Annotated in this window: 49 protein-coding genes and 1 rRNA gene (1 of these 50 running past the window's edge); 44 read left to right on the top strand and 6 right to left on the bottom strand. The window is 49.6% G+C overall.

Annotated features, from left to right (window positions below; genetic code table 11):
- From BMY11_RS25745 to BMY11_RS29025, 12 genes are all read left to right on the top strand, one after another.
- Positions 1-801: the 3' portion of a type I restriction-modification system subunit M gene (locus tag BMY11_RS25745; RefSeq protein ID WP_090582827.1), read on the top strand. It extends 1,761 nt beyond the left edge of the window; the window shows 801 of its 2,562 coding nt (coding positions 1,762-2,562); its start codon lies beyond the left edge, outside the window; the stop codon is at positions 799-801.
- Positions 801-2,078 (top strand): restriction endonuclease subunit S, encoded by a 1,278-nt coding sequence (locus BMY11_RS25740; protein ID WP_090582825.1) that lies wholly within the window; start codon positions 801-803, stop codon positions 2,076-2,078. Before BMY11_RS25745 ends, BMY11_RS25740 begins: the two co-directional genes overlap by 1 nt.
- Positions 2,079-2,093: 15 nt before the next feature.
- The gene (locus BMY11_RS25735) at positions 2,094-5,177 is read left to right on the top strand and encodes a type I restriction endonuclease subunit R, EcoR124 family (RefSeq protein WP_090582823.1); all 3,084 of its coding nucleotides are present in this window, start codon (positions 2,094-2,096) and stop codon (positions 5,175-5,177) included.
- 319 nt (positions 5,178-5,496) lie between these two features.
- Positions 5,497-6,966, top strand: a complete 1,470-nt coding sequence (locus BMY11_RS25730; protein ID WP_177182833.1) for an AAA family ATPase — start codon at positions 5,497-5,499, stop codon at positions 6,964-6,966.
- Positions 6,963-8,285 (top strand): HNH endonuclease, encoded by a 1,323-nt coding sequence (locus BMY11_RS25725; protein ID WP_090582819.1) that lies wholly within the window; start codon positions 6,963-6,965, stop codon positions 8,283-8,285. Before BMY11_RS25730 ends, BMY11_RS25725 begins: the two co-directional genes overlap by 4 nt.
- A 63-nt stretch (positions 8,286-8,348) precedes the next feature.
- On the top strand, positions 8,349-11,078 hold the full coding sequence (locus tag BMY11_RS29030; protein ID WP_177182832.1) for an MrcB family domain-containing protein: 2,730 nt from the start codon (positions 8,349-8,351) through the stop codon (positions 11,076-11,078).
- Positions 11,050-13,515: a restriction endonuclease-like protein gene (locus BMY11_RS25715; protein WP_090582817.1), complete on the top strand. Its 2,466-nt coding sequence runs from the start codon at positions 11,050-11,052 to the stop codon at positions 13,513-13,515. Before BMY11_RS29030 ends, BMY11_RS25715 begins: the two co-directional genes overlap by 29 nt.
- A complete protein-coding gene (locus tag BMY11_RS25710; protein WP_090582816.1) occupies positions 13,481-13,870 on the top strand; it encodes a (deoxy)nucleoside triphosphate pyrophosphohydrolase in 390 nt (129 codons plus the stop codon). Before BMY11_RS25715 ends, BMY11_RS25710 begins: the two co-directional genes overlap by 35 nt.
- Before the next feature lie 47 nt (positions 13,871-13,917).
- Complete coding sequence (locus BMY11_RS25705) at positions 13,918-14,613, top strand: nuclease-related domain-containing protein (RefSeq protein WP_090582814.1); 696 nt, start codon at positions 13,918-13,920, stop codon at positions 14,611-14,613.
- Positions 14,614-14,652: 39 nt separating this feature from the next.
- Positions 14,653-14,979: a nucleoside triphosphate pyrophosphohydrolase gene (locus BMY11_RS25700; protein ID WP_090582812.1), complete on the top strand. Its 327-nt coding sequence runs from the start codon at positions 14,653-14,655 to the stop codon at positions 14,977-14,979.
- The gene (locus BMY11_RS25695; protein WP_177182831.1) at positions 14,972-15,217 is read left to right on the top strand and encodes a phospholipase D-like domain-containing protein; all 246 of its coding nucleotides are present in this window, start codon (positions 14,972-14,974) and stop codon (positions 15,215-15,217) included. Before BMY11_RS25700 ends, BMY11_RS25695 begins: the two co-directional genes overlap by 8 nt.
- Positions 15,218-15,386: 169 nt before the next feature.
- Positions 15,387-15,557, top strand: coding sequence for a DUF3502 domain-containing protein (locus BMY11_RS29025; protein ID WP_177182830.1), 171 nt, complete (start codon positions 15,387-15,389; stop codon positions 15,555-15,557).
- A 174-nt stretch (positions 15,558-15,731) separates the two neighbouring features.
- On the opposite strand, the gene BMY11_RS25685 is transcribed toward BMY11_RS29025, so the two are convergent.
- Together BMY11_RS25685 and BMY11_RS25680 are read right to left on the bottom strand one after the other, a co-directional pair.
- Positions 15,732-16,238, bottom strand: a complete 507-nt coding sequence (locus BMY11_RS25685; protein ID WP_090582808.1) for a hypothetical protein — start codon at positions 16,236-16,238, stop codon at positions 15,732-15,734.
- Complete coding sequence (locus tag BMY11_RS25680; protein WP_090582806.1) at positions 16,235-16,708, bottom strand: hypothetical protein; 474 nt, start codon at positions 16,706-16,708, stop codon at positions 16,235-16,237. Before BMY11_RS25680 ends, BMY11_RS25685 begins: the two co-directional genes overlap by 4 nt.
- 167 nt (positions 16,709-16,875) lie before the next feature.
- Here BMY11_RS25680 and kynU point away from each other — a divergent pair, with 167 nt between their 5' ends.
- The 4 genes from kynU (at position 16,876) to BMY11_RS25660 (ending at position 20,700) form a co-directional block, all read left to right on the top strand.
- Positions 16,876-18,174: a kynureninase gene (gene kynU, locus BMY11_RS25675; protein ID WP_090582804.1), complete on the top strand. Its 1,299-nt coding sequence runs from the start codon at positions 16,876-16,878 to the stop codon at positions 18,172-18,174.
- Between the two features lie 26 nt (positions 18,175-18,200).
- Positions 18,201-18,827 carry an arylformamidase gene (kynB, locus tag BMY11_RS25670; RefSeq protein WP_090582803.1) on the top strand — a complete coding sequence of 209 codons (627 nt, stop codon included), beginning with the start codon at positions 18,201-18,203 and terminating at the stop codon, positions 18,825-18,827.
- Between the two features lie 20 nt (positions 18,828-18,847).
- A complete protein-coding gene (kynA, locus tag BMY11_RS25665; RefSeq protein ID WP_090582801.1) occupies positions 18,848-19,693 on the top strand; it encodes a tryptophan 2,3-dioxygenase in 846 nt (281 codons plus the stop codon).
- Positions 19,694-19,773: 80 nt separating this feature from the next.
- Positions 19,774-20,700, top strand: a complete 927-nt coding sequence (locus BMY11_RS25660; RefSeq protein ID WP_090582799.1) for a phosphotransferase — start codon at positions 19,774-19,776, stop codon at positions 20,698-20,700.
- Between the two features lie 104 nt (positions 20,701-20,804).
- Here the strand turns inward: BMY11_RS25660 and BMY11_RS25655 are convergent, their stop codons facing one another.
- Together BMY11_RS25655 and BMY11_RS25650 are read right to left on the bottom strand one after the other, a co-directional pair.
- The gene (locus BMY11_RS25655) at positions 20,805-22,586 is read right to left on the bottom strand and encodes an ABC transporter ATP-binding protein (RefSeq protein WP_090582797.1); all 1,782 of its coding nucleotides are present in this window, start codon (positions 22,584-22,586) and stop codon (positions 20,805-20,807) included.
- The gene (locus BMY11_RS25650; RefSeq protein ID WP_090582795.1) at positions 22,573-24,351 is read right to left on the bottom strand and encodes an ABC transporter ATP-binding protein; all 1,779 of its coding nucleotides are present in this window, start codon (positions 24,349-24,351) and stop codon (positions 22,573-22,575) included. Before BMY11_RS25650 ends, BMY11_RS25655 begins: the two co-directional genes overlap by 14 nt.
- Positions 24,352-24,567: 216 nt before the next feature.
- Between BMY11_RS25650 and BMY11_RS25645 the strand changes: the two genes are divergently transcribed.
- The 7 genes from BMY11_RS25645 to BMY11_RS25615 all read left to right on the top strand — a co-directional run bounded on the left by BMY11_RS25645 (position 24,568) and on the right by BMY11_RS25615 (position 33,970).
- Entirely contained in the window at positions 24,568-26,040 is a 1,473-nt protein-coding gene (locus BMY11_RS25645) for an alpha/beta hydrolase (RefSeq protein WP_177182829.1), read from the top strand.
- A gap of 154 nt (positions 26,041-26,194) precedes the next feature.
- Positions 26,195-28,828, top strand: a complete 2,634-nt coding sequence (locus BMY11_RS25640; RefSeq protein ID WP_090582790.1) for an SLC13 family permease — start codon at positions 26,195-26,197, stop codon at positions 28,826-28,828.
- Between the two features lie 134 nt (positions 28,829-28,962).
- On the top strand, positions 28,963-29,970 hold the full coding sequence (locus BMY11_RS25635; RefSeq protein WP_177182828.1) for a glycerophosphoryl diester phosphodiesterase membrane domain-containing protein: 1,008 nt from the start codon (positions 28,963-28,965) through the stop codon (positions 29,968-29,970).
- A gap of 3 nt (positions 29,971-29,973) precedes the next feature.
- On the top strand, positions 29,974-30,615 hold the full coding sequence (locus tag BMY11_RS25630) for a hypothetical protein (protein ID WP_090582786.1): 642 nt from the start codon (positions 29,974-29,976) through the stop codon (positions 30,613-30,615).
- The gene (locus BMY11_RS25625) at positions 30,548-31,717 is read left to right on the top strand and encodes a DUF4350 domain-containing protein (protein WP_090582784.1); all 1,170 of its coding nucleotides are present in this window, start codon (positions 30,548-30,550) and stop codon (positions 31,715-31,717) included. The genes BMY11_RS25630 and BMY11_RS25625 overlap by 68 nt, the downstream gene beginning before the upstream one ends.
- An 8-nt stretch (positions 31,718-31,725) precedes the next feature.
- Positions 31,726-32,646, top strand: a complete 921-nt coding sequence (locus BMY11_RS25620) for an AAA family ATPase (RefSeq protein ID WP_090582782.1) — start codon at positions 31,726-31,728, stop codon at positions 32,644-32,646.
- Complete coding sequence (locus BMY11_RS25615; protein WP_143069353.1) at positions 32,597-33,970, top strand: DUF58 domain-containing protein; 1,374 nt, start codon at positions 32,597-32,599, stop codon at positions 33,968-33,970. Before BMY11_RS25620 ends, BMY11_RS25615 begins: the two co-directional genes overlap by 50 nt.
- Here the strand turns inward: BMY11_RS25615 and BMY11_RS25610 are convergent.
- Positions 33,965-34,936: a stage II sporulation protein M gene (locus tag BMY11_RS25610; protein ID WP_090582778.1), complete on the bottom strand. Its 972-nt coding sequence runs from the start codon at positions 34,934-34,936 to the stop codon at positions 33,965-33,967. The two genes, BMY11_RS25615 and BMY11_RS25610, sit on opposite strands and share 6 nt — an antisense overlap.
- 92 nt (positions 34,937-35,028) lie before the next feature.
- On the opposite strand from BMY11_RS25610, the gene BMY11_RS25605 reads away from it, so the two are divergent.
- The 16 genes from BMY11_RS25605 (at position 35,029) to BMY11_RS25530 (ending at position 51,961) form a co-directional block, all read left to right on the top strand.
- Positions 35,029-35,814: an RDD family protein gene (locus BMY11_RS25605; protein ID WP_090582776.1), complete on the top strand. Its 786-nt coding sequence runs from the start codon at positions 35,029-35,031 to the stop codon at positions 35,812-35,814.
- A gap of 421 nt (positions 35,815-36,235) precedes the next feature.
- Entirely contained in the window at positions 36,236-37,279 is a 1,044-nt protein-coding gene (locus BMY11_RS29805; protein ID WP_090582774.1) for a LysM peptidoglycan-binding domain-containing protein, read from the top strand.
- 225 nt (positions 37,280-37,504) lie between these two features.
- The gene (locus BMY11_RS25595; protein ID WP_090582772.1) at positions 37,505-38,512 is read left to right on the top strand and encodes a sulfonate ABC transporter substrate-binding protein; all 1,008 of its coding nucleotides are present in this window, start codon (positions 37,505-37,507) and stop codon (positions 38,510-38,512) included.
- Between the two features lie 53 nt (positions 38,513-38,565).
- On the top strand, positions 38,566-39,711 hold the full coding sequence (gene ssuD / locus BMY11_RS25590) for an FMNH2-dependent alkanesulfonate monooxygenase (RefSeq protein ID WP_090582770.1): 1,146 nt from the start codon (positions 38,566-38,568) through the stop codon (positions 39,709-39,711).
- A 12-nt stretch (positions 39,712-39,723) separates the two neighbouring features.
- A complete protein-coding gene (gene ssuC, locus BMY11_RS25585; RefSeq protein ID WP_090582768.1) occupies positions 39,724-40,521 on the top strand; it encodes an aliphatic sulfonate ABC transporter permease SsuC in 798 nt (265 codons plus the stop codon).
- Positions 40,491-41,309 (top strand): ATP-binding cassette domain-containing protein, encoded by an 819-nt coding sequence (locus tag BMY11_RS25580; RefSeq protein WP_090582766.1) that lies wholly within the window; start codon positions 40,491-40,493, stop codon positions 41,307-41,309. Before ssuC ends, BMY11_RS25580 begins: the two co-directional genes overlap by 31 nt.
- A gap of 189 nt (positions 41,310-41,498) precedes the next feature.
- Entirely contained in the window at positions 41,499-42,476 is a 978-nt protein-coding gene (locus tag BMY11_RS25575) for a TolB family protein (protein WP_090582765.1), read from the top strand.
- A gap of 149 nt (positions 42,477-42,625) precedes the next feature.
- On the top strand, positions 42,626-44,002 hold the full coding sequence (locus tag BMY11_RS25570; RefSeq protein WP_090582764.1) for an acyclic terpene utilization AtuA family protein: 1,377 nt from the start codon (positions 42,626-42,628) through the stop codon (positions 44,000-44,002).
- 3 nt (positions 44,003-44,005) lie between these two features.
- On the top strand, positions 44,006-44,356 hold the full coding sequence (locus BMY11_RS25565) for an AtuA-related protein (protein ID WP_256217777.1): 351 nt from the start codon (positions 44,006-44,008) through the stop codon (positions 44,354-44,356).
- 22 nt (positions 44,357-44,378) lie between these two features.
- Entirely contained in the window at positions 44,379-45,518 is a 1,140-nt protein-coding gene (locus BMY11_RS25560; RefSeq protein ID WP_090582762.1) for an acyl-CoA dehydrogenase, read from the top strand.
- A gap of 49 nt (positions 45,519-45,567) precedes the next feature.
- On the top strand, positions 45,568-47,121 hold the full coding sequence (locus tag BMY11_RS25555; protein ID WP_090582760.1) for an acyl-CoA carboxylase subunit beta: 1,554 nt from the start codon (positions 45,568-45,570) through the stop codon (positions 47,119-47,121).
- Between the two features lie 19 nt (positions 47,122-47,140).
- Positions 47,141-48,040, top strand: a complete 900-nt coding sequence (locus BMY11_RS25550) for an enoyl-CoA hydratase-related protein (protein ID WP_090582758.1) — start codon at positions 47,141-47,143, stop codon at positions 48,038-48,040.
- A 497-nt stretch (positions 48,041-48,537) separates the two neighbouring features.
- Positions 48,538-48,870 (top strand): ArsR/SmtB family transcription factor, encoded by a 333-nt coding sequence (locus BMY11_RS25545; protein ID WP_090582756.1) that lies wholly within the window; start codon positions 48,538-48,540, stop codon positions 48,868-48,870.
- Entirely contained in the window at positions 48,845-49,315 is a 471-nt protein-coding gene (locus BMY11_RS25540; RefSeq protein WP_218150216.1) for an SRPBCC family protein, read from the top strand. The genes BMY11_RS25545 and BMY11_RS25540 overlap by 26 nt, the downstream gene beginning before the upstream one ends.
- A gap of 32 nt (positions 49,316-49,347) precedes the next feature.
- Positions 49,348-49,794: an SRPBCC family protein gene (locus BMY11_RS25535; protein WP_090582751.1), complete on the top strand. Its 447-nt coding sequence runs from the start codon at positions 49,348-49,350 to the stop codon at positions 49,792-49,794.
- 115 nt (positions 49,795-49,909) lie between these two features.
- Entirely contained in the window at positions 49,910-51,961 is a 2,052-nt protein-coding gene (locus tag BMY11_RS25530) for a hypothetical protein (protein ID WP_090582750.1), read from the top strand.
- Between the two features lie 47 nt (positions 51,962-52,008).
- On the opposite strand, the gene uraA is transcribed toward BMY11_RS25530, so the two are convergent.
- The gene (uraA, locus tag BMY11_RS25525; protein WP_090582748.1) at positions 52,009-53,283 is read right to left on the bottom strand and encodes a uracil permease; all 1,275 of its coding nucleotides are present in this window, start codon (positions 53,281-53,283) and stop codon (positions 52,009-52,011) included.
- Positions 53,284-53,431: 148 nt separating this feature from the next.
- On the opposite strand from uraA, the gene BMY11_RS25520 reads away from it, so the two are divergent.
- The 5 genes from BMY11_RS25520 to BMY11_RS25500 form a co-directional block, all read left to right on the top strand.
- On the top strand, positions 53,432-54,205 hold the full coding sequence (locus BMY11_RS25520; RefSeq protein WP_090582746.1) for an NUDIX hydrolase: 774 nt from the start codon (positions 53,432-53,434) through the stop codon (positions 54,203-54,205).
- 66 nt (positions 54,206-54,271) lie between these two features.
- Complete coding sequence (locus BMY11_RS25515; protein WP_090582743.1) at positions 54,272-54,826, top strand: cysteine hydrolase family protein; 555 nt, start codon at positions 54,272-54,274, stop codon at positions 54,824-54,826.
- Positions 54,827-54,860: 34 nt separating this feature from the next.
- Entirely contained in the window at positions 54,861-55,679 is an 819-nt protein-coding gene (nadE, locus tag BMY11_RS25510; RefSeq protein WP_090582983.1) for an ammonia-dependent NAD(+) synthetase, read from the top strand.
- A 6-nt stretch (positions 55,680-55,685) separates the two neighbouring features.
- A complete protein-coding gene (locus tag BMY11_RS25505) occupies positions 55,686-57,131 on the top strand; it encodes a nicotinate phosphoribosyltransferase (protein WP_090582741.1) in 1,446 nt (481 codons plus the stop codon).
- 366 nt (positions 57,132-57,497) lie between these two features.
- A 16S ribosomal RNA gene (locus BMY11_RS25500) occupies positions 57,498-57,671 on the top strand; the annotation flags it as partial.

Raw genomic sequence — 57,671 nt, 5'->3', positions numbered from 1 at the left:
GATGAAATGCTTGTTGAAATCAAGGTGATGTTGTCAGAGTTTAAGTATATTGATGCTTATGATGGATATCAGATTGTGGCTGAGATTTGGAAGAATGCACTGGCACATGATACAGAAATAATTGCGTCAAGTGATTTCTATACGGCAGGACGCACTCGCGAGCCGAAAATGGTAACTAAAGGAACGGGTGAAAAGAAACGTGAAGAGCAAGATGGCTGGTTTGGCAGTATTGTACCGAATGAGTTGATCGCGCAACGTTTATTCAGTGATGAGCTAGAAGAAATCGAATCAAAAAATGTTCGTATTCAAGAGATTGAAGCTGAGCTGTCAGACTTGATTGAGGCTGCAAAAGTTGAAGATAGCGATGAAGCTAATGCTTTAGGCGAGATCTTGAATGAAGCGGGTGAAGCCTTTGAGAACAAATCAGTCAAATTAGAGCTGAAGAAGGCGATCAAGGGAACAGCTGAATATAACCTACTGAGTAAAGTTGAGAAGTTATTCGCAGATAAATCAGAGATCAGCAAAGCCGTGAAAGATGAAGAAAAAGCGCTTAAGGAAGCCGTGTACGAGCGTATCTTAATTTTGACAAACGAAGAAATCGACAATCTGATGTATGAAAAATGGTTCGGCAACGCCGCGGATGCTATGGTTCGTTTGGTAGAGCTACCGCTAAAAACAGAGCTGAGAATGTTGCAAATGTTGAACAATCGCTATGCCGATACGTTGTCGGCAATTGATGATGAAAGTCGAGACTTGGAATCGGCGTTTGAAGCCTTAATGAGTGAATTGGTGGTGCGGTAATGACTGAGCAAAAAAAAATAGTGCCAAAAAGGCGATTTAAGGAATTTCAAAACGATCAATCTTGGGAACAGCGACAATTCTTCGACAATATCAAAAATACTATTGATTTTCGTGGAAGAACACCCAGGAAATTGGGGCTAGACTGGAGTGAAACGGGTTATCTAGCATTATCCGCCTTGAATGTTAAAAATGGATATATCGATCCAAGCGCAGATGCTCATTATGGAAATCAAGAGCTATACGATAAATGGATGACTGGAAGTGCACTAAGATATGGCCAAGTGCTTTTTACAACTGAAGCCCCAATGGGAAATGTTGCGCAAGTACCTGATAATAATGGATATATTCTAAGTCAACGAACGATTGCATTTGATGTTAATACAGAAAAGATTACCGATGACTTTCTCGCTGTGCTTTTACGCTCTCCGAAAACATTTGAAGAACTATCCGCTTTGTCTAGTGGAGGAACAGCTAAAGGAGTAAGTCAAAAGTCTATGTCACAGTTAAAGGTTATCGTACCGTCAAATCTTGAAGAACAAACTAAAATAGGAGCCTTTTTCAAGAACCTCGACCACCTCATCACCCTTCATCAGCGTAAGTTAGAAAAAGCGGAAGCGTTAAAATCTGCTTATCTTTCTGAAATGTTTCCCGCTGAAGGTGAGTGCGAGCCAAGAAGGAGATTTGCCGGATTCACTGACGCTTGGGAACAGTGTACGGTTGGAGAACTGACAAATGTAGCATCAGCGGCTCGCGTTCATAAAGAAGAATGGGCTTCATCGGGAATACCATTTTTCAGGTCAAGTGATGTTGTATCTGCTTACAAAGGAAAAGAAAATGAGAAGGCATTTATCTCAATTGAACTATATGAACAGTTAGCAAGGGTTTCCGGAAAACTTGAAAAAGACGATATTTTGATTACCGGAGGAGGTTCTATTGGAATTCCTTATATTGTGCCTAATAACGACCCTTTGTACTCAAAAGATGCCGATTTAATATGGATAAAGAGTACAGAGAAATTCAATAGTCGATACCTTTATACTTATTTTACCTCGCCGGAATTTAGGAGATATTTAAGGGGTATTTCTCATATCGGAACAATAGCCCATTACACAATTGAGCAAGTAAAAGAAACTCCAATACGCTTGCCTTCCATTGACGAGCAGAATGAAATCGGCTCATATTTTACCCAGCTAGACCACCTCATCACCCTTCATCAGCGTAAGCTGGAAAAATTACAAAGTATTAAAAAAGCATACCTAAATGAGATGTTTGTATAGAAGGGAGCGTAAGTTATGAGTAGTGCACCAAAAACTGCAGCAGAAAAAACCTATCAAGAAAATTTTGTTAAAAAGCTTAAAAAATATAAATGGCAAGCTCCTGACTTCTTAGATGGAAATATTCAAAAAGTGACCGTAGCTGATCTGGTTGCTCATTGGCGTGGCGAATTGAACCGTATTAATGCCGACCAGCTGGAGGGTGTGGAATTAACGGATAACGAATTCAAACAAGTCATGGCAAAAGTTAACCGTATCAGTAACAGCTATGAGGCAGCCAAAATTTTAGCCATTGAAGAATCAAAAGGAAAGATTGATGGCATTTACCGAGATGACAATCCAAATATCACGAGAAAACAAATCACGTTGACCATATTTAAAAAAGCTGAAGTCCGTGGCGGAGATTCAAGCTATAAAATTGCTAGAGAAGTACAGACATCAAATAACAACCGTTTTGATCTTGTCTTGCTTATCAATGGCTTACCATTAATTAATATTGAGCAAAAACGTACGGACAAAACGCTAGACGAGGCATTTGGACAGTTTATACGCTACTATCGTGACGGCGAATACAGCAATAACTTTATGGCCTTTTCGCAGATGATGGTCATTACTTCTGAAATTGCTACTCGATATTTTGCTACTCCAAAAACCGTAGGAGATTTTAACCCTAGCTTTGTCTTTCATTGGTCCGATAAAGACAACAAACCGATTAACAATTGGCAAACAGTAGTGGAGCACTTTCTGATGATTCCAATGGCTCATCAAATGGTCGGAGATTACTTGGTGATTGACGAAGCTAAAGATGAAGAAAATAGGCGACATATGCTATTGCGCCCATATCAAGTGTATGCCCTACAATCTGTTGAAGGTGCTGCTTTCGGTTGGGACAATGATGAGAAAATTCCTCATGGCGGATTTGTTTGGCATACCACTGGTTCAGGGAAGACCATTACGAGTTTTAAGACAGCTTTGTTTTTATCGACTAGAGCAGGGTTTGATAAGGTCGTATTCCTTGTTGATAGACGAGAGCTAGACAATCGCACAAGTGAGAACTTCAAAGCGTATGCTGCTTACGAGGCTGTCTCCGTTGATGATACGAAGCACACCTACCAGCTTAAAAAGATACTTAAATCAGTGAAAAATGGAATTGTGGTAACGACCACATTCAAACTGAATTCTTTAGTTAAAGAGCTGGAAGAAGCTCATGATCATAGTTTAGCAGATAAGAAAATCGTTTTTATCATTGATGAAGCTCACCGTACGACAATGGGACAGATGATGGGAACCATTAAGAGTTATTTCAAGAAAAATGGACTTTTCTTCGGCTTTACCGGAACCCCTTTATTTGATGAAAACAAGACCAAAGGGAAGGTCAATGAAAAAAGCGAAGTCATCAATACAACTGAGAAGTTATTTGGACCCAAGTTACATCAATATACGATTGATGAGGCGATTGCGGATAAAAACGTATTAGGTTTTCACGTTGACTATATCAACACTGGAGAATTCAAGAGTTATGATGATTTAAGAGAACAATTAGCTGAGAAGATCAAGGAAGAACATCCTGAGTTGACGGAAAGAGAAATCGAACGTCAAGTTCAAGAGATGTCAGAAGTTGACGTTGAAAAGCAAGCTCAAAAACGAGGATTGTTAGCATACCAAGATGAAACGCATATCCCGCGTGTGGTTGAAGAGATTCTAAATAACTGGGAATCTCAATCACAAGGTAGAGAGTTTAATGCTATTTTAACAGTGGCTTATAAAAACCGAGTGATCGCTTATTACAATGAATTCAAGAAACAACTGACAGCTCGTGGAGAAAAGTTAAACGTGGCTATGACGTTTAGTTTCGGTAATGAAAATGATCCTACACCAATAGATCCTAAACTTGTAAAGGGTATGTTTAAGGACTACGCTGTATTTACAGGTATTGAGTTTGTTGCCGGTGATAAAAAACACGGTGAGGATGCTTATTTTGAAGATCTCGTGGAGCGTGCCACTCGCGGCGGTAGTGGACGAAATTCCAAGAATATTGATCTAATCATTGTGGCAGATCAATTACTGACAGGCTATGATTCTAAGCGTCTTAATACACTTTATGTTGACCGTTCACTTGAACTTCAAGGTCTGATTCAAGCCTACTCACGAACAAACCGTGTGTTTGGCTCAAATAAAGAGTTTGGAACGATTATCAACTTCCAATATCCACGGCTTACCGAGCAAATCGTAGATACAGCTTTGAAACTGTATGGGAGCGGTGGCAAGAGCAGTAAAGCAATCGTGGATACTTATGAAACTGCTGTAAAGAAACTAGCAATAAAAGTTATAGAAATGATTCCGACTCTACCTGATCCTACTGAATGGCAGACAATTGAAAATGATGAAGGGAAAAAAGAAGCATTTGTACTTGCTTTTAAAGATGCTGCCGAACAGCTAAATTTAGTGGGACAATACTATGAATTTATATGGGTTGAAGTAGACTTTGGTATTGATGAGCACACTTGGTTGCAATATGTCGGTGCCTATAAAAACTTAACTTGGAAGCCAGGAACTCCACCTCCGCCAACACCAATTAATCCACTTGTTGGAAAAACTAAGCTGGCGGGAACGCAAGTAATCGATGCGAATCATATCCTTAAATTGATTGGTTCAAAAGTTACCTCCCCCAACGGCGTGCAAACGGTAGATAGTGAAACACTCCGTATTATTTATGAACAAATACAAGAGTTGAGTAACATGGGGGAATACGAGCAAGCAAAGTTATTGAAAGAATTTGTAGATACTGAGCTTGTGCCTGGTAACTTATCGAGCGGTCTGGATTTTGATGAAGCATTTGAAGTTTGGAAAGCAAGTAAGCTGCAGAATGTAGTCAATGGATTTTCTTTAGAGTGGGGACTAGATAGTCTATTACTTGGCAAGTCAGTGAACTCATATTCTACATCACAGCCTGATGTTGTTCCTTATATCAATGAACTCATTAGTAGTGTTGATTTTAGTAAGGCAACCAACCAAACGGCAGGTAGCTTATTAAGGCATAATATGACGCTAACTACCAAACTTCCGGCGTGGATTGCTGAAATTAAGCAAAAATATAGCTAAGCTGAGGGTAGCTTTAAATTGAGAGTGAAAACAATGAATGACCTGTAATAACAGATTATGTTAAATTATTAGTCGAGGAGATACTTTCCTTGGCTTTTTTACTTATACTCGTTAACAACGATGGAATACGGTTACAGGGGATAAAGTATCACCTGTACGCATAACTGATCAACAAACGTACGAATGATCAACTTACTGCATTAGACCCTTTCATGTTTTCAATTGGTATTGAATCATTTGAACTAGAGTTATTGGTAGGTATTAATTGAGAAATTAGATGCAGTATTTCAGATCCTGGAATTGATACGGAGGGTGTATAGTGGGTAATTTCAAATTACTAAAGTATTGGTTTCAAAATGATAAAGAGACATTAAGTATTGATTTCTTGCAGCCACAACAACCATATGGTGGTGATCTTATCACTACCCTTTTAATAGGTCCAAATGGTATGGGGAAAAGCTTTATCCTTTCTCAGATTGCTGAATCCTTCCGTTGGTTGGATCATTTAAAGAAACAAAAGAGAGGTAGATTTGTTTTAAAAAACAACTGGTTTCAAATCACCTATAAAATGAATAATGATATTTATCAGGTGGAGGTTCAAAAAAAGAGTGTCAAATTACAAAAAAATAAAGAAAAAATTGAGATTGATAATTTAAAGCTACCGAGCAACGTTTTAGCGTTATCTTACATGTCAAATGATAAGTTCATGTTTCCTAATAAGAAAAATGATGAGACATATGAATTATATAAATATCTAGGTTTACGAGACGCCTCTAATGTTACATTTTCTAACTCCACAATAAAAAAAATAGTTGATAATTTGAGTGTTATCTCTATAGACAAGGTAAGGATAGATAAGTTAACAGAAACGTTGGAATTTCTTAAACTCGAACCAAGAGTACAGATATGTTTTGAAGCACAGAGACGTGCAAATACATTTTTTAATAGCATATTGGATAACAATGAAATCGAGGAACTTATTAAGAATATTAAAGAAACGTCCGACTTTAGGGCGGATAAAGTTAAGAATTGGACAAGGGAAAAAATCGACTCATTAATCCATTTTATAAACGTTACAGTCAAGAATAGATTAATAAGCATCACTAAACAAAACACAACACTTTGTTATGATATTGATCTAAATGACATTTCAAACAACATAAATTTTGTTAAAGATTATGAGTATTTATCCGCATTAATTTCGTTAAAATATTTGAGACTTCCAAAATTGAAGATTGCCAGGAAGGATTTATTTGATTTTGAAGAAGCTAGTTCAGGTGAAAAACAGTTTTTATTCACCACATCCCAACTACTTGCTAACCTACAAGAGAATTCTCTCGTTTTACTAGACGAACCGGAGATCAGTCTTCATCCAAACTGGCAACTCGAGTATATGAACTGTCTTAAAAAAGTTTTTGCAGGGTGCCACTCACATTTTATCGTAGCCACCCATTCACATTTTTTAATATCCGATCTACAACCGGAGTCTTCAAGTATTGTATCCCTCAATAAGGGGGAATATGACACAGTAGAATCAAAGCTGCACGATGAAAATACTTTCGGTTGGTCGGTAGAGGATGTCCTCTATAATATCTTCGGAGTATATACAACAAGAAACTTATATGTTGCAAAGAGACTGGATTCATACTTGCAGAAAATTAGTCTTGATCCGGAAGCTATAACTGATGAGGATGTTACGGAAGTAAGGTTAATTCATAACTCATTGAGGGCAGAAGACCCTTTGAAATTTGTTACTGAAAAAATCATTGAAAGGTTAATAGTCGTATGAAATTACCATATACGCTGACTACTACAGAAAAGACTCTGGTTGTGAATAATTTACCTTTGAATCCTGACTCCTGGGAACAAAGCAAATTTGATAACTTAAAAGCGGCAATACGTGCTCATTTAATTAATATTAATATCATTCATCAAAGTCCCGTTGATGGAGTAGCGGTAACATCGTGTTTTTATTGTAAGTCTGAGTTCAATCTCACCTCGCAAGTATTACATATTGAACATATTCTCAACAAGAAACATTATCCTGCTTTTACATTTGAACCACATAATTTAACAATCGCTTGTCCTGTATGTAATTCATCCAAAGGGACCCAAGCAGCGCATTCTCTTCCGGTTGGGTCAAGCGGCACATATCCTATAAGTAATTTTAGAATTATCCATGCATACTTCGATAATTACGAGGATCACATTGAACTTCAGGATGAAGTTTTTCACTTCGGGCTTACACCAGTAGGGGAAGAAACCATTCGAATATGTAGGTTGTATCGAAGTATGCTGGCTGAGGAACTCGCAAAACAGGCACAAAGAAGGAAAAGTGACGATACTGAGGGACTTTCTGAAAAACTCATTGCTGCAAAAAGTTCAAGTGAAATTCACCATTTAACTCAATCAATAGATTCACTTACGTTAAAACTACGCGACTTAGTTCAAATTCGTAAACTTATGCGTGTAGTAAATGGATGTGTTGAAGTTAAAGCCACTCTAACAGAGTTACGTGACAGGTTTGACCTATTTTCATTGTTAACTGCTATGAGTGAGGAAGACTTTGATATATTAATGTCTTTCCTGAACAGCTTTGATACTTTTAACAGGATAAATAGATTAATTCAAAAGAAGCAAATTAAGAAAGAAATTGATGAAATCATCGGGTCAGACTTATCCCTTAGTAACAGCCAACGTATGAAAACAATCATCAATATTTTAGTAACACAAACGAGTAGCTCTCACAAAGTTGTCAACATTATCAAGAAAAATTACAGTGATGGATTCACAGATTTTTGTGAAGATTTATGTTCGATACAAGAAACTGCTAACAATTTTGATAGGATAAGAAAATGCATTGAATTATTGTCTGCTATTAACAGAACCCAAAAGGTTAAACGGTCCCTCTTAGGTATTACTGAACAACAAATTAATACGATACAATTAGCGATAAGTGGAATCTGTTTATCGCCCTTACAAACTAGTGAAAACAGGTTGTTTTTAAGGAGTCTAAACCTGCTGTTTATGTTGAGAAATACCTTATTCCACTACAACTTTAGTGAACTTGCATCGAAAAGGGATCTGGTAAATAAGCTTGGTTCCTAATTTTGGGCTATCCCATCGAATTCGGGACACTACTGTCAAATTTGCGATTTGGAGCGAAACGATATGACACTTCCAATTGAACTGGCTTCTATATTTCGTGTAAAACAAAAATCCTACAAAATGATCTTGATCCTATCCATATTGGATGAATACCAACAAACAAAGCTTCAATTCCTACCGCTCAATGCTGTTGCTGAGCGGTTTTTGTCTTATTTCCGAAACGCTACCGATGCAGGAACTAAGGTGGACTCGCCACCTCAGAAAGTAGCTCCGAATTGGGAGACGCTTACTCTAGCCCAAACTAAGACTCTCCTACAAACCCCAATCGATGCGCTCAAGTCTATTCTGGAAGCGAATTCGGAGACGATCACCTTTACAACTCATATATGGTCAATACTCAATGATCAACTTCTGACTGAACTCAGGGAGTATGCACAATCTGAACTAGAAGCCTATAACGAAGCGCTCACTAACTCCTCGTTTTCATTGAAAGCTGCGTTTGATCAGCTGTTAAACAATTATTTAGATTACAAAACTCAAAACTTCGGCGGGCACCCCGTTGGACCTATGGTTAGACAGGAGATCCCTTCATTTATTATATCACAGGAATTCGTCGGTCCAGATTACAAGGTGCAGGGATCTATTGGCCAAGGAAACTGGGTTGGTGTACCGTGGATCGCAATACTAGATAAACGTATCAACGCATCGATCCAGAGTGGCGAATATATTGTCTATCTCTTCTCTGAAGATATGAGCGCAGTATACCTGACACTAGCACATGGGGTAACCGAACCAATTAAACAATACAGAAGAAAGGGAGCCTATCAATATTTCAAGCAAAAGTCCGACGAGATGCGAAGCTACTTACCGCTTGAAAATATGCAAATTGATGAGAATATTGCTGGGGTTGGAGATGACTATCAGGCTGCGATTGTTGCATCGATTCGTTACGAACGGAACAACATTCCGGAGGATACGCAGTTACTCGAAGATCTTCGAAATGTTGTCGACAACTATAGAATGTATGCAGATAAAGTGCTTGAGAATAAGCAAGAACAGCAGATTGAGCGGCCTGCATTTACGTTCACAATAGCTCATCTATATTTAGGAAATGGAATCATTCGATATTTGGGAATGAATCAAGATCGTTATGTTTCCATAGAAGAGCTTATCAACAACCAAGCATCGGTGTTAAAGTCCGGCGATGATGTGAAAAATCCAAAAGAGCGAATCCAGCATATTGGGCGAGCGCTACAAGAGTTGGGTTTTACAGCAATTGAAGACAATGAACATTCTCTTACACATAGTGGAATTGAATATTACCGATCCTTAAGCCAGGAAAACTGGATATTAAGTCAGGGTCAGGTTCAGCATCTCCAAGATGTTCTTGCCAGCAGTGAACTTGAACCACATGCAAGTCGATTGATTAAATGTATGAACATGGGTATTTCGATTGTGAAGGAGCTTGGAACGTTTAAGCTCGAGTCCTTTAAACCATTATTTATTGCCGAGCTAGGAATGGACGCCGAGTGGGGGGCAGTAACTCAGGAGAATCGGGCACGGTTTATGTTGAGCTGGCTAGAGGAGCTCCAGTACATTCGCAAAACCAAAGACGAGTTCACATATAACGAGGTGGTGGAATTGGTGGACACGTTATCGGTAGCAGAGCGAATAATTCATATTAAATCTTATATCGAGAGTAAAGGGTTCCACTTTCCTCAAGGATTAATTGAAAACTTCTACTTGTCCTTGAAGAGTAAGCCTTTTGTGATCTTAGCTGGGGTCTCTGGTACAGGAAAAACGAAGCTTGTTAAGCTCTTCGCGGAAGCTGTCGGTGCTCAATTTAAATTGATACCTGTTCGTCCCGATTGGAGTGACCCGTCGGATTTACTTGGTTATAAAGACTTAACAGGCTCCTTCCGACCTGGTCAGTTGGCTGAAATTCTTGTTGAGGCATCCAAGGAAACAAATCAGAATAAGCCATACTTTATTTGTTTGGATGAAATGAACCTAGCGCGAGTGGAGCACTACTTCAGTGACCTACTCAGCGTAATTGAAACACAGGAGTGGCAAAATGGTCGAATCGTTACGGTACCACTTATTCAGAAAGAGAGTTTGATCGCCGAGGACCGGCCAATCTATGGCGGGCTAGCGCTTCCTGACAATGTCTATCTTATAGGCACAGTGAACATGGATGAAACTACGCATCCTTTTAGTAAAAAGGTGCTTGATCGCGCTAACACAATCGAATTCAATTATATCAATCTCGAGCAATTCCCAATGGGATCTATGGCCGATTCATCCTCACTACGAGTCTCTAATTCATTCTTGCGGAGTGAGTACCTGCAGCTCGTTGACGCTTTTGGACCTAATCAGGAGCTAATACGGCGGGTAACAGCACAATTGGTGAAGATTAACGAGATTCTTGAGCAAGTCCACTCCCATGTGGGCTTCCGGATCCGGGACGCTGTATGTTTCTATATGATTCATAATGAGCAGTACGAGCTAATGAGCGAGAATGAGGCGTTTGATTTGCAATTGCTACAGAAGCTACTACCACGCGTTCAGGGCAGCAGTTCATCAGTCAAGCGAGTGCTATTACAACTCCTACAGGAAGCACTAGGAAGAAACTTAACCATTAACAATTTGATGGATGATGCATCTGAGCTCTATATGCCGTTGCGATCGAATGAACAAGAGAAAGAAGCAAAATATCCGCTAAGTGCACGCAAGCTGGCATTCATGCTCCGGAGGTTAGAGGAAGATGGATTCACCTCCTATTGGCTCTCCTAATCGCAGCATCGAGTTGTTACGTATTGAGACCACCGCATTTAATATTTACATTCACGGAAAGCCATTTCATCCGACTGTGGATTCGCTGCAGCTTCATCGTAACGAGGAGCAGCAGCTTATTCCTGCTCAGTTATTACTGTCCTTGAATTCTGGGATGCTAGAAGTAGAGAACATACTAGTATTTAACCCGGAAGCTCGAAGGCTTGTGGAATGGCAAGTGGGGGAGAAAGCCTATCCTTTGTTCTTTGAGACGCAGCCATATGAATTTGTTCTTGAGAAGAAAGATGATCTCCCTATAAGCTTCTACCATGAGAATGTGAATCTTCGGCAAGCTGTGAAGCCACTGGGCAAGGGTCAAATTCTCTCTGGTATATTAAACTTCCAGAACGAAGTCGGATTAACCGACCTAGAGTTGCGGATGCATGGGAAGTCGTTGCTCACGTTACAGCTAGAGATTTTTCCAGTGAAAATGGATTACAAGCATGACTATCAGATGATCCTGAATGACGTGAATCAGCAGATCTATAACTTATCGTTTGATTTTCTGCGGAAGACGTACAATCTAACAGGACTCAAAGAGACGAAGAACCAGAGTCTAACGGAGTTCTTTTCCATTCTCAAACATGTCTTTGGTCAGTTAATTCAAGCGGTGGAGCGAATTCAGTTTGCACCACATTCTAAACATCAGGTTGAGCATCGAATAGTCTCGTCAGGGAGGGTTAGGAAGCCTGGGAAGAGGAATGTGCAGTTCCTTAGCAAGCATCCGCATCTTTTTGAGAGAGACAACCAAGGCATGGTTACTATTCATGGGCAACGCTACAATCCAACTCATGCTCTGGAGACCAAACGCTATGTGGATTACGATACGAATGAGAACCGGTTTGTGAGATGGGTATTACTCCGAATTGCCCAGAAGCTGAAGGTATTAAAGCAACGTCTAACTGAAAGAGGGAAGGTCCTTGATCCGCATCTCTCCCATCAGCTCGCAGACATGCAAATTCAGATACAGCGGCTACTTGGATTGGATTTCTTGCAGGTTAAAGATATGCGCCAGTTGTCGATTACGCTTGTACTACAGATGGCACCAGGGTACCGGGAAGTGTATCGTAACTATCTCATGCTGATGAAAGGGCTATCGATTCAAAGTGACTTGTTCCAATTGTCGATGAAAGACTTGGCACAGCTCTATGAGTACTGGTGCTTCCTCAAAATTCATGACCTGCTTAGCCGTAAATATGAGCTGCTAAAGCAAGATATAATCAAAGTGAATCGTACAGGTATCTTTGTCACGCTAGATAAAACGCAGAAGGCGAAGATGGTTTACCGGAACCCCAAGAACGGTGAGGTGTTTACGCTATATTACAACACACTACCGCAAGGGGAAGAGACACCAACGGTTTCTCAGCGTCCAGATAATGTGCTGACACTTAAGAAGAACGATTCGAAGACTGTGTACAAATACATTTTTGATGCGAAGTACAGATTGGATCCGGCATATGAAGGTACCCCGTATAAGAGGAATTACAAGACACCTGGACCTGAGGAATCAGATATTAACACGATGCATCGATATAGAGATGCGATTGTCTATGAAGAAGATGCTGCCGATGGACTCGAGCGGAGTATGTTTGGAGCGTATGTGCTATTCCCATATCACAATGAGGAGGAGTACAAAGAGCATCGATTCTATAAAAGCATACAAATTGTCAATGTAGGTGCCTTTCCGTTCTTGCCTAATGCAACGATGCTAATGGAAGATTTTCTGGATGAGATTATTATGGACAGTCCCGAGAAGTCATACGAACGCGCAACAAGGCCAAGCGGCACGAAGACTTATTACAAGAACCAGTTGAATGGAAGGAACATGCTGGTAGGCTCCTTGCGCAATGTCGACCAACTAGATAATGCATTGAAGTATGGGTTCTATCATGTGCCTCTTGAGAATTTGACGGACCATACTATACTCTCACAGTTGGAGTATATTGCGATGTACCAATCCGTGAAGAAGTTCGAATCGGAAGGTAGAGGCGCTGGTATTCACTGGTTCGGTAAGATCAAGCACTGGCAGGTCCTTAGAAGGAAAGAAATCACGGAAATTCCCACGCGAGCAGCTACTGAGGACAAGTTATATGTAAAATTTATGGTCGAGAGTTGGGAACAACGAGAGAAGCCAATTATCCCAGGTGGACACGGTGTTTACTCATTACTATTCACGTCAAAATATATCTTTGATCGCGCAATTGAAATTTCAGAACTGAGGCTTGAATCTGAGGAAGACATTCGATTTTGGCGTGAACAACGACGACAAGGGCATGTAAAGGTCGAGCTCAATCATGAGCAGGTTGATTTAGCTAGCGATGTTGAAGTTATTACAGAAGTTGATAAAGAGGATGTGATTATGCGTGATACTAGTAGCGGCAGCTATAATCGAGGATAAGCAGGGAAAAATTCTGATTGCAAGACGTAAAGAAGGAAAGTCGCAGGGAAGGATGTGGGAGTTTCCTGGAGGTAAGATTGAAGCCAATGAGACGGCGGAGGAATGTCTCCGCAGAGAACTGCGAGAAGAGATGAATATTGAGATTGATCCATATGAATTTTTCGGAGAAAATGACCATTTCTATGGAGAGTTACATATTAAGTTAATCGCGTATAAGGCCCAGTTTCTTGGCGGTGAGATTAAGCTAGTTGATCATGATGATTATAAGTGGGTGAGCCATGGTCAATTATTTGAGTATGAGTTTGCACCAGCTGATGTGAAGTTTGTTGAAATGTTAGGGTTGTCTGTGAGGTAATCAAACTTTTCAATTCGATGGAGGACCTTAAGGAAGGAATTGAAACTATGTTTAAAAAGATTCTGAGCATGTTAGGGCTCGGTAAAGAAGAAGTCTCTAAAGCAAAGGCAAAAGATGCCAAGAAAAAAACTTCCCAGAAACCTAAAATTGAATCCACTCGCATCGGAGAGCTTGGCGAGCATAAAATCAACATTCAACTCGATCAGTTACAGAAAGAGTGCCGCTACTTAAGCGATCTTATGATTCGCAACACAAAGGCTCGTTCCGGTTTCTCTCAAATCGATCATGTTATCATTTCTCCATACGGGCTGATTGTCATTGAGACCAAAAACTATAATGGTGAAATAAAGGGAAGTAGGACTGATAAGAATTGGACGGTAAACAAGAGGTATAAACTTTACAACCCACTCATGCAAAACTATGGACATATTAAAGCTCTTGAAGGTGTACTGCAAAACCATCCTTCGCTACTTTATATCTCTATGGTATCGTTTACTATGCGTTGTCGTTTTGCTATTGATCCAGATTTGCGGAAGATAGAATCCAATGAGCTTATTGTATACGATGTTGAACTTTCTGAGTTTGTTACACGCAAATTGAATAGGCTTCGTGCAACAGTTGGTGAGCCATCACTTACTACAGTTGACATTATAAATATTGAGAATAGTCTTAAAGCTGCTAACATTACTGATCCTACTGTACGAGCGGCACATGTAAAAGTCTTAAGGGAAGCAAAGCATTAACTAAAGAATCTACTACTTGTACCGAGGAGTCTGGAAATCATGCCAATCTACAACAAACTTGTCCGAGACCGCATTCCGGAAATTATCAGCAACAGCGGGAGTACGATGTCGACACGTATATTGGATGAAGAAGAGTATCGGACAGAACTTCGAACCAAGTTGAATGAAGAAACAGAGGAGTACTTGACTGCAGAGACGGACGATGAAGCGCTTGAGGAGTTGGCAGATGTCTTAGAATTACTCCACGCATTGGCAGTCTCGCATGGATTTACACCAGATCAGTTGGAGGAAGTGCGCATGGTTAAAGCTGAGAAGCGAGGCGGCTTCCAAGATCGCATCTACCTGATCGAGGTTCACGATGCCTGACATTAAGCTAATTACCGAGAATCTAGTGGATGAGTTGATTCCTGGAATTAATCGGGCTTCGGGGATCTATATCCTTACTTCTTTCGTAATGGAGTCTGGCGTTAAGCTCCTGGCACCGCATTTGAAGGAAGCAGCGCTGCGGGGAGCCGAAGTAAAGTTACTTGCCGGGGACTATTTGTTCGTCACCCAGCGAGAGGCATTACGGGCGTTAAGTACTAAACCGAATCCCGAGCGATAATTAATCGCTCGGGTCTTTTTTTTCTCGTTTTAATGACACATCCCTCAATCTTAACAGTAAACGCCGAACCCGCAATGTGCCACAATGACTGGAAGACTGAATTTGAATGATGGGGAGTATTTACATATGCAAATGATGGCAGATGCGCTTACGGTGTTGGGATCACGAATTGGAATCGGGTGGGATCCGGGGAGGCGCAGGGCTGAACTCCGGGACGCTCGACCCGAATAAGTTCCTTCAGGAATACAATGACAAGCTGGTGAAAGCCGGCGCCGATAAGGTGCAAGAGGTAAAACAAACTGCTCTTGATGCATTCGTCCAGCAGAAAGCCTTGAAATAAACAACCAACCGATTCGTTCCACAAGACCGCGCGACAAGAGCAGAGGCTGTTACAGTGCTGCTGAACTTGCTGGCACAGAACATGATCAGTAAGTAAACGATAGCGGCAAACGTAAGACGTGTACGGAAATTCTTGATCGCCCTAAACGATCAATCCGTCACGTCTTTCGTTTCCTTATACCCGTAGGCTAGGAAGCTCAAGCTCATGCAATTTCCTCTTCGTAAACCGAAACAACGCGATTAGCACTACAGAAGCCACTGGATAGAAGGCGATGGAATAATAGAGCTTCCAGCCAGTGTAGTTCAGCACATGGTTCTGGACACATAACCATTCGAAGAATAGCGAGAATCCCGTCCAGCAAGCAATATACCAGATAGTCTTTCGCCCGTAGAGCTCGAACTTATCGTAAAGAAATAAAAAGATCGTAGAGCAGCTCGGATACATGAAGAAATGATACAGCGCACCCGAAAGCTCATACGTCGGATTATCGCCGAAATAATACAGGTGGAACGGAGTAGCGATAAAAAAGTAATCAATGGATGCCACTAAAACCAAGTTGTACATCCAGATGATAACAACCATCGCAAGAGAGAAGTATTTTCGAATGGGGCAGAAGACTATTAATGCTAATGTGGCGGTGATAATGAAGAACCATTCGTTCCAATCGAATGTCACATTCATGCCGAATTTCCCCCTTTGAACAGAATGTTGCGAAACAGCTTCATGCATACGACTAGAAAGGGCAATGTGATTACCCAGAGCGCGATCGTCCACCAGGCCCGCCAATCAGCGTGAATCAGTATGCCGGATACATGATCCAGTCCATCAAGCGTTGAGAAGAGGAGGATGAAGCCGATGTATAAAGCGAGCTTTCGCAGGAAAGAGCTCATCCTTAGCAGTAGTTGGAGGAACACAACCATGAGCAGCGGATAGAGAACCATTCGATTCAGGAAATGTGCAGCCTTAGGCGTAAACATGTCGGGAATAATCAATGTCTTGAAATTCATAAAGCAGAGCGCAGAGTAGTTCTGATAAATATAGGAAGCAATCCACCAGTACACAAAGATTTCAAGAATGTGCATCGCTTTTCGCGTTTTCATGAATACGAATACTACAGCTGCGTTCAGTAAGATATACAAGAACAGAAGCATCTCTTAAAACCCCTTGTTACTCGCAGTATAATCCCCATTAGATTATCCATTTTTTTCAAATTCATTCCTTGCCGTGATGGACTTCGTTCGTTGACTCCCCTGCAAAATCTAAGTTAAGATAATCAAGCAACTTGCAACCGATTTCAGCAGGAGTAAGGAGGCTCACCATGTTAAGCACCCCACACAACCTAAATCCATATTCCCTTGAATATGCCCAAGAGCTCGACAAGCAAGATGAGCTTGCCTATTTTCGCAACGAATTTTACTTAAATCCAGACTCCATCTACATGGACGGTAACTCACTTGGCTTATTATCCAAGCGAGCAGAGCAGTCGCTGCTTAATATACTCGCAGCTTGGAAAATCCAAGGTATCGACGGTTGGACGCAGGGCGGGTACCCATGGTTCTACCTCTCGGAGAAGCTGGCAGCCATGAGCGCTCCGCTCGTTGGGGCTGACGTAGATGAAATAATCGTAACGGGCTCAACGACCGTGAACCTCCATCAGCTAGTGGCTACTTTCTATAAACCGCAAGGCACTCGCACGAAGATTCTCGCGGATGAGCTGAATTTCCCTTCAGACATCTATGCGCTGCAAAGCCAGCTCAAGCTGCATGGCTACGACCCTGATGAGCATCTCATTCGAGTGGCAAGCCGTGATGGACGCTTCCTCCACGAAGAGGACATTATCGCAGCGATGACAGACGAGGTTGCGTTTATCGTGCTACCAGCGGTGCTGTACCGGAGCGGGCAAGTTCTCGATATGAAGCGCCTGACAGCTGAAGCGCACGCGCGCGGCATCTTGATTGGTTTTGACGGCTGCCATTCGGTTGGATCGATCCCTCACCAATTCAGTGAGTGGGACGTTGATTTTGCCTTCTGGTGCAATTATAAATACTTGAACAGCGGACCGGGAGGAACAGCGAGCCTGTACGTCAACCGCAAGCACCACGGGACTTCCCCTGGCCTTGCAGGATGGTTCGGTTCGCGCAAAGATAAGCAGTTCGATATGGAGCATCAATTCCACCAAGCGGAGACTGCGGGTGCATTCCAGATCGGGACGCCGAACATTCTCAGCATGGCGCCGCTCATCGGTTCGCTCGAGCTGTTCGCAGAAGCGACTCTCGAGAAGCTTCGTCAGAAATCGCTGCACATCACGCGATATATGATGGAGTTAATTGAGCATGAACTAGGCGCGTTCGACTTCACAATCGGCAATCCACTAGAGGATGATCGCAGAAGCGGTCATGTGAGCCTCGAGCATCAGGATGCCGCGCGGATCTGCAAGGCGCTCAAGGAGCTGCAGCACATCGTGCCGGATTTCCGCGCTCCGAACATCATTCGTCTAGCACCTGTTCCGCTCTACACAAGCTACAGTGACGTATGGGAAACGGTACAGCGACTGAAAACCATCATGGCGGATAAGCAATACGAGAAATTCGCCAATACGCGCGATGTTGTCGCATAAGATGGAGAGAGGAGCGTTTAAGAGAGATGACCTTGATCGATATTTCTCGTCCATTGATGAATGGTGCGCCGACTTGGCCGGGGGATACGGCTTTCAACTATGAAGTGAGCTGGTCCAAGGAGCAAAGCGGCTCGGTGAACGTAGGCAAGCTGACGATGAGCATTCATACGGGGACGCATGTGGATTCTCCGTTTCATTTTGACAATGATGGCCGCAAAATCATGGATCTCGACCTGCAGCTCTACATCGGACCGGCGCGTATGATCGATGTATCTGGCCGCTCGAGCATAGGTGCGGAGGATCTGGTGGCGTACGACCTCGATGGGGTTACTCGTCTGCTTCTGCGCACAAGCTCATGGACCAACGCCGACGAATTCCCGTCACAAATTACGTGTCTGAGGGCAGATATAGCGCCATTCCTACATGCCAGAGGCATCCGTCTCATCGGAGTCGATGTCCCTTCGGTCGATCCCTTGGACAGCAAAGAGCTTGCAGCCCATCACGGTCTGCACACGCATGACATTCACATCCTGGAAGGGCTCGCCTTGGAACACGTCGCCCCAGGAGATTATGAGCTCATCGCGCTCCCGCTCCCGCTTGCAGAAGCGGACGGCAGTCCCGTGCGAGCCGTGCTTCGACCATACACATCATAGACAAAAGGAGCTAAGAACAGATGGCCGACACGCCTACACCGCAAAACAATAACAACGAGAATCTCGTTTCCGACTTCTCCAAGTCCATGTCTTACGGTGATTACCTTCACCTCGACCAAATTCTGTCCAGCCAGCATCGACTGTCTGGTCATCATGATGAAATGCTGTTCATCATCATCCACCAAGCTAGCGAGCTATGGATGAAGCTCATCTTGCATGAGCTGAATGCCGCACGCAGCAGCGTCCAGCAGAACAACTTGGAGCCTGCCTTCAAAATGCTCGCCCGTGTATCCAGAATCCAGCAGCAGCTCATCCAGTCTTGGGATGTATTATCTACGCTGACACCTGCGGAGTACATGGAGTTCCGGCATGCGCTTGGCAGCTCCTCCGGCTTTCAATCGTATCAGAATCGCCTGATCGAATTCGTGCTAGGCCTCAAGAAGCCGAGCGTGCTTGCCGTCTATGAGCATCAGCAGGAGCTGCACAAACAGCTGACGGATGCGATGAATGAGCCGAGCATCTACGATGCGGCGATTGGAGCGCTTGCGAAGCGCGGTTTGCCGATCGATCCGGAGTACTTGCAGCGCGACTGGTCACAGCCTTATGCAGAGAACGATAGCGTAAGAGAAGCTTGGCTGACGGTATACCGCGATGTCGAGCAGTACTGGGATCTGTACGAGCTCGCTGAGAAGCTTGTTGATATCGACAGCCGCCAGCAGCAGTGGCGCTTCAACCATATGGGAACGGTGGAGCGGGTCATCGGCTTCAAGCGCGGAACCGGCGGTTCGTCCGGCGTGGATTATTTGAAGCATATCGTCAGCCAGCGGCATTTTCCAGAGTTGTGGAGCCTTCGCACGGTATTGTAATGGTTTGAACGGTTATAGATAGGGCCGCCTATTGTGATAGGCGGTCTTTTTTAAAACTTGGAAGGTAGGAGGCAGCATTCATGAACGACGATGTCCTAACGAGCTTACAGCGAGATCGACTGATGGAGCAGGTGGCCAGCGAATATGGCTTTGAGGAGGTACGCATCACGTCCTTCATGGAAGGCTATGGATCGCGGTTCGTTGCTTTGCTTCATACGAGCCAAGGCAAGTTTGTGTTAAAAGCTAACGATCGCTCAGCAGTGTACGCCAAGGTTGTGCCCGCTTACGAGCATTTGCGCGAAAGTGGCTTTAACGGCATGATTAATCTTCGCAGCACCGTTGCAGGAAGGTTGTTTATCGATTTCGAATGGAATTCCGATTCCGACAACTCCGTTTGCGATACGGCTTGCTATCTGTATCCGTTTATTGAAGGGACAAGCCTTAGCGGGAGCTCGGAGCTGTTTGCCGGGGTCGGACATACGCTTGGGCGACTTCATAGGATCGAAGCAGCGCCGGAATTGCCGCAATGGGATTTGGATTCGCTGATAGGAGATATCGTCAACGACAGGCTGCCAAGCGTCCCCGAGCCGCATCGGTCGAACCTGCTGAAGCTTACGCCGGGATTCGCTAAGCTGTCCTCCCTTCCGAAAGCGATCATCCACGGAGATGTAGGGGAGAGCAACGGTGTATATGATGCTGTGAGCAATCGCGTCATTCTGATCGATTGGGACGGCTGCGGCATCGCTCCGCGAATTATTGATGCAGCTTATCCGCTGTTTGGGCTGCTGAACGATCAGCTGCAGTTTCAATGGGAGAAAGCGGAAGCCTACGCCGCAGCGTATGCCGAGTCGATCAAACTGACGATCGAGGAGCTGGAGTTGTTCCACTACGCGGTGGTGCTGCTGCCTTGCAATCATATTTTGCACGGACATCTAGGTACTAAGCTCGCCCGAATTCAGTGGTTTATCGACAATCGGGAACAGGTGGCGAGACTGTTCGAGCTGTAATCATGCCATCATTACTAATGATAGGTTTGCAACGAAAAAATAGCCCTCGATCTCACGCGGAGATCGGGGGCTATTTTCATTGAATCTTCTACTATCTCCCTAAACTACACAGTCGCTTCCATCTTCTGCGCCGAATGCAGCTTATAGTACCTGCCTCGCTTCGCGAGGAGCTCGTCATGCGAGCCGCTCTCGGCGATGCCTTTGTCAGAAATGTACATGATCCGGTCACAGTTCTTCACCGTCGAGAGACGATGCGCGATGATGAACGACGTCCGCCCCTTGAGCAGCTCATTAAGTCCCTTCTGGAGCAAGCGTTCGGTCTGAGCGTCGATGGACGAAGTCGCTTCATCGAGAATGAGGATGCTCGGATTCGCGAGCAGCGTTCTGGCGAATGAGATCAGCTGCTTCTGTCCTTGGGACAGCTTCGAACCGCGCTCGTTCACCTCAGTCATGTAGCCTTTCTCGAATTCGCGGATGAAATCGTCAGCGCAGACGGTTTTCGCAGCCGCGATGATTTCTTCTTCCGTAGCATCGAGCTTACCGTAGCGGATATTGTCCATAATCGTCCCTGAGAAAATAAAGCTGTCCTGCAGCATAATGCCCATCTGGCTGCGCAAGGATCTCAGCTGGATCGTGGAGAGATCATGGCCGTCGATGAGGATTTTGCCGCCAGTGATGTTGTAGAACCGCGAGATCAGGTTGACGACCGTCGTTTTGCCGGCTCCTGTTGGACCGACAAGTGCAACGCTCTCGCCTGCTTTAATGTCAAACGTCAGCTTCTCCAGAATGTTAACGCCTGGATCATAAGCGAAAGTCACATCATCAAAGGTCACGCGGCCTTTAATCGGCGGTAGCTCCTTTGCGCCAGGCACATCATTGACGGTAACCGGTTCGTCTAACGTCTCGAAGATACGCTCCAGATAAGAGACGGCGTTGATGAAGCTGTTGTACAAGTTCGAAATGTTCAATATCGGCTGCCAGAAGCGCGCCGCATAGCTGCTCATCGCTAGAATGACGCCGAAGGTCGCTTCTTCCGGCCCAATCGCCAGCAAGCCTACAAAATAGATCGCTGCCGTCACGAGCGTCGCCAAATTATCGACCGAGAACGGCATCAAGAAGTTGTAATACATCGTCTTCATCCAAGCTGAACGGTAATTCGTCGACAGACGCGTGAAGGTTTCTTCGTTATGCTGCTCGCGTGTGAAAATCTGCGTGACGCGAATGCCGCTAATGCTTTCTTGCAGATAAGCGTTCAGGTTGGAGCTTTTGTTAGAGATGTTCTGCCATCCCCGGCGCTGTTTCGTCTTGATCATCAGGACGACGCCCAAGAAGATAGGCAGTCCCGCTAGGATAACGAGCGACAGCTTAACATCAACGGCGAACATGAAGATCGCGATGAAGAGTAGGTTTAAGATCTCCAAGATCAGGTTGATAATCCCGTTGGACAGTACGTCCGATACGGAGTTGACGTAGTTGACAACGCGGATGAGGATTTTGCCCTGCGGACGGTCGTCGTAATATTGGAACGGCAGCTTCTGCAGATGCTTGAACAGATCCATCCGAATATCGAAGATAATATCTTGCCCGACACGGGTCATCATCCGTGATCGGATTGTGGCGAGTATAACGCTGACGACAATCGTTGCAAGCATAAGTAGCGAATACCAGAACAGTGACTGCTTCTCTTTCGCAGGAATCGTAACATCTACGATATGCTGCATAATGAGCGGCGCGGAGAGCGAGATGCCGGCTGACAAGGCGCTAAGCACGAACGCGATAATCATGGGCTTCTGCTGCCGTCTAATGTAGACGAGCGCCCGGCGGAAGTGCTTGATATTAAACGGTGATTCCAGGTTCTCGTCGATATCGAATTTATTTCTTGCCATACTTCACCATTGCCTCCCTTCCAATGCCCTCGTTCTGCAGCATGAATACATCGTAGTAATAACCGCGTTTCTCCAGAAGCTCCGCGTGCGTACCTTCCTCAATGATGCGGCCGCCTTCGAGAATCAGGATACGGTCAGCCTGCGCTGTTGTGGATACACGCTGCGCAATGATGATCTTCGTGCATGGGAAATCGAGCTCCCGCAAGCTTTTCTGAATATGCTCCTCGGTCTCCAAATCGACGGCGGACGTCGTATCGTCGAGGATCAGAATCGGCGGCTGAACAGCTAGTGCCCGTGCCAATGCGATACGCTGCTTCTGTCCGCCCGACAGGCCGACGCCGCGCTCGCCGACAATCGTATTGTAGCTCTCAGGCATTTTGCCAATGAAGTCGTGTGCTGCAGCAAGCTTGGCGAACTTCGTCACGTCCTCCTCTGGCATATCCGGGTCGCCGAACGCGATATTGCCGTCGATCGTATCGGAGAACAGCAGCACATCCTGTGTCGCCACGCCGATATTGCTGCGCAGCTCGTCAAGCGCCAGCTTGCGCACGTCGATGCCGTCGACGAGTACGCGTCCTCGCGTTACATCATAGAAACGGGGAATGAGGTTAATGAGCGTTGTTTTGCCAGCACCTGTTGCCCCCATGATGGCGATCGTCTCGCCCGGATCAATGCTAAAGTTGATATTTTCGAGCACCGTTGCACTGTCGTACTTGAAGCTCACATTCTCGAATTGAATATAGCCGCGGTAACGCTTCTTCACAGCTGCGTTATGCTCATTAACGATTTCGGGATGCGCGTAATAGACGTCGATGATTTTACTCAAGCTGGCGAAGAAGCGCTGAATATCGTTGATGACGATGCCAATGGTGCGCATCGGGTTAGATAGGCCCCAGATCAGTGCAGAAAAAGCGGAAAATTCACCAAACGTGATCCGTTCATCCATGACGAACAAACCGCCGGCAAGCATGAGGATGACGAGGAACGCTTGAGAAAATATTTCTAAGTAAGGGAAGTAGTCTAGCCAGACAAGCGCTGCGGCTTTGTTGGCTTTGGAGTAATTAACGTTCTTCTCGGTGAACTTCTCAATTTCGAAGTCCTCGCGTGCGAACGCTTTGACGACCCGATTACCGGCGATGTTCTCCTGCGTTGTCGTATTCAGCTGGGAGAGCTTTTCCCGCAGTTCGACATACATGGGGCGCACACGCCGTGCGAAGATGAACGCAACAATACAAATTGGAGGCGACAGCAGGAGCAGCCACAACGTGAGCTCAGCGTCGATGAAGAAGAAGTAGACGACCGCTGCTGCAAACACCGTCAGCGATTCGATGATCGTCTTAATAATCCATGCCAAGGAGTGACGCACCATCTCGAGGTCGCCGGTCATCTTGGTCATAAGATCGCCAGTGCGGTTCCGATCATAGTACCGCATGTCCTGACCTTGGATTTTGTTGTACAGGTACACCCGAACACGGAACAGCATGTTCTGTGAGGCGCGCTCATACGTCAGCGTTGTGAAATAAGACAGGCTGGTTCTTAACAAGGAGAAGCCGACCATGCCGAGCACAAGGCCGATCAAGAGCCCGCGTTCGGTGCTCAGATGCTGCGCCGCGCCGTCCCCAGCAATGAAGTGGTCCACGATGCGTTGACCGATGTAAGGATTAATAATCGTAAGCGACGAGCCTACGACTGACAAGCATAGTGCGATAATGTACCTTACCCGATCCCCTTTCAGATTGTGCCATAGCCATTTGAACTGAAACATGTCATCACCGATTTCTGTTTTAGTCTGAATTGCCCTTTGAAAAACTAATGGAAATTATAGCACAAATGTATAGGGAGGAAGTGGGAAAGTTGTAAAATGACAAAAGTCTTGCGTTTTGTCGCGGTGCTTTTATCCTTTTTATATCCCATGCAGGTATTTTGTCGGATAAGGTCGAAACTGTCTGAAGCTTATTTTGCAATAAAGAGGAGAAAATCAATGCCGTTCACACGAACCGGTCCAGAAAATTTGCATTACGAATATCATCAAGTGAGCGGAAGCCAACAGTCTGCAGAAACGATTGTGATGATCCACAGCTTGGGTACGGACCTGAGCATCTGGAACTGGATAATCCCGTATCTTCAATCTCGTTACAATATTCTCGTATATGACGTCAGAGGCCACGGCGGGAGCCAGCTGGCGAGCGAGGTAGACGGTACAATTACGTGGCGGCTGCTTTGCGACGATTTATCCGTTCTGCTTACACAGTTGCAAATTAATCAGTTTCACCTCGTTGGTCATGGGCTAGGCGGCTACATCGGATTGGAATTCGTTCGCGAGTATCCGGGCAAGGCATTAACGCTCTGTTTATTGTCTGTACCGCTGTACTACCCGGTGACCGTAATGCCGCTATTATCTGGTGATCGACAGCAGGACGTGCAGCAGAGCAACTCGATCATGCCGGTCGCCGAGCGATTGCTGAGCGCCGCTTGCCATCAAGTCACACCGGATAAAGAAAATCTATTATATGAAGCGTATCGTAACGTTTCTTTCCGCCGCTATGTGCAAATAAGAGAGTTGATTACAGCGTTCATCGCCGCTCAAGAGATAAGAGGTGTTGAACTTCCCGTCCTGTTTCTAGGTGGGGAGTATGACAGGCTGTTCCCGCCGAGTGTGCTCGCGCTTGGAACGATCTTGCTTCAGAACTACCGGTTTCTCGTCGTTTCCGACGCAGCTAACGCGGTTCAGCTGGATCAGCCGGCTATGGTGGCGCAGTGGATTGACGAGCATATTCGGAAATCAGTCGAATCTCCTGAAGTTCCTGTGGTAGAGAAGCTTTCTGCCCATATGCAAAATCAAATTAAAAATTTTGTAGAGCAGGTTCGCCAGCAGAACGATTCGACACATACGCTCGAAGTCGAGGTCATGGGTAATTTTCGCGTTATGGTCAATCGGCAGGCTGTCCCCGGAGAATGGAATCAGCGCTACGCCAAGCGACTCCTCGTCTACCTGCTATTCCATCATACCGTCACGCGAGAGCAGCTATGCGACGTCTTGTGGCCGGAAGCGGAGCTGTCCAAAGCAAAGAACAGGCTTCGCGTATCGCTCAGCTATCTAAAGAGCCTGCTGGACAAACATACAAACGGGAATAACCCTCTCATCATCGCTGACCGAGAGTGCGTCTACTTGCGCGGTAACATCAAATGCGATTTGCAGGATCTACTTGAGAAGCTGCAAGCGACGGCATCCGAACAGGACACGGTGCGAAAAGCGCTGCTCAGCCGGGACATTCTCGACAAGACCGCGTACCCGCTTGCTACGGGGATTTTCGACAACTGGCTGCTTGCCATCATCGAGAAGGTGGAACATAAGCTGGAGGAACTGGCACGCTGGACGGTGGAGTACTATCGGCAGCAGAACGATCTCAGGCAATCGGAGAGATATACGAAATTTGTTGACCGATTTATATAATCCTAAGCTTAACCCTCGATTTTCACAGTGAAATCGGGGGTTTTTCGTTGCGCTGAAACGCCAGATTAATGATAGTGTAACGGTCGGTTTGCTAGAATGTGTGAGACTAAAGCCTTAAGCTACAGAGTCCGTTTGGAAAGGAATTACATCCATCATGCTAGAGCAAATAGAGTTGTTTCATGGGCTATCCCATGTCGATCAAGCGAGATTGATAGGGAAGCTTGTAACGGAGCATTACGAGGCGGGGGCAACCGTATTCGAGCACGGCGACACCGGAGACTGCATGTACTTCATTCGCAGCGGTCGAATCGAGCTGTTTACCGTTGCCTCGGACGGTCGCAAGCATTCGCTCACGGTACTCGGGGAAGCGAGCGCCCTAGGCGAAATGGCTTTGCTGACAGGTGAGCCTCGCTCGGCGTCGGCGATTGCGGTTAGTGACGCTGTATTGCTGCGGATGAACGTAGACACGTTTAAGGAACTGATCGACGACTATCCGTCCATCGCGACTTATTTTATCCGGCTGCTGTCACAGCGGCTTGTACGGACGAATCGCGATTTGGAAGCAACCAAACAAGATAAACTGAAGCATCTGATCGAGGAGCTTGGCGCGCTCCCGGACTCACTCCGCTGGTGTCTGCTCTCAGCATCGGTTGTTCCTGCATTCCATAAACAATGGGCGGAGCGGGAATATGGCATTGCCTCTATTAATGAAGCGCTGGCAGATCGTCCGTTGTGGCAAGCGTACGTCCAGACATTGGAGAGTGATTCGGATTGGTTTGCCATTCATAGCTCCATTAGAGGCACATTATCGGAAGTATACGTAAGCAGCTACGGGGTTAAGGCGAAGAGAGAGCTGCTCAGACGGACTGCCGAGCGGTACCTAAATGGTGATAAAAGGTACTACTACGCGGCGCAGCTCTACGTGGAGCAAGAAGACTGGGTGTCTGCTCTGGAGCTCATGCGTGGTTTGGGCGTGGAAGCACCCGGCTATAGCCAGACCACGGCCGACTATCAGATGTTCAGGCTGCTCGACTCCTGCCCGAACGACATCCTTTTTCGTGAGTACGAGCTATTCATTCATTATCTGAAGACTGGATTGGAAGTAGAGGCGAGGGAGAGCGAGCTTGCTCGGCTTGAGCAGGCGCTAAGCCAAAGCTCGGTGTACTTTACAGGTACGCAGACCGCCCAGTTGTACGAGCTGGCAGCGGAGCTGTGCCACCTTCTTCAACATCATCAGAAGGCATTGGAGTACTTGCAGCTCGCAGCGGCGGCGTCAGCTTCACCGCAGCAACAGCAGCAGGAAGAGGAGCGAAGCTTCCTGCTCGCCAAGCAAAATCTGGACCTGCTCCGATTGGCAGGCAAGGCGGAGAAGGCAGGCAAATGGTGGAGCCGTAGTCGGTTCGCCGGATGGATTGCGATCGCTCTCGCTCTCGCGAGTATCGGTTTCTTCCAATGGATGCCGCCTTTCGGAGGCTTATCGCACGAGGGTATGGTATTCATCGGCGTCGCGCTTGCCGCCGTTGTGCTCTGGATCGTCAACATCGTGCCGGATTACATTGTGGCGTTATTCATGGCGATGTACTGGGTGCTAGCGAAGCTGGTCCCGCCGGAGGTCGCCTTATCGGGCTACGCCTCCCCGACATGGATCTACATGCTGTGCATTCTCGCGCTCGGCGCCGCAATTTCTAAGTCCGGCATCCTGTACCGGGTGTCACTCTATGCGTTAAAAGCATTCCCGAAGCATTATCAAGGCCAGCTCTGGGGAATGATGGCAAGCGGTCTGCTGCTTAATCCGCTTATTCCGTCATCGTCTGCCAAAGTCGCACTCGGCGTGCCAATTGCCGGGACAGTATCGGAGGCGATGGGGTTTGCACCTCGGAGCAAAGGCGCGGCGGGTCTCGGACTTGCGGGCATGATCTTCTTCGGGTTTACGGCGCCGTTCTTCATGACTGGCTCTTATACGAATGTGATGGCATATAGTCTTGTGGGCGATGGCGATCCACTGACATGGATCAATTGGTTCGTGTACGCGTTCCCTGCGCTGCTCGTCTTTCTAGTCGGCATGTGGCTGTGGATTTCGCTGCGATATAAGCCGGAGAAGGGCACGAAGCCTACCGTATCTGAAGAGGTGCTTGAGGCGCAGCTTCGCATTCTCGGCAAGCTGACCAAGGAAGAGAAAGTGACGGCCGTCGTTACACTTGGCTGCGTCGTGCTTCTTGTGCTTCAGCCCGTTCATCATCTGGACAACGCATGGGTGATGTTACTGGGCTTCGCGGCGCTTGTCATTAGCGGCGTACTCGATACGAAGACGATGATGAATCGAATTGATTGGACGTTCTTGCTGTTTATCGGCATTGCCTTTAGCTTTGCGGCGGTTGCGTCCCAGCTCGGCATTACGGAAGTAACGACTGCCTGGGTAGGTTCGTTTATGAAGCCGTTTATGGCGAACCCTGCACTGTTCCTCGTTGCGGTCATCATCATTTCGTCCATTGTTACGCTGGTCGTGCGGGATGATCCCGCCGTTATATTGCTCGTCATCTCCATGCTGCCGTTAGCCAAAGAAGTCGGTATTCATCCGTGGGTGCTCATTTTCGTTATTTTGCTAGCCACCGATCCGTTCTTCTTTGCTTATCAATCACCGACTTATTTGACGGCGTACTACAGCACGAACGGGAAGCTGTTCAGTCATCGGCAGGCGCAGATGGTTGCTATAGGGTACATCGTTGTGCTCATTGCGCTTTCGGTAGCGTGCATCCCGTACTGGAAGTGGCTTGGGCTTATTCAATAGCTTGGGATCAATGGAAGAAGCCTAGGTACGCAGACCTGGGCTTCTTTGCTGTGTTTTATATTTGGGCAAAAAATCCATTTATTGTGCTAAAATAGACAAGTGTTTTCAATCATACAAGCCGGAGGATGCTGCTCATGTCGAACGTATTACATAAGCCGATGGGTATTGGACGAATGCTGGATTACAGTTTTCAACTATACAGACGGCAATTTGGAAAATTATTTTTGCTTACGCTGCTCTATTTTGGACCGATTTATTTGCTGATGTATCTATTAATGCCTACCGCCATGGAGCAAAGCGCTACGAATTTCAGTGTCATTTTCGACACGTTCTCTGGCTCTACGGTTGATCCTGTATTGCAGCAAGATACGTTGGATGCAGGTGCTGTTACAAGCTTGGTGGGCATCGTCCTATTTATCCTGATTGCCATTGTGTATCTGGTTTGCTTGGGACCGGTATTTGCCGCTGCGAGCGTCTTCTTTGTCCAGTCGATCTTCGATGGTCATGCACCTTTGTCGATTAGGGAAGCACTTAAACAGGCATTCCGACGTTTTGGCGCGCTGCTAGGAAGCAGTCTGTTATTCGCTCTTATTTGCTTTGGTCTGACGGTCGTCTCAGTCATTCTTCTTGTTATTCTCTTTGCAGTCGGGGCAGGCGGGATGTTTATCGGCGGATCGTTCTCCGAGGGAGGTTCGGCTGCCACTTCAGTTATTAGCGTAATTGTAATGATTGTGGTGGTATATCTGGGACTCATTTTGCTGTGGTCATACTTCGCAATTCGTTGGATGTACTATTTGCCAGTTACAGCCTTGAAAGAAGAATCGATTGGACTTGGCCGGAGCTGGACGCTAACACGAAAGAGCTTCTGGCGTTTGTTCGGTACCATGTTCATCATGAGCCTTATTGTTTGGGTGGTCACTGTCGTCGTTCAGCTGTTGCTCACTGCGTTAATCGGCCCGAGTATGCTTGGAGAACTTCTGTCTGTGCTCATAAAAATCGTATGTATTCCGCTTCCGATCGTGCTGTATGCGGTTAGCTTCTTCGATTTGAAGGTGCGCAAGGAAGGCTATGGCCTCGATCATATGATCTCGCAGATGACGAATATAGAACCGAAACAGGATCCTGACCTAAAGGATGAATAATGGATGAACGTGTCTGAGGATAAAGATCGGCTTCGATCGATACTGGAGCGAGATGAGTACACGGTCTATCATCATGAGTCCAACAACAATACGTTATCAGAATGGCTACGAGGCTTGCTTCGTAAGCTGATGGACTTGTTTCCTTCCGTTCATATGAGTCGCGGGCAAGAGTCGATAACGACCTATGCGCTCGCCGCGATTATACTGGCCTTGCTCATAGCTGCGCTCTATTGGTTCGCGAAGCAGATGGTCCGTCAGGGACAAATTCGGCAGCGGCTGCAGTTATCCGAGGATGAGCTGACATGGTCCTATCGTGATTATTTGCAAAATGCGGAGCAGTTGAAGAAAGAAGGAGCCTTGCGAGAAAGCGTTCGGTTCATCTTCTTGGCGCTGCTGTTCTATATGCAAGAGTGCCGCTGGGTTCGGATTGAGAAAGGGAAGACGAACTGGGAATATGCCGAGGAATTGAAGCTTGGCAATGATGGGCTGCTCCCGCTGTTTAAGAGTGGCGCCATCCTATTCGACCGGGTATGGTATGGCAAAGAAGCTATTCAAGAGGCAAGCTTGAACGAGTTCTATGAACAGGTGCGGTCCGTCATTCAGGCTACAGCGCCAGAAGGAGGCGCTCGTTCTGAAGCCAGATAAATATATGATCGGCCTGCTCGTCAGTGTGCTGCTGTTTATCGGAATCGGCTACATGCTCGTAAAGCCCGAGACCAAGGACTACCAACCTTTTCTATCGTTCTCGCCGGATTCGGACGGAATTAAGGCGATTGTGGAGCTTGCGCAGGAGCGAGGAGTGACGACTCGAAGGTGGGAGCTCCCGCCGGAGAGTCTTCCTTCGGGCAGCGGGTATACACTGCTAATCGTGCAGCCAAGTATGCTGGCAAAACCTGAGCTGGATGCGATGCGCAGCTGGGTGGAGCACGGGAATGACGTGCTGCTGGCGGCAAGTGATATGGAGGCATGGGACAGCTTTCAATTGAAGGAGGCTGAACAGCCAAAGGGACTCGGCAGCAAGCCTGCCAATGTCCACATGCAGGGGAAAGTATTATCGCTTGAAGCGACTGTGTCGACTACCAGTCGTCTAGTGGCGCAGCGCGAGCTGGAGACGATATACGAGGATGAACGAGGCATACTTGGCGCCAGGAAACATTTTGGCGAAGGCTCCTTTACGGTGCTGCTCGAGCCCAAATGGCTCATGAACAGCATGATTATCGAACGCGGTCACTTCGAGCTCGTGTGGCCGCTGCTGCAGGATACCCGTCGACAATGGCTGATCGACGAATATCATCACGGATACACAGCTGAGAGAGGCTTGTCTGCCGTGTATCCCGCTTGGCTGCTCGCCGCAGCCGCGCAGCTCGCAATCGTGCTGCTGCTCTGGCTATGGAAGCGCGCCAAGCGCATTGGACCGGTCCACACGCCGCGGGCGTGGACCGTGCGTCGCGGCGACGAGACGCTGCTCGCTGTCGCCGGCTGGTATGAGCGGCGGCGGCTCCGCTCGGATGCTTTGGCGCACAGCGCGCAGCGACTGCGCCAGCTGCTCTATGAGCGCTGGGGTGTTCTGCCCAGCGCGCCGCCGCAGGAGGCAGCGAGCATCGCCAGCACCCGCTGGGATGCGAAGCGGGCCGAGAGCCTGCTGCGGCTGCTGCGAGAGCCGCAACAGGCGCAAGTTAGTGCGCGTGAGTTCGCCGCGCTTGCTCGCGAATACAGCGAGGCGATAGTCGATATGGAGAAGGAGTGACGAAGGGCATGGAACAATTATTGCAAGCCATGGAGCGGCAGCTGCATGGACAAGCGTACAATATTCGACTGCTGGCAACAGCTCTGGTAGCAGGCGGTCATGTGCTTCTGGAAGGCGTGCCCGGACTAGGCAAGACGAAGATGGCTCGCACGCTGGCAAGCTTGATCGGTGGCGATTATCGGCGCATTCAGTTTACACCGGATTTGATGCCAAGCGATATGACGGGCAGCATTATCTATCACATGCAGATGAGTGAGTTTCAAACGGTGAAAGGCCCTGTGTTTACGAATATATTGCTCGCGGATGAAATTAACCGCTCCGGTCCAAAGACACAAGCGGCGCTGCTCGAAGCAATGGAAGAACGGCAAGTAACTATTCAAGGAACAACGTACAAGCTGCCTAACCCGTTCTTCGTCATCGCAACGCAGAATCCGGTTGAATACGAAGGCACATACCCGCTGCCAGAAGCGCAGCTTGACCGGTTTATGTTCAAGCTTGTGCTTAACTACCCGGACGAAGCGAGTGAGCGCAGCCTTCTGAAGGCGCATGCGAATACGCCACTCCAGGAAGAGCAGCTCGTACAGCCATTGCTTTCAATAGACACTATTCTTAGCGCGCAGCGTCAGCTAGCTAATGTTATTGTGGAGGATTCCATTATTGACTATATTGCCGCCATCGTGCGCCTAACAAGAGAATCGCGCAGCGTTCAGCTCGGTGCGTCGCCGCGTGCTGGCATTGCCATCTTAATGGCGAGCAAAGCGTGGGCGCTGCTCGATGGCAGAACGTACGTGACGCCGGATGATGTGAAGCTCGTGGCTCGCCCAGCGCTGCGCCATCGACTGTTATTGTCGGCGCAGGCGGAATTGGAGGGCGGAACAAGTGACGGCATCATCCAGGAAACGCTTGCAGCTGCGCCAGTTCCTCGCTGATCGGTTCGTTCACCAGGCTGTGCTGCCGACCGGAAGGCTTATCGCCCTTGCGGCAGCAGGGGCGGTCGTGGCCGCCATTGTGTATGCAATAGAGGATGCGTATGGACTTTATGCGCTAGTTGTCTGGAATATCCTGCTGCTTATTTTTACGATAATTGACTATTTGCTGCTGCCGAGGCGCGGCGTCTTCTCGCTGGAACGAACCGTTCAAGGTCAGGCGGATGTGCGCCAGTATTTCGACGTGCAATTGACGCTGCGTGCGAGCCGACAGCTGTTGCTAATGGTCTCGTTAACCGATGATCTGCCGCTAGCTTTCAAGCAAGCGACCGTCCATGGCAGAATTCGAGGCGATAGCTGCGAGCTATCGTATGTCACGTCCAGCGCTGAACGTGGGCGGTATCCGCTTCGGCATGCGCACTTGCTATATGGCGGCGGACTTGGCCTTATACGCAAATATGCAAGACTATCATGCGACAGTGAAGTTCGCATTGTTCCCGACTTGTCGCAGGTTCGCGGTATTCTTGGCTCGACCCCGGCTACGCTCATATTGGACGGGCAGAAGATTGTGAGGAAGACAGGCGCTGGCTTGGAGTTCGATTCGATACGCGAATACGTGCAGGGAGATGACCCGCGAACGGTCAACTGGCGGGCAGCCGCGCGAGCCAATAAGCTCATGACGAACGTGCTTCGTCCCGAGAGAGGGAAGATCGTCACCATCGTGATTGATTGCGGACGAATGATGGGTGTAGAGCTTCAGGGGCAGACGAAGCTCGATCGGGTATTGGAGTCGGCGCTAGCTCTTGCTGCGGTGGCATTGAAGCAGGGGGATCAAGTCGCGCTGCTCGCCTTCTCCTCGAAGGTGAACGTTTATGTGCCGCAAGACAAGGGGCTGGCGCATTTGAACCGCCTCACTGGGGCGGTGTACGATGTGCATAGCGAATTTGTGGAGTCGAGCTACAGCGTGGCATTCTCTTATCTCATGCGCGTGCAGAAGAAACGCTCGTTTATCGTCCTATTCTCGGATATGGAGAGCTATCTATACCACCAGGATATCGCTGCATATGTCCGAAAGCTGCGCCGCAGTCACATGCTCCTGCTCTTGTCTCTGCAAGATCCGCTGCTGCACCAGTGGGCGCATACGCCGGTTACGAACGCACGCACCGGATTTATCCAGAGCGTTGCGCATAAATTTAATTGGGACCGCAGGCAGTATGCGGAGACGATGGCGCAGAACGGCATTGATGTGCTTGATGTTCGAGCAGATCAGCTGACGCTCAGCGCGGTTAATCTGTATTTGAATTTGAAAAACCGCGATGCTCTATAGCGATAGCGTGGCTGTCCGCTTCAGCGAACGCAGCCCGTACAGATAGTAAGCGGCTAGAAGAAGCAGTGTTGCTCCGGCTATTCCATATTTGGCTTCAAGCGGCATCGTGGACGGTGTAATGTAGCCCTCAATGATGCCAGCAATGACGAACAGCGGCACGGTGCCAAGAAGCAGCTGGGCTGACTCTTTGGCGGCAAGAAGAAACTCGTATTTGCGAGAAAAGGCCGTTGGTACAATCATGCGATAAGCCATATAGAAGCCAGCGCCGCCGGCGATGAAGATCGCCGTGAGCTCGATAATGCCGTGAGGCAGAATATACGCCCAGAACACGTAGCCTTTATCCGACTGGACGAATACAGCGGCGAGCGCGCCGAGCAGCAGTCCATTGCTTAGCATCAGATAGACCGTTCCAATACCAAGTGTGATGCCGCTGACAAAAGCAAGGGCGGCTACGCGAATGTTGTTGGTCATAATCTCGGTAGAGACGATGGGGCTATGCAAATCTCCACGGGGCAGCTCCGTTTGGGAAGGGTCAATGCTCTGTGCGACCGCGGATGGCAGCAGCGCATGAGCGTTTAATGGATCGTTCCACACCGAGATGAAGCCCGACAGAGCGCCAATGATAAACAGCCCGAACGCAACGGCAACAAAGCCGAGTCTGGAGCGAATAAGCCCGATGAAATGCTGGCCGAAGAAATAACGCAGCTGCGCGCTGCTTTTGTTGCTATCCAGGTAAATCATATGGTGCGCCCGAGAGACGAGATGGTTCAAATATTGCGTCGTTTCGTTCTGCGGAAGGTAGGTTCGGAATGTCGCAAGGTGGGAAGAGGCGGTTTTGTACAGGACGGTAAGCCTATCGACCTCAGCTATGCTGAGCGTGCTTTTTTTGCGAGAGAACCTTGCAAGCAGCTGTTCGAGCTCCGACCATTGTGATTTATGCTGTTTCGTAAACGTACTCATATCCATGTCGGCCGTGTCTCCTTATGATGAATAAGGCTCGTGTAGGACAAGCCCTCCATGTCATGCTAACATAATTTGGATAAAGATAGGAGAGCGCTATGAACAGTTTTTTGGAAAAAGAGGCCGTTGTCATCACTCCGGAGCGGGTGCAGCTCAGCTTCTTTACAGCCGGTATCGGTTCGCGGGGAATTGCGCAATTGCTTGATATCCTGCTGCTTGCCGCATTTAATTTCCTCGTCTTTCTTGCAGTAGCTGGAACCACGGGAATTTCTGCTATCCGCGCTTTCGACTATGCGGTTGCCGTTATGATTATCCTTTTGGCGCTCGTCAATATCGGCTACTTCATCGGGATGGAGTATTATAACGGGGGACAGACGCTAGGCAAGAAGTGGATAGGCATTCGTGTGCTGCAGGAGAATGGACATGCAGCTACTTTTTTATCTATTATGATCCGCAATCTGTTTCGTCTGCTCGATATGCTGCCGACGTTTTATTTCCTCGGGATGGCTGTCATGCTGTTCAGCAAGCACGATAAACGACTCGGCGATATGGTAGCAGGGACAATTGTCGTTGTTGAAGTACAGCGCGATTGGTTGAAGCAGAAGAAGCGTGTGGATCAGGAAGTGCAGAAGCTGGGCAGCTCGCTTCCTGCAGTTTCGCTTGCGGAAGAGCATCGCCGCCTTATCGAACATGGCGACTGGGTGCTGCTTTCTGCTTATGTGGACAGGCTTCCACATATGACGGAGGCGAAATCCAACGAGTACGGCGCGCAAATAAAGCGTCATTTTGCAGCCAAGCTGACGGGAGGGCCGCAGCTCGGCGACGATCGTACCTATTTGATTTGGCTGTATACCCAGTTGCGGGACGAATGGGAGATTGGATGAGCATATAGAGCTAGCCACAGATAAAAAACCCTTGCATAAGCAAGGGTTTTTATCTTTTTTTCCACCTCAAAGCCGAACTCCAGAACTTGGCGTTGCCGACTTAACCGGTGTCGTTTACGAATGAAAATACTAAATTGCAATCGAGAAGTGGGTCGAATGGTAGGAGGTGATGAAATATTTTTTCCTGGGATCATTGACCGTGTACGCAGCAGATGATGGGACTTTTCCCCTGTAGTCTCTGCACAGAGTGAAGGACCTTCTATTCCCTACCTAAGAACCCGTGCTTTGTTCGTTCGGCAGCTTTTCTCCGCCTATTGGATTAATTTGCTAAAATACAAAGCGGATAAGAAGGAATCCTGACGAAGCAAGGCGAATGCTCTGAGCCGCAAAGTTATACATACGGGCAGAAGGGTGATTATCGTTGAGCAAGCAGTCGAAGTGGGTACTTGGTATCGTTTTATTAGTTATGCTCTTTACTAGCCGTCCGGATCTAGCGAAAGCGCTAGCAGAAATGGACTCCTCTATTCAGGTTTCATATAGTATCAAACCGGGGGATACGTTATACGGAATTGCGAAGAAGTTCTACCTGACCAGTGATTATGAGCGGGTAGCGAAGACGAATGGACTGAATCCGAAGTTAAGCCTGAAAGCGGGAACGACACTGCAGCTATCGAATCCGCTCGTGCTGGACCAATATTCGGTGAAGCTCGGGGATACGTTATACGCGATTACAAACCATTACTTTAATCGCAGTCAATATTTGGATATGCTCATGGCCTATAATCAGATCACGGACCCAAACACGGGACTGAAGCTCGGCATGGAACTGCGCATACCGCTTCCTTCCGGGGAGAAGAGACATACCGTCGTGAAGGGCGATACGCTGTATAGCCTTGTGGCGCAGTATATGAAGCTTCAAGACTACCAGCAGGCGATCGCTCGCTACAACAGCATACTGGAAACGGTCAATTCCATTAAGGCGGGACAAGTGCTGCAAATTCCGAATCTGTATTACTTGTCGGAGCCGGCAGTAACGACGGCGTTCGCTGACAAGGCGACAACGGCGGTGAAGCAATCGAAGAGCGTCTCGATTGAGATTAACGTGACGCGGAATAAACTGTATGTATACACCGGCAGCACGATTGTGAAGAGCTTCGACATCGCCAGCGGGAAGCGGCTGGGGCTCACGCCAATCGGAAGCTTCGAGATCGTGACGAAGCTTAAGAATCCGTGGTATCTGGCTAAGGAAATTCCAGGAGGCGACCCGAAGAATCCGCTTGGCAGCAGATGGCTGGGCTTAAGCGTGCCGAATACAGCGGGGACCAAGTATGGCATCCACGGCACGAACGCTCCTTCCTCGATTGGCAAGAATGCGAGCGGTGGGTGCATTCGGATGAATAATAAGGACGTGGAATGGTTGTTCGATACGATTCCGACAGGAACCAAAGTGAAGATTCACGCTTAATTGCAGCTTGGGAGAGCAGTAGTCGGTCAGCTGCGATCGGCACTCAGCCTAATTTTTAATTCATAGTTGACACATCGGAATTATCTGTATATTATAAACCCATAAGATTAAACGAACTTACCGGACCACCGGAAGTTTCCTTTACTAATACTCCTGCGATGGAGCTTGGCATAGGGAAACTTCCGGTTTTTGCGTTGTCCAATTATGACGATCGAGGTGTGTATTATGACGAAGAGAACCCCAGCTTACCGGAAATTATCCTTGTTTATTATTGCTTTACTAAGTTTGACACTGGTATTGAGCGCTTGCGGCTCGAACAATTCAGGCAACGCAGCGAATACCGATTCCAATACAACGTCGGGATCATCATCCACTACCAAAGAAATCCGCATTGGCTATCAGAAATACGGCACCGTCAATATTCTCAAGGCTAAAGGAACGCTCGATAAACGATTGGAAGCTGAAGGCATTAAGATCACGTGGACCGAATTCCCAGGCGGCCCGCAGTTGCTGGAAGCGCTGAATGTAGGCAGCATCGACATCGGCCATACTGGCGAAGCCCCGCCGATCTTCGCACAAGCTGCTGGCGCTCCGCTGGTGTACTTGGCACATGAGCCTGCAAGCCCGAGTAGCGAAGGCATTCTCGTACCGAAGGATTCGAAGATCACGTCGCTAGCTGACTTGAAAGGCAAGAAGATTGCGCTTAACAAAGGCTCGAACGTTCACTATTTGCTCGTCAAAGCGCTGGAGCAAGCAGGCGTAGATTATAACGATATTACGACGGTATTCCTGCCGCCGGGCGATGCAAGGGTTGCTTTCGAGAATGGAACTGTAGATGCTTGGGTCATTTGGGACCCGTTCCTAGCTGCTGCCCAAACCGCAACAGGCGCTAAATTGCTGACCGACGGCAAAGATCTCGTTTCGAACATTGAATACTATCTCGCTTCCCGTAAATTTGCCGAAGGGAATGGACCAGTCATTGCAGCCTTCAAGGAAGAGCTGGATAAGATCGACAAGTGGGCCGAGGAGAATCAGAAAGACGTAGCTGCGCTGCTGTCCCCTCAGCTTGGCATCGATATTCCATCGCTTGAGCTTGCAGCGGGGCGCAGAGGCTACGGCTTGGCGTCAATTGACGATTCCATTATTGAAGCACAGCAGAAGATCGCAGAGACATTCTTCAATCTGAAGCTCATTCCGAATGAGATACAAGTGAAGGATGCAACGTTGAAATAACAATAACCAACCAAGAACCAACCAATAACCGACAACGGAAAGGGTGTTTGACAATGGAAGTATTCTGGTTTATTCCAACGCATGGTGATGGACGCTACTTAGGCAGCGCCGAGGGAGCTCGCGTCGTCGATGCGAAATATATGCAACAAATTGCACAGGCGGCAGACCGCCTTGGCTATGGCGGTGTCTTGCTGCCGACGGGAACCTCTTGCGAGGATGCATGGGTTACAGCTTCTTCGCTCATTACGGTAACGGAACGGCTGAAGTTTCTGGTTGCGCTGCGACCAGGACTGATGTCGCCGACGTTATCCGCGAGAATGGCGTCGACGTTCGATCGCATCTCAAACGGGCGGCTGCTCGTCAACGTCGTAACTGGCGGAGATCCCGTGGAGCTTGCGAGTGAAGGGGTATTCCTCGAGCATGACGAGCGCTATGACCTGACGAGCGAGTTCCTCGATATTTGGCGCAGAGAGCTGAGCGGAGAGACGGTCGATTATGAAGGGAAGCACTTGAAGGTTAAGGGTGGCAAAGTGCTCTACCCACCGGTGCAGAAGCCATATCCGCCGCTCTACTTCGGGGGATCTTCCCCGGCAGGCCAACAGGTAGCCGCAGATCATATCGACGTCTATCTAACATGGGGCGAGCCGCCGCAGGAAGTTGCCAAGAAGATCGATCAGGTTCGGAGGTTGGCGGCAGAACAGGGTAGAGAAGTTCGTTTCGGCATTCGTCTGCACGTCATTGTGCGCGAAACCTCCGAAGAAGCATGGAGAGAAGCAGCTCGTCTGATCAGCAAGGTCGACGACGATGCGATTGCTGCCGCTCGCAAAGTGTTCGCGCGTTACGACTCGGAAGGGCAGCAGCGGATGTCGAGTCTGCATGGCGGCGACCGGAGTCAGCTTGAGATTTATCCGAACCTGTGGGCTGGCGTTGGTCTTGTTCGCGGCGGCGCAGGCACGGCTCTCGTAGGCAATCCGACCGAAGTGGCTGGGCTCATGAAGGAGTACGCGGCTCTCGGTATCGATACGTTTATTTTATCCGGTTATCCGCATTTGGAAGAAGCCTATCAATTTGCCGAGCTCGTCTTCCCTCTGCTTCCGCTTCAAGGGGTGAAGACGGCGAGTGGCCCGACATCGACGAGTCCGTTCGGCGAGCTTATCGCGAATGCGATCAAGCCGGCGGAACGGGCAGCAGCGAGATAGGAGGAAACGAGAATGAAGAGTCCCGCGGCACGTAACTGGAAAACTGGCACGTTATCTATCGGACTCGAATGGTTGATTCCGATTCTGATCGTCATTATCTGGCAATGGCTCGGCAGTATGGGATGGATCTCACAGCGCATTCTGCCAACGCCGGTATCCGTCTTAGAAGCCGGAATTAAACTAATGAAGAGCGGAGATTTGTTCGTCTATATCGGCGACAGCACAAGGCGGGCACTGATTGGATTTCTGATTGGCGGCTTCATCGGTTTCGTGCTCGCCATTCTGAACGGCTTGCTGCCGCTTGCGGAGAAGCTAACCGATTCGTCGATTCAGATGATTCGCACGATCCCGCATCTGTCGCTCATTCCGCTCATCATTGCCTGGTTCGGCATCGGCGAGCAAGGGAAAATCTTTCTTGTCGCACTCGGCGTCGCATTCCCGATTTACTTAAACACGCTTCATGGCATCCGATCCGTCGACTCGGGGTTAATTGAGATGGGTCGCACGTACGGTCTACGCGGCTTCACGCTTTTTCGAACGATTATTCTTCCAGGCGCGCTTCCATCCATACTGGTCGGATTTCGGTTTGCACTCGGTATTATGTGGCTCACGCTGATCGTTTCCGAGACGATTTCGGCCAATAGCGGCATCGGCTATATGGCGATGAACGCGCGGGAATTTTTCCAAATGGACGTTGTCGTGCTCAGCATTATCATTTATGCATTACTGGGCAAGTTCTCGGATTGGCTGGCGAAGCTGCTGGAGAGGAGTTGGCTGCAATGGCATCCGCATTATCGGCGAGCAAAATAATTAGGCAGCCCCAAGCGGCGTCCCAAGTGGGGGCTTCTGCCAAGGGTCTGCAGATCGACGTACGGGACGCGGTCGTGCAATTCGGCGACCTGAGCGTGCTTCGAAATCTCGATATCTCGATTCCGGCTGGCCAGTTTCTGGCTATCGTCGGTCGAAGCGGCTGCGGCAAGAGTACGCTGCTTCGATTGCTGGCAGGGCTGGAACAAGCATCGCAAGGATCGGTAGCCATTGGCGGTGCGGCTTCGTCCGGGCTCAGGCCGGATGTACGGGTCATGTTCCAGGATGCACGGCTGCTTCCGTGGAAAAGCGTGCTGGATAACGTTCGGATCGGCGTAGAAGGCGGTGATCGTGCCAAAGCGCTGGACGCGCTGGAGCTCGTTGGTCTTGCCGATCGTGCGAAGGAATGGCCTTCCGTACTCTCCGGAGGACAGCGGCAACGGGTCGCGCTTGCCCGTGCTCTTGTCAGCAATCCGAGCCTCCTGTTGTTAGACGAACCGCTAGGCGCGCTCGACGCGCTGACCCGCATTGAGATGCAGCAGCTCATTGAGCGCTTATGGCTAGAGCGGGGGTTCACCGCCGTACTCGTCACTCACGACGTAAGCGAAGCAGTAGCGCTTGGTGACCGTGTCGTGCTGGTCGAGAACGGCACGATCTCGCAGGATAGTGCCATTGCGCTGGCGAGACCGCGCGAGAAGGATAATGGATTTGCTCATTATGAGAACAGCATTCTGAATCGGGTGCTGGGCAGACGCTCGATTAGCACCAATCAGGATGGGTTTGCGATCTAGCATAGTTGGTAAAAGTAGAAGTAGAACCGAGTCTCCGTGTCAGGTGGAGGGGATTCGGTTCTTTTTTATGTCCCAGCCAGTTAACCAGGTTAATGATGCGAGCGCTTTCTTCTGCTATCATTTTTGTATACACAGCGCTCATAGTTTTCTTCTTAGTCGACTTCATACTACTGCTTAAGGAGTGAGTTGATGAGAAAATTCGCAAGTGCGGCGACGGCCATGCTGCTAGGGGCAACGATCTTTGCTCCATCTGTTCTGGCAGCGGACAAGCAGGTGACGGCTCAAAGTCCAGTAGCTCAGATTGAACCGGCGGTTGATGGGAATCGGATCGTGTGGGCGGATAAGCGCAGTGGGAATTACGATATTTATTTGAGGGAAATGAGCACAGGTCAAGAATGGCAAATTACATCGGACAGCTCGAAGCAGGTGGACCCCGCCATCTCTGGCGACCGTATTGTATGGACCGATTATCGGAATGGGAACGCGGATATTTATATGTTCGATCTCGCAACATGGGAAGAATCTCAGCTCAGTACCAATGATGCTGGCCAGTGGGATCCGGCAATTGATGGCGATACAATTGTCTGGGAAGACAGCAGGAACAGCAACTTGGATATTTACAGCTTTAACCTGAAGACGAATCGGGAGAGCCGAATGACGACGAATAGCGCAGATCAGTACGCTCCGACTATCGCGGGCGACAACATCGTGTGGCAGGATGACCGCAGCGGCAATTCGGATATCTATCGGTACAATTTGATAACCGGGCTGGAGAGCCGGCTGTCGACGGTGGATAATGGCGATCAATCCTCGCCTTCCATTAGCGGCAATACGGTCGTTTGGCTGGATAATCGGAACGATCAAGATCAGATTGTTGCTTACGATCTAAGTTCCGGAATCGAGCATCCGATACCAAGCAACGCGACGCCGGATGCGAAGAAATGGAGTCCTGCGGTTGCGGGAGATAACGTCGTTTGGGTCGATACACGGGATGGGAACTGGAACATCTACCATTACAACCTTGCAACTAAGCTAGAGAGCAGAGTTACAATTGATAGCTCCAAGCATTACGAGCCTGCGATCAGCGGCAGTCAGGTCTTCTGGGAGGACAACCGTAGCGGCAGCCTAGCGATATATACGATAGATTTGAACGAGAATAGTAACTAAGCCGAGTAGACAAGCACGCGTCCAATAAGCAGACCGCAGAATCGTTACGGATGTAACGGTATGCGGTCTGTTTTGCTTATGCCGCGCCATACAATGTACTATCACGAACTATATGCAAGCAAGCAGCGTGAGCGCAAAAGGAGGATCGAATGCGAACAATACGTATTGGAGCGGGGCAAGGCTTCTACGGCGATTCGATCATCCCCGCGATAGAAACAGCAAAGCGCGGCAATGTCGATTATCTCTGTTTTGACTCCTTGGCTGAGCTTACGCTTGCCATTCTGCAGAAGGACCGGCAGCGTGACAAGGCGAAGGGCTATGCGTCGGATATAACGAGTACGATGAGGGAGCTGCTCCCGATTGTGAGAGCAAACAAAGTGAAGCTGATTACGAACGCGGGCGGCATGAATCCGCTCGGCGCACTGCGTGAGACAGAGCGTGTAGCTCGCGAGCTCGGCGGTTTGCAAGGTTTGAAGGTAGCCGTTGTAACAGGCGATGATGTGTTGCCGCAGCTGGTCTCGTTCGCTACGGAAGGCGTATCGCTCGCGCATATGGAAGACGGGCGCGTATTCTCCGCCGTCGAGAATCGTATCGTATTTGCCAACGCCTACCTCGGAGCAGAGCCTATTGTGGAAGCGCTTCGGCAAGGCGCGGATATCGTCATTACGGGCCGAGTGTCGGATTCGGCTCTCTTTCTTGCACCGCTTATTCATGAATTCGGCTGGAATGTAAAGCAGGATTGGGAGCGGCTGGCTCAAGGCGTGCTTATGGGCCACTTGATGGAATGCTCCGGTCAAGTGAGCGGCGGGAACTTTAGCGGTGATTGGCAGTCGGTCGAGTCACTGGAGCACATCGGATTTCCAATTGCGGAAGTGCGTGAGGATGGCGAATTCGTCGTGACGAAGACGGAGGGGACCGGCGGACTTGTGTCCGTTGCAACCGTGAAGGAGCAGCTGCTCTATGAAATCCACGATCCCTCCTCCTACAAGACGCCGGATGTCGTACTCGATCTAATGAATGTGCAGCTGCAAGATATTGGTCCGAATCGGGTGCGTGTGACCGGTGCGAGCGGAGCGGCAAGGCCAGATACGTTCAAGGTTGTGATGGGATACGCGGACGGCTGGCTCGGGCAGGCCATATGGGGCTACTCCTGGCCGGATGCGGTAGCGAAAGCGCAAACGGCAGACCGGATCATCAGGAAGCAGATGGAAGCATTGGGTCTGTATTATGAAGAGATTCGTTCGGATTATATGGGTCTCAATTCTTTACACGGCGGAGTATTGGCTGAGCCCCCCGCGGAGGAACTGAACGAGGTGTACTTGCGTATGGCGGTGCGGACGCAAAGTCGTGACGCAGCGGCGAAGCTCGGACGGCTCGTTCCGCCGCTGATGTTAAGCGGCCCGCCAGCGATGGGTGCTTTCCTCGGCGTGATGAAGCCGCGGGAGCTGCTCGGCATGTGGTCGTGCCTCGTGCCTCGTGAGATTATCGAGCGCAGCATCCGAGTGACCGTGCAGGAGGTGGTATAAGCGATGGCGATTATTCGTATGCAGCTCCGGCATCTGGTGCAGGCACGCTCCGGTGACAAAGGCAATACGATTAACATCGCCGTATTCGCGCCAAACGCGGAAGTGTATGCCGTGCTGCTCCGGGAAGTGACGGCTGAGCGGGTGAAGGGACATTTTCAAAGTATGGTAAACGGTGAAGTGAAGCGATATGAGCTACGCGGCCTCCATGCGATGAATTTCGTATGCAGGGAAGCGCTCGGCGGGGGCGGCTCCGCAACGCTGCGTATGGATAATCTCGGCAAATGCTATGCAGCGAATTTGATGAGGCTCGAAATCGAAATCGACGACACCATTCTAATTAGCGCCAAGTCATAAGCGTAAAGCGAGGTGTTTGAAGATGAATTTCGACTTAACGGCAGAGCAGGCAATGATTCGAACGCTTATCCGCGATTTTGCGGAAGCGGAAGTAGCCCCTGGGGCGATTGAACGTGACCGGACAGGTGCGTTTCCGGTGGAAGTCTTTGAGAAGCTGGCGAAGCTCGGGCTGATGGGGCTTCCTTTTCCCGAGCAGTACGATGGCGGCGGGGCGGATACGATCTGCTTCGCAATCGTGGTGGAAGAATTAAGCCGAGTATGTGCCTCGACGGGCATCACCTATTCGGCGCATGTATCGCTTGGCGGTTCGCCGATCTACCTCTTCGGGACGGAGGAGCAGAAGCGGGACTATCTCGCTCCGTTGTGCCGGGGTGAATATCTAGGCGCGTTCGGGTTGACTGAACCGGATGCCGGTTCTGATGCGGGCGGGACAAGAACGGCGGCAGTTCAGAGTGACAACGGCTGGATCATCAGCGGCTCTAAGTGCTTCATTACGAATGCCAGCTACGCGAAGCATCTTGCGCTCACGGCGGTCACCGACCGATCGAAGGGAACAAGCGGCATAAGCGCGTTTATCGTGCCGACGGATGCGCCCGGCTTCAGCATTATAGATAACTATGAAAAAATGGGGCTTCACGCTTCCAACACAACCGAGCTCGTGCTCGATCAGGTCGAAGTGCCGAAAGATAATCTACTTGGCACCGATGGAAACGGGTTCAAGCAGTTTCTCGCCGTGCTCGACGGCGGCCGCATCGGCATTGGTGCGATGGCGGTCGGCATTGCGCAAGGCGCATTTGAGAAGGCGCTTCGGTATGCGAAGCAGCGCAAGCAGTTCGGGCGAACGCTGTCCTCGTTCCAGGCGATTCAGTTCAAGCTCGCAGATATGGCAACGCAGATTGAGGCGGCGCGCACGATGGTGTACCGAGCCGGATGGTTGAAGGATCAAGGCAGGCCGTTCAAGAAAGAAGCGGCAATGGCGAAGCTGCTCGCGTCGGAAATTTGTATGAAGGTATGCGATCAAGCCGTGCAAATTCACGGCGGTTATGGCTATATGCGCGAGTACGAGGTGGAGCGGTTCATGCGCGATGCGAAGCTGCTCGAGATCGGCGAAGGCACCTCGGAAATTCAGCGGATGGTGATCGCTGCGCAGCTCGGCTGTTGATGCCGGGCGCTGCGTGGAAGGTGCCTGCAAGAGGGGAGCGCGGTAGCAAATGGAGCGTGAACTTGATGATGCGGAATCGGTAAAAGACCGGCTGCAGGAGCAGATCGACGAGATCAAACAGGGCGGCGCTGCCAAATATCATGCGAAGAATGCCGAGCAGGGCAAGCTATTCGTCCGTGATCGGCTCTCGTTATTGTTCGATGCAGATGTGGAACTGGAGGACGCGATGTTCGCCAGCTGCGCGGAGTACGGGCTGCCTGCTGACGGCGTTGTCACGGCAATCGGCCGTATTCATGGAAAACCGGTTGCGGTCATAGCGAACGATTCAACGGTGAAAGCCGGATCCTGGGGAGCACGCACCGTGGAGAAAATCATTCGCATGCAAGAAACCGCAGATAAACTGCGTATCCCTCTCTTGTACCTCGTCGATTCGGCTGGAGCGCGAATTACCGATCAGGCGCTCATGTATCCTGGCCGGCGCGGAGCGGGGCGGATATTCTATAACGAAGTGAAGCTCTCGGGTCGAATCCCGCAGGTATGCATCCTCTTCGGCCCGTCCGCGGCAGGCGGAGCGTACATTCCGGCTTTCTGCGATATCGTCATTATGGTGGAGGGGAACGGGTCGATGTATCTCGGGTCTCCGCGAATTGTCGAGATGGTGACAGGGGAGAAAGCGACGCTGGAGGCGCTCGGCGGGGCTCGCATGCATTGCTCGGTTTCCGGCTGCGGCGACGTGCTGTCGAAGAGCGAGGAGGAAGCGATTGCGCTGACTCGCACCTACCTCGGTTACTTCCCAGCAAACTTTACGGAGCTGCCGCCAACGCGAGAGGCTGAGCCGCCTGCCGATCTCAAAGTGCCGCTGGACAGTATCATCCCTGACAATCAATACACGGCGTTCGATATGTATCAGCTCATTGATGGGCTGATTGATGAGCATTCCTTCTTCGAGATTAAACGATTGTTTGCGCGGGAGTTAATAACGGGGTTGGCGCGACTGAACGGGAGGGCAATCGGCATTATCGCCAATCAGCCGAAGACGAAGGGGGGCATCCTGTTTCACGATTCGGCGGACAAAGCGGCAAAGTTCATCAGCCTCTGCGACGCCTTCCACATTCCGCTGCTTTTCCTCGCCGACGTTCCGGGCTTCATGGTTGGCACAGCTGTTGAGCAGGCAGGCATAATCCGGCATGGGGCGAAAATGATCGCAGCGGTGTCAGAGGCGACCGTGCCGAAAATATCCGTCATCGTCCGCAAAGCGTACGGAGCGGGGCTTTATGCGATGGCCGGTCCAGCGTTTGAACCGGACTGCTGCTTGGCGCTGCCATCGGCACAGATCGCCGTCATGGGACCTGAAGCGGCGGTGAACGCAGTGTACGCGAATAAGATCGCGGAGCTGCCGGAGGCCGAGAGAGCTGGCTTCATTGCGAGTAAGCGTGAGGAATATAGCCGAAATATCGACCTCTATCAACTGGCGTCTGATATGGTTATTGACGGAATCGTCCCGGCGCATGGCTTGCGCCGCGAGCTTATTAAGCGGTTCGATGTGTATACGTCGAAGAACGTTGTGTTTACCGAGCGCAAACATCCGGTCTATCCGGTTTAAAGTGAAGGGGGCGTAGCTGATGTCTGAGGAGAAGGAGAAGGAGCAGGAGCAGGAGCAGGAGCGGGGGCGGGGGCTAGAGTCTGCGTCAGTGTCGGAGCAAGAACCGGGGGCATCAGCGTCAGCACCAGCATCAACGCCGGTGCCGGTGCTCTGGGAGCAGCAGGGACATATCGGCTATATCCGGCTGAACCGCCCGGAGCAGCTGAATGCGATCAACCGAGCGATGTTGGATGCTCTTGGCGCGCTGATTGAACAGATCGGGAACAATTCGCGCGACATCCGCGTTGTTGTCATCGAAGGCGCGGGTCGCGCGTTCAGTAGCGGCGCTGATCTGAAGGAGCGCCAGACGATGGGCTCGCCGGAGGACATCCGGCAAAGCATCCATCGCATCAAAACGGTGCTCGCAGCGCTGGAGCAGCTGCCACAGCCGACCATTGCTGCGCTCAGCGGGCTCGCCTTCGGCGGCGGGCTGGAGCTCGCGCTCGCCTGCGACTTCCGCTTCGCCTTGCGCGGGGTGAAGCTCGGCTTGACCGAGGTCGGCCTCGGCATTATCCCCGGCGGCGGCGGCACGCAGCGGCTGCCGCGGCTCATCGGCGCAGCGCGGGCGAAAGAGCTCATCCTTACCGCGCGGCGCATCACGGCTGAGCAGGCCTATGAGCTTGGCCTGCTCAGCGGCGTTGCCGATGACATGGCGCTGCTGCACGCGTCCGTGTCGCAATTGGCGGCGGAGCTGCTGCAGGCCGCGCCGATCGCCGTCTATCAGGCTAAGCTCGCCATTAATAGAGGGCTCGACACGAACCTGCAAGCCGGGATGGACATTGAGACTGCCGCCTACGAAGTCACCATTCCGACGAAGGACAGACAAGAAGCGCTCGAAGCATTCCGCACGAAGAGAGCGCCTCACTTTACAGGGGAGTAGAACTCTAAATTACACTCACCAATCGTCTCGCTCAATTGCCCGCACACCTCTCCGCTCCCCGTGTCGCTCAGCACTTATCCGCTCCCACCGCTCCCCCGTATCGCTTTGCGCCGTATCCGCTCCCATCGCTTCCTGTTTCGCTCAGCACTTATCCGCTCCCATCGCTCCCTGTATCGCTCAGCACCGCATCTCATCCCATCCCACCGCTCCCCCGTATCGCTTTGCGCCGTATCCGCTCCCCGAATCGCTCAGCACTTATCGGCTCCCACCGCTCCCCATTGCGCTCAGCACGGCATCATCGCATTGCACCTCATCCCATCCCACCGCTCCACATCGCCTTCCCCGCCCTTGCTTCGCTCCGCGTCGACATCGCCTTCCCCGCTCGCTTCGCTCCGCGTCGACATCGCTCTCGCTTAGCACCGCATCCCATCGCTCTCACTTCGCTCCGCGCCTCCTCCAACTTGACATGCAGTCATTTAGCTGCATAATATATTCCTATGGACAACCTATTCAAAGCGCTCGCGGATTCCAGCCGCAGACAGCTGCTCGACGAGCTTTTCATACACAATGGACAAACCTTAACCGAGCTTTGCGAGCATCTCGACATGACGAGGCAATCGATAACGAAGCATCTATCTATACTGGAGGAGGCGCAGCTCGTCGTAACCGAGCGACAGGGGCGCAATAAGCTGCACTACCTCAACGCCGCGCCACTTGGAGACATTTATGACCGCTGGATCAGCAAGTTCGACCAGCACCGGGTAAACATTTTGCAGCAGCTTAAAAGGAACCTTGAGGAGGATCATGACCAAAGCCATGACAACAACTAAATCCTTTGTTTACACGACGTACATTGCGACCACGCCGGGGAAGCTGTGGGAGGCGCTGACGAGCAGCGAGTTTACGGAGCAGTACTTTTTCGGAAGTCGTATTGAGTCTGATTGGAAGGAAGGGTCAGCGGTGACCTACTCGCGTAACGGGGAAGTGACGGATTACGGGACAATTATCAAATGTGAGCCATATCGGGTGCTATCGTTCACCTGGAACTATGTGACGGACAAGTCCGGACGCACCGAGCCATCTCAAGTGACGTTCCAACTCGTGCCGATGAACGGCACCGTGAAGCTGACGCTTAAGCACGAGAATCTAATTCCTTCGGATATCGTTGATCGCGACGACACCTTCGAGGGCCTTAACAACGGTTGGCCAGCGATCCTGAGCAACCTGAAGACTCTGCTCGAAACCGGACGCACATTGCCGCCTGTATCCTTATAATCCTATTCAAGAAAGCGAGTGTTCCCGCCATAATGAAGAATAACCTAACCAACGTAACTAAGATCCGCATCAACAAGCCAGCCGCAGACATCTTCGAAGCTTTCGCCGATCCAGACAAGCTGGCTCAGTTCTGGTTCGCAGGCTCAGGTCGTTTAGAGCAAGGCAAGACGTTCATCTGGCGCTATGAAGAATACAACGCGGAGGTGCCGATTTACATCGTCGAGTTCGTGGAGAACGAGCGAATCGTATACCGCTGGGGCGGCGAAGACGGCGGGAACCTCGTTACGATAAAGCTGCATCCGGAGCAATCGTCCGCTACTGTTGTTGAGGTTACCGAACAAGGCTTCGACGCGAGTACGGACAATGAACAGCTTCGCCAGGAGATGATCGGCAACAAAGAAGGCTGGACCTACATGCTAACCTGCCTCAAAGGCTATCTCGAATATGGCGTAAAGCTGCGCTCTTCACTTGTGTTTTAGCCTTTAATCTACCATTACTCACCGGAACCTCCCATGCTATACTAGTCGAAGCAGTATGTTGCATAGCACAAGCATTCCAAATTACCGTGTTTCCGGCGAGAGGATGAAGATTTTCATGGCAAGCTGGCTTCAGCAAGGATTAGGAATTAAATGGTTCACGCAGCATCAATGGAATACTCACAATCTTATTCGTACGAGCGAAAATGTTTCATCGGGCACAGTAAGCTATACAGCCGATTTACCTGAGGTGCGGATCGAGCTCTCCGTTCAACCTCACGCGGCTTCGCAGACAACGAGCTGCTATAAGGCTGAAGTGCGAATCCTGCCAAAGCAAGCTGAACTCGCGATAAGCGGCGTCCAGCTTACGATGCCGATTGCGGCGGACCAGACCTGCGTGTGGAAACCGCAGCTTGCGCCCCAGGACAATATGGCTATCGGGGACAACATGTTCCGTTCACCCGCAATCATCTTCGAGAACGGCGAGCGCATGGCCGCATTCGTGCCAGACCTGAAGGCAATTGAGCAGGACCGCCGCATCCCGCATGTGATGGATTATACGTTGCAGGACCACTCACTCATGTATGGCCTTTGCAACTATGAGGAAACAGGGCATGTGTATCACAACCTGACCCCAACATCTATTTTGATAAACGAACCGCTCGTATTCCGATTCTATCTCGTGGAGTGGGAAAAACAAGCAGACACTAGGGACAAAGACTACCGCTGCGTGGAGCAGTTTCTATGGAATACTTTTGCCGTCGAAGCCAAGATGCCTGCCGAGCAGGAGCTGGACGTCATCGAGGGGCTAAAACCTTACGCAGAGTACGCCTATAGCTGGGCACTCGACCGTTGGAAGGATGTCACCTGGCAGCAGTTTACACTCAGCAGCGGCGAAGAAGTCGGCGGTGTTGTATTTATCGTCCGTGCCCGGCAGAAGCCAGGTCTTGGCGAGGAAGAGCAGTGGCGGGAGCCGAAGAGCCTCTGGAATCAAGCCTGGTTCTGCGGTCTGCGTACTGCTTACGGCTACGCGCAATGGGGGCGCACACACGGCCGCGAGGACTGGGTAGCGAAATCGGAGAAAGCGCTTAACTTCGCGTTGAGTGCTCCGCAGCAGAACGGACTTTTCCCAAGTTATTTCAAAGCAGGGGAGGACAACAGCTGGGAATCCGGTCGCTGGTATATGTCCGCGCCTCGTCGTCCGGATGGACTTGATGACTTCGTTCATCTGCTCGATGCTTCATGGACGTGCTATTGGCTGCTGAAGTGGTACCAAGATGTTCACGCGGATGAGCGGATTTTGCCTTATGTACGCAATTATGTGAATCGCCTGCTTGAGCTTCAGCTTGAAAGCGGCGGCTTCCCGGCTTGGGTTAATCCGAACAACTCGGACATCTCCCCTTACTTGCTGGAGAGTCCTGAGACTTCCATGCACATCATGCTGCTCACCTTGCTGCACGGCATAGAAGCAGATGCTCGCTACATTGCTGCTGCCGAGCAGGCGGCGGAGATGGTGCTGCGCGATGTTGTTCAGAAGGGACGCTGGGAGGACTTCGAGACGTACTGGTCCTGCTCGAGGCAGTGGGAAGGCAAGCAGCATGGCGTGCTGGATGCGCGAAGCGGGCTGTATAACCAGTGTAACTTCGGCATGTACTGGACAGCGGAAGCGTTCAAGGATTTGTATGAAGCAACCGGCACGGCGCGTTGGCTGGATGCTGGAGAGCAGGTGCTCGCTGAAGCATCGTTCTTCCAGCAGATCTGGCAGCCTCCGTTCATCGAAGTGCCGGCAATTGGCGGATTCGGTGTTATGACTTCGGATGACGAGTGGAATGATGCGCGGCAAAGCCTCTTTGCGCTCACCTATCTCGATTATTATCGCGTAACGGGCAACAGCAGATACAAAGCGAGAGCGATCTGGGCGATGAAGTCTTCCTTCTATATGATGTACTGCCCGCTTAATCCGGTTGTGAAGGCGAAGTACGAGCGTGTACATCCGCAGTTAGACGCGCAAGATTACGGTTTCCATATGGAGAACTTCAACCATCATGACGGATCGGCGGTTGAAGGGCTGGGCGAATTTACGATCTTTGATTGGGGCTGCGGCGCGGCTGCCGCTTCGCTTGTAGAATTCGAGCGCAAGCTGCGTCAGATGACGCCCTCGCTAACTTAACAAAAAAAGACTCAGTACCCTTATTACAAAGGGTCTGAGTCTTTTTACTATTCTTCTTCCGTCAAGCGCAGCACTTCAATCAGCTTCAGGAACAAACTAAGCACGATAGCGGCAACTGTCGCCAGTGCCATCCCTTTCAGCTCGAAATTGCCCAATTTCAGCGTAGCGCCGCTCAGTCCAATGACGAGCACGATCGTCGTCAGCATCAGATTCGCTGGCTTCGAATAATTAACCTTCGTCTCAACAAGCATCCGGAGACCGGAAGCGGCGATAACGCCGAACAAGAGCAGAGACACGCCGCCCATGACCGGCTGTGGAATGGTTTGAATGAGCGCAGACAGCTTCCCGACAAAAGAAAGCACGATCGCTGCGCAAGCCGCGCCGCCCACGATCCATACCGAGTACACACGGCTAATCGCCATAACGCCGATATTTTCGCCATACGTTGTGTTCGGTGTAGAGCCTGCGAAGCCGGAAATGATGGTTGAGATGCCATTGCCTAGCAGCGATTTGCTGAGACCAGGATCCTTGGTGAGGTCCTTCTCGACAATATTACTGGTAACGATGAGATGCCCGATATGCTCAGCGACAACGACAAGCGCGGCAGGTGCAATAATGGCGATGCTCGTCCAGTCGAAGGTCGGCTTATAGAACGTAGGAGAGCTGAACCAAGGTGCTGCGCTGAGCGTTGCTTTCACATCAACGACGCCGAGAATACAAGCAAGCACATAACCGACGATGATCGCAATAAGAATCGGAATTACCCGAAGGAAGCCGCGGAACAATACGGAACCGACAACGCCAATACTGAGTGTAACGATGGATACAGTCAGTGTCGTCGCATCCGGCGACCAGTCTGCTGGGGCATCAGAGCCGGCGATGAAGCCTGCCATCTGCGCAGCAACCGGTACAAGCTCAAGCCCGATAACCGCAACGATTGCACCCATCGCAGCAGGCGGGAAGACAACGTCGATCCAGCTCGTCCCGGCTACTCTAATAATCACCGCAATTAGTGTAAAGATAATCCCGACAATAATAAAGCCACCAAGCGCAGCAGAATATCCGCCTTTGGAGTTCAGCACAACGAACACCGGAGAGAGGAAGGCGAAGCTTGAGCCCAGGTAAGCTGGTATTTTGAAGTTTGTAATGAGCAGATAGAGCAGCGTTCCGATCCCGTTCATCAGCAGAATGGTCGACGGATCGACTTTGAATAGAATAGGCACGAGTACAGTGGAGCCGAACATCGCGAAGAGATGCTGCAGGCTGAGCGGGACACTGGCAAGCAGTGAAGGTCGTTCATGGACTTGGATGATTTTGGACAACGGTAAAAAACCTCCTGATGTAGATAATATGCATTTTTGCCAAACGTAATAGTAACATACTTGCTCTAGGCAAATAAGCGCTTGACAAAAATTTTAATAATGTCATAATGACAATATAAGAAAAACGAAGCAGGTAAGGTGATCCTATTTGAACGAACCACTAGACGACGCAGCTACGTATTCACCACGCAAATATCGAACGCCAGACGGCGCGCCTGCCGATATCGTCATCTTTACAATTACATCTCAAGTCCGCAATACGGTGAAGAAGTCGCTTCCGACGAGGCAGCTCGAAGTGCTGCTGATTGAGCGCAAAGGATGGCCATTCGCAGGGCAATGGGCACTGCCTGGTGGATTCTCCAAAGATACCGAGACGATTATGGAGAGCGCGAAACGGGAGCTGCAAGAAGAGACTGGTGTTGAAGACGTTCATATGGAGTACTTGAACGTTTATAGCGAGCCAGGGCGTGATCCGCGGGGCTGGATTATTTCACATGCGTTCGTGGCACTCGTGCACGAGAGCTATCTCGCGGGCCGTAGAGCCGCTGATGATGCGGCCGACGTACGGCTGTTTCCGGTGGAGGAGGCGCTCGCCATGAATCTTGCTTTTGACCACAAGCTTATTTTGCAAGATGCGCAGAACCATATTCGGCATCAGATGCTGACCACGACGATTGCCCGCGAGTTTCTCCCGGAGGAATTTACGATCGGGGAGCTGTACCAGGTTATTGAGGCTGTAGTGCCGGAGTTCGTGGAGCGCAACTTTATCCGCAAAATCACATCAACGCAGAGCCGCAAGGGCATTATTGAAGAAGTGCGAGATTCCCGCGGTGAGCTGAAGCTATCGAACCGCTACTCACAGCGCGCAGCCCAACTGTACCGATTCACGGATTTTCTGCCTCAGCTGTCTATATACAGCTAGGCATTCTTTTATCTGATTTAATAATGTCGTAATGACATGATTATTAAGATGAGGATGGTGGGAACGATGAAAGCATTAATCGTCATTGATTACACGGTTGATTTTGTAACGGGGAAGCTGCCTTGCGGGGAGCCTGCAATTGCAATTGAAGACCGCATTGCTGAGCTGACGCAGCAGTTTGTGCGGCAAGGGGATTTTGTTGTGATGGCGGTTGATCTTCACTACGAGAATGAGGCGTTGCATCCTGAGCACAAGCTGTTCCCTCCGCACAATATTGAAGGCACGCCGGGGCGGGAACTGTTCGGCAAGCTGAGTGATGTTTACGAAGCGGAGCATGAAAGTATCTATTGGATGGACAAAACTAGATATAGCGCATTTTGCGGAACAGATTTGGAGCTGCAGCTTCGGATGCGAGGTATAACGGAGCTTCACCTTGTCGGCGTATGTACGGATATATGTGTGCTGCACACGGCGGTGGATGCATATAACCGAAGCTTTCAAATTACTGTTCATGCTGATAGCGTTGCCTCGTTTAATCCGCAGGGCCATGAGTGGGCGCTGCAGCATTTTACCGGCTCACTTGGCGCAGTGCTAATGAAGAACAATCAACCTATTACGTGATATGAAGGAGATGTAAGTGGCGATGGCTACGACGATGCAGAAACAGATCATAGCGGAACTCAAAGTAAAGCCTCAAATCAATGCAGCCGAGGAAGCGCGCGCTCGAGTGGAGTTTATGAAGGCATATCTGAAGCGTACGAAGGCTCGAGGCTTTGTGCTAGGCATCTCCGGCGGGCAAGATTCCACGCTTGCGGGCAAGCTCGCGCAGCTGGCAGTTGATGAATGGAACGCAGAGCATACGGATCAAGTGAGCTTCATCGCCGTTCGGCTGCCGTATGGCGTGCAGCAGGATGAATCGGATGCGCAGGATGCCATAAAGTTTATCTCGCCGACTCGTACGGTGACTGTAAATGTGAAACCAGCGGTGGACGCGGCGGTTGAGCAGTTTGCTGTCGCGACGGGAGAGAAGCTTGGCGACTTCCATAAAGGAAACGTAAAAGCGCGGGAGCGAATGAAGGCGCAGTATGATATTGCTGCCCATTACGGGCTGCTGGTGCTTGGAACCGACCATGCGGCTGAGGCAATTACAGGATTCTATACGAAGCATGGCGACGGTGCCTGCGATATGGCTCCTATCTATGGGCTTAATAAGCGGCAGGGCCGGGCGGTGCTGAAGGCGCTTGGTTCCCCGGAGCATCTCTATATGAAGAAGCCGACAGCCGATCTGGAAGATCTGAAGCCAGGCTTGCCGGATGAAGAAGCGCTCGGCATGAGCTATGAGAATCTGGATGACTACTTGGAAGGCGTGACATTGCCTGAGGAACTGAGCGATCGAATCGAAGCGCGTTATAGAGCGACGGAACATAAACGGCGCGGGCCGGTTACCGTCTATGACGACTGGTGGAAGGGGTAAGGGTGGATGGGCTACGATAATCTGACACTTCACACTGATAAATATCAGATCAATATGATGTACGCGCATTGGATGCAAGGCTCCCTAAATGATCGTGCAGTGTTTGAGCTATACTTTCGCAAGCTGCCGTTCGGCAACGGCTTCGCGGTGGCAGCAGGGCTTGCGCGTGCGATTGCTTATATTGAAGGGCTCCATTTCGGTGAGGAGGAAATCGCCTACCTGAGGGAGCAAGAGGAGAATTACAAGGAAGAGTTTCTGCAGCTGCTCCGCGAGTTCAAGTTTACTGGTAACTTGGACGCCGTACCGGAAGGGACGATCGTCTTCCCGAATGAACCGCTTATTCGCGTTGAGGCGCGGGTGTTCGAAGCGCAACTAATTGAGACGGCGCTGCTTAACTTCGTCAACTTCCAAACGCTGATCGCGACAAAAGCTTCGCGAATTAAACAAGTCGTAGGCGATGATGTGCTGCTCGAATTTGGCACGCGGCGCGCGCAGGAAGCGGATGCAGCGATCTGGGGCGCGCGGGCAGCGTATATAGCTGGCTTTCATGCGACTTCCAATATGCGTGCAGGCATGCTGTTTCATATCCCAACAAAAGGCACGCATGCGCACGCTTGGGTGCAAGGGCACGAGACTGAAGAGGAAGCCTTCCGCAAATATGCGGAGGTGCTTCCCGATCAAGTAACGCTGCTCGTCGATACGTACGATACGCTGCGAAGCGGCGTGCCCAATGCCATTCGCATCGGGCATATGCTGGAGCAGCAGGGCAAACGGATGAATGCTATCCGGCTGGACAGCGGCGACTTGACGTATCTTTCCCAGCGCGCACGGGCGATGCTGGATGAAGCGGGTTTGCCGTATGTGAAGATTGTCGCATCGAATGACCTGGACGAGAATATTATTTTCAACTTAAAAGCGCAAGGAGCGCGGATTGATGTATGGGGTGTCGGGACTCAGCTCATCACAGCAGGCGATCAGCCTTCGCTCGGCGGAGTTTATAAGCTTGTCGCTCGGGAGCAAGATGGAGCATTCATACCGGTTATTAAAATTTCAGGCAATCCCGAGAAAGTAAGCACCCCCGGCATCAAGGAAGTGTACCGCATCATTAACCGTGAGAGTGGAATGGCCGACGGCGACTATATTACACTCCGCGAGGAAATGGCGGTGGGACGCGGCGAGCCCATTCAGCTTTATGATCCTTTTCATCCCTATATGCCAACCGTTATTGATAAGTATGAAGCTGTCCCTCTGCTACGGAGTATCTTCCAGGGCGGTGAGCTTGTATATGATGTGCCGGAACTAGAGGGTGTTCGAGCTTATCACAAGCAGCAGTTGAGCCAGTTCTGGCCGCAATATCTCCGCAAGCTGAATCCAGAGATGTATCGCGTGAATATTAGCGTTGCAGCATGGCAGTTGAAGCTCGACTTGATTAAGCAGCATAGGGAGCAATAGGAGGTGCCTAAGGCGCCTCCTAACTTTTTTGAGAAAAAGCTTGCCAAGTCGAATCATGTCGTGTTATATTCTATTTCTGCCGCTGAGACATACACGATGACGCGGTGGTCGAAACGAAAACAAGCTGAAAAATAAAGCTTGCAATTGAGTTTCGATATATGATATATTCTAATTCCGGCCGAGAGGTTGGGACGAGAAATAAAGAATTTTGTTCCTTGAAAACTGAACAATGAGCGACCTGTCAAAAGGTCATAAAATACGTCGGAACGACGATCGCCATCTGGCGAAAGCGTTTCTGACGAGCTAGTTTTTTGAATGAGCTAACAAGCAAATTCATTTGGCGCAAATGGCTTCGCCATTTCGCCTATTATGGAGAGTTTGATCCTGGCTCAGGACGAACGCTGGCGGCGTGCCTAATACATGCAAGTCGAGCGGATCTTGTCCTTCGGGACAAGGTTAGCGGCGGACGGGTGAGTAACACGTAGGCAACCTGCCTGTAAGATCGGGATAACATTCGGAAACGGATGCTAATACCGGATA

The sequence above is a fragment of the Paenibacillus sp. OV219 genome (assembly GCF_900110075.1).
GTDB lineage: Bacteria > Bacillota > Bacilli > Paenibacillales > Paenibacillaceae > Paenibacillus_Z.
Note: the sequence above shows the minus strand (reverse complement) of the source record. Positions and strands in the feature narration are given on the sequence as shown.

Bases quoted from the DNA above. Each gene is read 5' to 3' on its own strand.
- nadE (WP_090582983.1), top strand. From the start codon at position 54,861: ATGCAGAAACAGATCATAGCGGAACTCAAAGTAAAGCCTCAAATCAAT.
- BMY11_RS25605 (WP_090582776.1), top strand. From the start codon at position 35,029: ATGAACAGTTTTTTGGAAAAAGAGGCCGTTGTCATCACTCCGGAGCGG.
- BMY11_RS25660 (WP_090582799.1), top strand. From the start codon at position 19,774: ATGAACGACGATGTCCTAACGAGCTTACAGCGAGATCGACTGATGGAG.
- ssuD (WP_090582770.1), top strand. From the start codon at position 38,566: ATGGAAGTATTCTGGTTTATTCCAACGCATGGTGATGGACGCTACTTA.
- BMY11_RS25505 (WP_090582741.1), top strand. From the start codon at position 55,686: ATGGGCTACGATAATCTGACACTTCACACTGATAAATATCAGATCAAT.
- BMY11_RS25740 (WP_090582825.1), top strand. From the start codon at position 801: ATGACTGAGCAAAAAAAAATAGTGCCAAAAAGGCGATTTAAGGAATTT.
- BMY11_RS25700 (WP_090582812.1), top strand. From the start codon at position 14,653: ATGCCAATCTACAACAAACTTGTCCGAGACCGCATTCCGGAAATTATC.
- BMY11_RS25540 (WP_218150216.1), top strand. From the start codon at position 48,845: ATGACCAAAGCCATGACAACAACTAAATCCTTTGTTTACACGACGTAC.
- BMY11_RS25545 (WP_090582756.1), top strand. From the start codon at position 48,538: ATGGACAACCTATTCAAAGCGCTCGCGGATTCCAGCCGCAGACAGCTG.
- BMY11_RS25620 (WP_090582782.1), top strand. From the start codon at position 31,726: ATGGAACAATTATTGCAAGCCATGGAGCGGCAGCTGCATGGACAAGCG.
- BMY11_RS25715 (WP_090582817.1), top strand. From the start codon at position 11,050: ATGGATTCACCTCCTATTGGCTCTCCTAATCGCAGCATCGAGTTGTTA.
- BMY11_RS25555 (WP_090582760.1), top strand. From the start codon at position 45,568: ATGGAGCGTGAACTTGATGATGCGGAATCGGTAAAAGACCGGCTGCAG.
- BMY11_RS25645 (WP_177182829.1), top strand. From the start codon at position 24,568: ATGCCGTTCACACGAACCGGTCCAGAAAATTTGCATTACGAATATCAT.
- BMY11_RS25595 (WP_090582772.1), top strand. From the start codon at position 37,505: ATGACGAAGAGAACCCCAGCTTACCGGAAATTATCCTTGTTTATTATT.
- BMY11_RS25515 (WP_090582743.1), top strand. From the start codon at position 54,272: ATGAAAGCATTAATCGTCATTGATTACACGGTTGATTTTGTAACGGGG.
- BMY11_RS25735 (WP_090582823.1), top strand. From the start codon at position 2,094: ATGAGTAGTGCACCAAAAACTGCAGCAGAAAAAACCTATCAAGAAAAT.
- BMY11_RS25695 (WP_177182831.1), top strand. From the start codon at position 14,972: ATGCCTGACATTAAGCTAATTACCGAGAATCTAGTGGATGAGTTGATT.
- BMY11_RS25635 (WP_177182828.1), top strand. From the start codon at position 28,963: ATGTCGAACGTATTACATAAGCCGATGGGTATTGGACGAATGCTGGAT.
- BMY11_RS25640 (WP_090582790.1), top strand. From the start codon at position 26,195: ATGCTAGAGCAAATAGAGTTGTTTCATGGGCTATCCCATGTCGATCAA.
- BMY11_RS25685 (WP_090582808.1), bottom strand. From the start codon at position 16,238: ATGAATGTGACATTCGATTGGAACGAATGGTTCTTCATTATCACCGCC.
- BMY11_RS25535 (WP_090582751.1), top strand. From the start codon at position 49,348: ATGAAGAATAACCTAACCAACGTAACTAAGATCCGCATCAACAAGCCA.
- kynB (WP_090582803.1), top strand. From the start codon at position 18,201: ATGACCTTGATCGATATTTCTCGTCCATTGATGAATGGTGCGCCGACT.
- BMY11_RS25610 (WP_090582778.1), bottom strand. From the start codon at position 34,936: ATGGATATGAGTACGTTTACGAAACAGCATAAATCACAATGGTCGGAG.
- BMY11_RS25570 (WP_090582764.1), top strand. From the start codon at position 42,626: ATGCGAACAATACGTATTGGAGCGGGGCAAGGCTTCTACGGCGATTCG.
- kynU (WP_090582804.1), top strand. From the start codon at position 16,876: ATGTTAAGCACCCCACACAACCTAAATCCATATTCCCTTGAATATGCC.
- BMY11_RS25530 (WP_090582750.1), top strand. From the start codon at position 49,910: ATGGCAAGCTGGCTTCAGCAAGGATTAGGAATTAAATGGTTCACGCAG.
- BMY11_RS25725 (WP_090582819.1), top strand. From the start codon at position 6,963: ATGAAATTACCATATACGCTGACTACTACAGAAAAGACTCTGGTTGTG.
- BMY11_RS25575 (WP_090582765.1), top strand. From the start codon at position 41,499: ATGAGAAAATTCGCAAGTGCGGCGACGGCCATGCTGCTAGGGGCAACG.
- BMY11_RS25625 (WP_090582784.1), top strand. From the start codon at position 30,548: ATGAACAGGTGCGGTCCGTCATTCAGGCTACAGCGCCAGAAGGAGGCG.
- BMY11_RS25680 (WP_090582806.1), bottom strand. From the start codon at position 16,708: ATGCTTCTGTTCTTGTATATCTTACTGAACGCAGCTGTAGTATTCGTA.
- BMY11_RS25550 (WP_090582758.1), top strand. From the start codon at position 47,141: ATGTCTGAGGAGAAGGAGAAGGAGCAGGAGCAGGAGCAGGAGCGGGGG.
- BMY11_RS25705 (WP_090582814.1), top strand. From the start codon at position 13,918: ATGTTTAAAAAGATTCTGAGCATGTTAGGGCTCGGTAAAGAAGAAGTC.
- BMY11_RS29030 (WP_177182832.1), top strand. From the start codon at position 8,349: ATGACACTTCCAATTGAACTGGCTTCTATATTTCGTGTAAAACAAAAA.
- BMY11_RS25565 (WP_256217777.1), top strand. From the start codon at position 44,006: ATGGCGATTATTCGTATGCAGCTCCGGCATCTGGTGCAGGCACGCTCC.
- BMY11_RS25655 (WP_090582797.1), bottom strand. From the start codon at position 22,586: ATGGCAAGAAATAAATTCGATATCGACGAGAACCTGGAATCACCGTTT.
- ssuC (WP_090582768.1), top strand. From the start codon at position 39,724: ATGAAGAGTCCCGCGGCACGTAACTGGAAAACTGGCACGTTATCTATC.
- BMY11_RS25580 (WP_090582766.1), top strand. From the start codon at position 40,491: ATGGCATCCGCATTATCGGCGAGCAAAATAATTAGGCAGCCCCAAGCG.
- BMY11_RS25560 (WP_090582762.1), top strand. From the start codon at position 44,379: ATGAATTTCGACTTAACGGCAGAGCAGGCAATGATTCGAACGCTTATC.
- BMY11_RS25650 (WP_090582795.1), bottom strand. From the start codon at position 24,351: ATGTTTCAGTTCAAATGGCTATGGCACAATCTGAAAGGGGATCGGGTA.
- kynA (WP_090582801.1), top strand. From the start codon at position 18,848: ATGGCCGACACGCCTACACCGCAAAACAATAACAACGAGAATCTCGTT.
- BMY11_RS25630 (WP_090582786.1), top strand. From the start codon at position 29,974: ATGAACGTGTCTGAGGATAAAGATCGGCTTCGATCGATACTGGAGCGA.